Origin of the sequence: uncultured Brachyspira sp. (assembly GCF_944390595.1) — a bacterium.
Taxonomy (GTDB): Bacteria; Spirochaetota; Brachyspiria; order Brachyspirales; family Brachyspiraceae; genus Brachyspira.
The window spans coordinates 1-45,461 of record NZ_CALXRN010000142.1 but is presented as its reverse complement, the minus strand read 5'-3'; the positions used below and the strand labels follow the sequence as shown (position 1 = coordinate 45,461).

Genomic DNA, 45,461 nt, shown 5'->3' with positions numbered 1-45,461 from the left:
TTAACATCTGCCCCTCTTTTTATAAACTCTTTTACAAGTTCTAAATATCCCTTTGCAGAAGCTGTTTTTAATGGACTATCATTATCAACATAAGTCTGATCAACATTAACACCGTAAGAAAGTAATTCCGTAACCATTTTTTTATCACCGTATTGTAATGCCATTATTAAACTTCTTTCTCCATGTTTCTCTTCAAAGCTTTTTAAAGATTGTGCATCTTTTACATTTTTAAGATCATTAAAAGCCTCCAAATCCCATTCTGGTACTTCACTAATTTCTGCAGTATCAGTATTAATTTCTTCATCATTAGAAACTATTTCTGTATTATTGGTATTAACTGCATTAGTATCTGCAGTTGCTTCTGTATTATCAGTTTTTTTAGAATTACAGCTTATTATATTGATTAATATTAAAGCTGTTATAATTATTTTTTTCATTTAATTACCCCTTAATCATTATTGTTTACTATAATATCATAAGTAAATATAAAAGTAAAGAAAACATTAATTTCTTATTGCTGCTAGCGATAAACTTATTATTATATATAAAAAATCTCGCTTTAAAATCTCTATCAGCTTTTATCTGATAGACGCTCGATTTTTTATTTTTAATATAGCTGACAACTAAAGTTATCAGCTGCTCAATTTTTTATTTATTGTTGTTATGCTCGAAAAAGCCTATAAGCCCCTCGATAATGAATTTGGAATTATAGAGGTGCCTTTTTATTTATATACTAAAAATTTTTAAGTTTGTCAATTTTTTGGTTCTTTTTCCCGCCGCACGCCACAGGCGGACTTTGTCAAGAACCATACGAAGTACGCCTGCGGCAAAAGTGCAAGTGTAAAAAATTAGTACTAAATCATACTAAAATTTTCTTATATGTAATATAGTTTATTAAATTAAAGCCAAAATGTAGCCTTTTTGCTTCTTGCCGTAGGCGGGCTTCGCCTGTGGCAACAAAAGAAGTGGGGTGTGGGGGCTAGCCACCACAAATAACCTAAATTTTAAATGGTGTTTTTGATAAACTTAAAAATTTTCATTACATGTCAAGTACTTTTGAAACAAGTTTATTATTGCTGTTAATAAAAAAACATCTGACAATTAAATCTGCCATTTATTGTTGTTATGCTCGAAAAAGCCTATAAGCCCCTCGATAATGACTTTATCCGCCTTAGGCGAATTATCGAGTAGGATTTTTCTAACTTTTTTATTTATTTTCTAAAGCTAATATATCATCATAGCCTTTTTCTCTAGCTATATCAAATACGGTTTTACCTTCTTCATTAACTGCAGAAGTATCAGCCCCGTTTTCTATAAGAAGTTTTACTAATTCTGTATTTTCTACTGATATATCATTGTCTATAGCTTCAATCATTAAACTTCTTTCTTTAGAATATGCTGGTACATTAACATCTGCCCCTTGTTCTATCAAATATTTAGCTATTTCTGTACTTTCATCATAAACAGTATCAGATAATAAAGAATATGAAATGCCATTTTCAGTATATTTCATTTTAGGATCAATACCCTTTGAAACTAAATATTTTACAATATCAATACGATACGTTTTTCTAATAACATTTGCAATTACTGGTGTTCCGTTTTCATTGACTCTTTTTATATCAGCTCCATTTTCCGTAAGCAATTTAAATATCTCAAAATTAAGTTTACTGTCCATAATATTATTTGAATTCATCAAAATATCTAATATAGAAAAGTCTTCTCCTTCATCTCCTATATAAATATTATTAACTTCAGCACCAGCATTAATTAATTCTTTAAATATTAAAATACTAACTTCATTATCATCAGTGGCACAGTCAATAGCATGTAATAAAGCATCAAGTCCGTCATAATCTTTAGCATTAACATCAGCATTATTTTTTATAAGCTCTTTTAAAAGTTTTAAATATCCACTCCTAGATGCAGACATTAAAGGAGTCATTTTTACAAAATCTGCTGTTCTTTCATTAACATCAGCACCATAATTAATAATTTCAATAGCTTTTTCTTCTGTAGGATAATAATTAATAGCAAACATTATAGGTGTTTCATCTGTATATTTAGACTGCCATTCATCTAAAGAGGCTTTATCTTTTATAAGATTAAAATCTGCAATAGCTTGTGCATATTCTTCAGCTGATGAAGCATTATAATAAATATTAGTGGCATATCCTTCATACTCTTTAGTATTAATTTCTAGTGTATTGGTATTAATTACAGAAGTTAATTTAGTATTGTTTTTTGCATTATTTGTATTAACGGCATTAGTATTTGCAGTTACTTCTGCATTATCAGTTTTTTTAGAATTACAGCTTATTACACTAATTAATATTAAAGCTGCGATAATAAATTTTCTCATAATATGCTCCAAACTAATATTAAATAATTATTTGAGTATATAAAAAAATTTTTATTTTGTCAATTTATAGTAACTAGATTTTTATTTTCATTTCTGTATAATATTCTAATTGGAGTTATATATTATGAAAAATAAAGTTTGCGTTATAACAGGTGCTTCAAACGGCATAGGTAAAGAAATAGCATTTTTATTTGCTAAAAATAATTGCGATATAGCATTTATAGACAAAGATAATGAAAATGGTTTAAAAGTATTTGAGAAAATAAAGTCAATGAATAGAGAATGCATATTCATAAATGATACTATTGATAATGAAAGATCTATAAAATTATTTACAGATAAAATAATAGAAAAATATGGAAAAGTTGACTATTTAATAAATAATGCATGCTATTCCAACAAAGGGCTTTTAAGTAATTGCAGTTATGATGATTTTTTGGAAATTTTTAAAATAGGAGTTGCTGCTCCTTATGAGATTACAAAGAATCTAATGAATTATTTTAATGATAATGCATGTATTATAAATATTGCTTCAACAAGAGCTTTTATGTCGCAAAAAGACAGCGAAAGCTACAGTGCTGCTAAAGGAGGTATAATAGCTTTAACTCATGCTATGGCTATAAGTTTATCTCATAAAGTGCGTGTGAATTCAATTAGTCCCGGATGGATAAATACTTTTGATAATGAAGAGTTTAGCAATGAAGATGTACTTCAGCATCCAAGTGCTAAAGTAGGGAATACTTATGATATAGCAAGTACAGCTTGGTTTCTTTGCAATAATGATTTTATAAATGGAGAAAACATTATTGTTGATGGAGGCATGACTAAATTAATGATATATCATAATGATGAAGGTTGGAAATTAAATATTTAAAATTTTTTATTATTGATATGCCCATTATTAAATTACATACCCCGCCCTTTAAAATTAGAAATTTTATTTTTTAAATAAGCATTTTATTTATATTTACTGCTTATAAAGAAAAAGCATACCCGCCCAAGTGTTTATTAAATAAAAAATCTATTTAACGCACGTTTAGTTTATTTTGATAATTAATTTAAATTATGTTATTGACTTTGTGTATATTATTAATGCATTAAGCGTGCGGATTAGGGATATAGTATATAAAAACACCCAAGACTTTATATTGAAATAAAGCCTTGAGTGAAACACTATATTAAAAAACTATCTTATGGATGCAAATTTATATTATGCCTGCTATTCTTCCTGCCACTTGATAGAATACGAAACTAACTATCCAAGCAACAGCCAATGTATATATCATTAAGAAAGGTATCCATTGCTTACCAATCTCAGAACCTATAACTCCCACAGCGGCAAAACATGGGAAGTATAGAAGTACAAATAATAGCAATGTATAAGCTACTACAGGATTAAATACAGGATCATTTTGTAATGATTCTGTTAGTACAGCTTCATCACCATCTTCTATAGATTTAATCTGTGCTATAGTAGAAACAAATACTTCTTTAGCAGCACCTCCTGCAACAAGTCCAATACCTATTCTCCAATCAAAACCTAAAGGCTTTAATACAGGTTCTATAAATGCACCTATTTTACCAGCATAACTATTTCTCAAACCTTCAGAAGCAACTAATCTGTCATATTCAGCAGTTATAACTTCTTCATTATTAGCATCTAATCCCTGACTAACAGCCAATGATTTAGCTTCCTGCATAAGTCTTGTATTATCTTCTTCAGTAGGTGTATACTGAGGGAATGTCATTAATGCCCAAATTATAACAGAAGCAGCAAATACATAAGTACCGGCTTTTTTAATGTACATCCAGCCTCTGTCAAACATGTGTCTTAATACTGTTTTTGCCCTAGGTATTCTGTAAGGAGGCAGCTCCATTACAAAAGGAGTTTCCTCTCCTTTGAAGAATGCTTTTCTAAATATGAATGCTATTAAAAATGCCATTAAAACACCAATCATGTATATGCTAAACATTACAGAAGCAGCCATTTTTGGAGCAAAAAAAGCACCTATAAACAATATATAAACAGGAAGTCTGGCACCGCAGCTCATAAATGTAGTTATTAAAACTGTAACAACTCTGTCTTTCTTGCTTCTTAATGTTCTTGCAGCCATAACTGCAGGAATTGTACATCCGAAACCTAAGAAAAGAGGTATGAATGACTGACCATGCAAACCTAATTTATGCATTATTTTGTCCATTAAGAAAGCAGCTCTTGCCATATATCCGCAGTCTTCTAAGAATGAAATTCCTGTAAACAATATTAATACAAGCGGTAAGAATGATAATACAGCACCAACTCCTCCTATAACACCATCAACAATAACAGACTGTATCAAACTGCCTTCAGGAAGTAAACTGCCTACAAAACCAGATAATGCCCCTATGCCTGTTTCAAGCCATCCTTGAGGATATGCTCCTACTGTAAATGTTATCTTAAATATAAGCCATAGCACAACCAAAAATATTGGAAGTCCAAGCCATTTATTTAAGAATATTACATCGGCAGCTTCAGTAAAATTGAATGCCTGTATATTATCCTTTTGAACAGCCTCCTGTAATGCTCCTCTTATATATGAATATCTTTTATCAGCCATTATGGAATCTGTTTTGGCATTCATTGAATTTTCTAATTTTATTATTTCCTTATTTAAAGTTTCTATTACATCTCCGCCGTTATTGCATTCTCTTCTAATAGAATGTATTGCTCTTTCATCTTTTTCTAAAGTTTTAATAGCAAGCCATCTCTTATGAAGTTCGCTTATATCTCCCTGCATTTTGTCTGTAATAGTTTTTATAGATTTTTCTACCTCTTCTCCGTACCTTATAGCAGAATCCTGATTTAATTTATTTCCGGATTTATACATATCTTCTATTTTTTCTAAAATCATTACAACGCTTTCATATTTATTTCCATGTACTTTCATTACAGGAAATTTGAAAAGCTCTGTTAAATTTTTCTCATCAATTCTAACTCCGTTTTTTTCAGCATGTTCATACATATTAAGAACGCATACTATAGGAATTCCTAATTCTACGAGCTGTAATGTAAGATAAAGATTTCTTTCTAAATTTGTAGAGTCTATAACATTTATTATAAAATCAGGCTTTTCATTAAGAAGAACATCGCATGCTACAACCTCATCCTGAGAATATGCACTTAAACTATAAACACCCGGTAAATCTATTAAGTCATAGGTGTATCCATTGTACAGCATATTAGCTTGTCTTTTTTCTACTGTTACTCCAGGATAGTTAGCAACTTTATAATTAGCACCAGTTAAAGCATTGAATATTGTCGTTTTTCCTGAGTTAGGATTACCTGCTATTGCTACTTTTAATTTAGTATTATTAGAAGGAACCTTTATCTTTTTGGCTATATCATTTTTATTTTCTACAAGAGAATTTTCATCCTCTTTTATTTCTTTATGATCATTATGTTTTAATACTCTTTCTTTTTTTATTTCAACATCTGATTTTGCAACTTCTATGCCATTAGCTTCAGACTTTCTTAAAGAAATTTCATAATCCATTATATGAACTTGTATCGGATCTCCAAGAGGAGCTTTTCTTACAATCCATCCTTTAGCACCTGGAGTAAATCCCATTTCTATAATTCTCTGTCTAATTTCACCGTCAGTAGCGACTTTATCTACTACGAAACCTTCCTCTATATTCAAGTCGGTTAATTTCATAAATTTTCTCCTTAAGTATTTGGAAAATTATAATATATTTATAAAGTGTTTGTATATTCTAACATTTAAAATAAAATTGTCAATAGAATATATATATTTTTGTTATTTATTTGTACAAAATTTTTACCTCTAAGTATTTTATATAATGTAGTCAATAAATAAACAAATACTACATTAATTAATATTTTCTAATAATATATATAAAATAAATAAACTATGCTTTTTTACTTCCTATAACCATTATTATAGTAGATAATATTATCAAAACAGATCCAATAGCAATATTTATAGTTAATGGTTCTTTATATATAAATATAGATGCTATAACTGTAGTAGTCGGTTCAAACATATTAAGTATGGATGCAAGCGAAGAACCTAATTTTTTTACACCATAAAGTAATAGTCCAAGTGAAAATATTGTACATATTAGAGATATTAAAGCAAAATTATAAAAAACATAAAGATTATTTAAAGGCTGCAAGCTATTAGTGAATATTCCTGCTATAAAAAATATTACTGAAACCATTAATGACATATAAAAAAGTGAAACTAAAGTATCTAAATTAGAAAAGCTGCATTTTTTATTAGCTACAATATATACACCATAAGTGATTGTTGTTATTAAAGCATATATTACACCTAAGAATGATCCTACTTCAACTATTTGAGTAAGAAGAACTATACCTGCAATGGCAAAAATCATTGAAAGTACTTTTAATATATTAATTTTTTCTTTATACATAAATATCATTATAAGTAAAACAACTACAGGATATCCGAAATGTATCATATTTGTAAGTCCTGCCGATATATACAATAATGCCTGCGATAAAAAGAAAAATGTAAGTCCAAGTCCTATTATACTGAATATTAATAATTCTACAAATTGTCTTTTTGTTATTTTAAAGCTTCTTTTTGTTATGATTATTATAAAAAATAAAAAAATTGCTGTTATTAAATATCTATAAAAAACTATAGATAATGAAGAATAATTGTATGGTATAATATTTTTAACAAAAATAGGTAAAAAACCGTATGCTACAGAACCTATTATAACTAATAAAACATGAAGCATTGTTGTCCTCTATAAAATATGTATTTAGAATAAAAAATTAGAGTTAAATTTAAACAAATTGGGAAAAGAAAATTATCATTGCATATAATAACCCTAAAATAATTATGATTATATAATATATATCATTATTTTTAATAAATCAATCTTTTTATTATCAATTATTTAACATATATGATCCTGCTGATATGGTATATGTAAAATTACTATAAATTCAATAAAATAATATATATAATATTTAATTATTTTATTGTTGTAGTATTTTATGATTTTATAAAAAAGAGTATATGCTACTTTATTATATTTACATTTTATGTTATTATTAAGTTTTAATATACAATATTTTTATTTTAATGAATTTTTAAAAAATTATTCTTATTTTACTTTATGATTTTAAGGAGTTTATGAATAATGAGTGCAATGGACTTAGTATTTAAATTAATATTCGGCTCTAAAGAACAAAATGACGCTAAAATATTAAAACCTATAGCAGAGAAAACATTATCATTTGAAGAAGAGATAAAAAAATTAAGCAATGAAGAATTAACTAATAAAACAAAAGAATTCAGAGAAAGAGTAGAAAAGCATATAGGGTGTAAAACAGAAGAATTAGACTTAAGTAAAGATGAAAACAAGAAAAAACTTCAGGATATATTGGATGCGATACTTCCGGAAGCATTTGCAGTTGTGCGTGAAGCTAGTATAAGAACTACAGGTATGAGACATTTTGATGTTCAGGTTATGGGAGGAGCTGTACTTCATCAGGGAAGAATTGCTGAGATGAAAACAGGCGAAGGTAAAACACTTGTTGCTACACTTGCAGTTTATCTTAATGCTTTAACAGGTTTAGGAGTGCATGTTGTAACAGTAAACGATTACCTTGCTAAAAGGGACGCTGAATGGATGACTCCTATATACTCTATGCTTGGTATAAGTGTCGGAATACTTGATAATACAAGACCTCATTCATTAGAAAGAAGAGAGGTTTATAATTGCGATGTTATTTATGGTACTAATAATGAGTTTGGTTTTGACTATTTAAGAGATAATATGGTAACTAGAAAAGAGGACAAAGTTCAGAGAAAATTCTACTTTGCCATAGTTGATGAGGTTGACAGTATTTTGATAGACGAAGCAAGAACTCCTCTTATTATATCAGGACCTGCAGAAAAAAATATAAAAATGTATTATGAAATTGACAGAATCATACCTATGCTTAAACAGGCAGAAGTAGATGAAAGAATGCGTGAAGTTGCAGGTACTGGTGATTATGTACTTGATGAAAAAGATAAAAATGTATATCTTACAGAAGAAGGCGTACATAAAGTAGAAAAACTCCTTAATGTTGAGAACTTATACGGTGCTCAAAGCAGTACAATAGTTCACCATGTTAATCAGGCATTAAAAGCACATAAAGTATTCAAACGCGATGTTGATTATATGGTTACAGACGGAGAAGTTTTAATAGTAGATGAATTTACAGGTCGTGTACTTGAAGGAAGACGCTACAGCGACGGACTTCACCAAGCTATAGAAGCTAAAGAAAAAGTTGCTATACAAAATGAATCTCAAACTTATGCTACAATTACATTCCAGAACTATTTTAGAATGTATCCTAAACTTTCTGGTATGACAGGTACTGCTGAAACAGAGGCTGAAGAATTCTATAAAATATACAAATTGGATGTTGCTGTTATACCTACAAACAGACCTATAGCAAGACAAGATTTATCAGACAGAATATACAGAACTAGAAAGGCTAAATTTGAAGCATTAGCTAAATATATTAAAGAACTTCAGGATGCCGGAAAACCTGCCCTTGTAGGTACAGTATCTGTGGAAATGAACGAAGAACTTTCAAAGGTATTCAAAAGACATAAAATTAATCATGAAGTTTTGAATGCTAAAAACCACTCAAGAGAGGCGGCAATAATAGCACAGGCAGGAGAACCTGGAGCTGTTACGCTTGCTACAAACATGGCAGGACGCGGTACGGATATTGTACTTGGAGGAAACCCTGTTGCTAAAGGTGTTGCTGAAATAGAACAGATACTCGTACTTATGAAAGATAAGGCTTTTAAAGAGAGAGATCCTTATAAAAAAGAAGAATTAACAAAAAAAGTTAAATCAATAGACCTTTATAAAGAAGCTTTTGTTAGAAATGTTATTGCTGGTAAAATAGAAGAAGCTAAAGAATTGGCTCAACAGAATAACGCTGATGAAATGATAGAAAAAATAGATAGAATAGTTCAAATAAATGAAAAATCTAAAATAGATAAAGAAAAAGTAATTGCTGCCGGCGGTTTGCATGTTATAGGAAGTGAAAGGCATGAGGCAAGACGTATTGATAATCAGCTTAGAGGAAGAAGCGGAAGACAGGGAGACCCTGGACTTAGCGTATTTTTCTTGTCTCTTGAAGATGATTTAATGCGTTTATTCGGCGGTGAAAGAGTTTCGAAAATGATGCTTGCTATGGGAATGGGTGAAGAAGAAGAGCTAGGACATAAATGGCTTAATAAATCAATAGAAAATGCTCAGAGAAAAGTTGAAGGAAGAAACTTTGATATAAGAAAGCATTTGCTTGAGTATGATGATGTTATGAATCAGCAGCGTATGGCCGTTTATGGTGAGAGAGATTATATACTTTACTCTGATGATATATCTCCTAGAGTAGAAGAAATTATATCTGAAGTTGCAGAAGAAACTATCAAAGATATATCAGATAATAAAAAACATGTTGATGCTTTGGAAGTTACAAAATGGCTAAATATTTATTTAATAGGTATAGATGAGGATGCCGCAAATAAAGCTGTAGAAGGCGGTGTTGATAATACAATAAAGAATCTTACAAAGCTTTTATTAGAAGCATATAGAAAAAAAGCATCTGAAATAGATGAAAAAATATTTAGAGAAGTAGAGAAAAATATATTCCTTTCTATAATAGATAACAGATGGAAGGATCACTTATTTGCTATGGATAGTTTAAGAGAAGGTATAGGACTTAGAGGATATGCTGAGAAAAACCCTCTTACAGAGTATAAACTTGAAGGTTATAAAATGTTCATGGCAACTATGAATGTAATACATAATGAACTTGTAAACTTGATAATGAGAGTAAGAATAGTTCCTAACTCATTTGACAGCATTAATAGAGAGAGTGCTTTTGACGGAGGGGTTGAAGAAAAAGGCAGTGTAAGTGCAATGAATAATGAAAATAATCATGATGCAGAAAATAAACCTAGAATTTCTCAGCCTAATGTTAAAATGACTCAGAAAATAGGAAGAAATGATCCTTGTCCTTGCGGAAGCGGTAAAAAATATAAACATTGTCATGGTAAGGATAATGCAGGAGCTGCCTAATAATTAATAAAGAATAATAAATAGACTTACTGTAAAACTACTTGATTTAATTTTATATTAGAAATGCTATAAATATTTATTAGTTTTGCAGTATGTCTAGTATTATTTAGTCATCAAATTTTTGGCCTAAAAGCTGACCATTGATATCTATATAAAGCTCCATCATATTATTAAGTTTGACTTCGTAAAGATTCCACTTCTTTTTTATTTTTGTTACTACATTATTAGGATAAGTTCTTGAAACTGTATTTGCTACAGATTGCGGAAGTATATTTAATGGCAATGCTATATAATTCCCTTCTATTTCTTTTAATTCTCCATTTCTAAAAAATTCCATTTCCACTCCATTATCTAATGCTATTTCATAACTTTTTCTATCCATTTCCGCATACATAATTTGAGAGCCTTTAAAATGTAAATTTATAAATTGCAATATTGGTGCTGGAAGCTGGTCTGGGGATACATACATTTCATCAGAGTAAAGTATGGAAACTGATAAAAATAAGAACAAAATTATTATTTTTTTATTCATAAAACCTCTTAAATTAATCCGGAACCTTTTGACCTATGAGCATTCCTGCAAAATCAATAAAAACATTTATATGGTTATCTAAACTAATCACATACATATTCCATCTTTTTTTTATTTTGATAATGCTTGAATTTGGATTTGTATTCCTTACAGTGTTTAAAACATTTTCATTAATAAAACTTGTAGGTATAGGAGAGGCATTTCCATCAACTTCCTGCCATAATCCATTTGAATTAAAATGTATGATTATACCGTTATTAAAAAATACTCTGTAAAATTCATTTAATTCCTCTATTCTAATTATATCCTGAGTATCAAAATAATCCCTTATAAAATTTATAGATTGTATAGGTAAATTATCTACTGTTAAATAATTTATTCCTTCATCATAATAAGAAAATAAAGCTTCATATAAAAAAGCAAATGATATAAAAATTATTAATATTTTCAATCTTTTATTCATAAATTATTATGTAAAGTTAATATATCTATATTATTTATATATAAAATATAACAAAATTTTATATAAATATCAATAAAATAATTTTTCAAAAAAATAAAAATAATCTAGTAATTAATTCAAAATAATATAAAATATAAATAGCCTATAATTTTTTTATGGATGTAATAATGATAATAGATTTGAAAAAATATATAGAAGCTGATCTAAATCAAATAAAAAAATATATCAATATTATAGTAGATAAAGAATTAGATATTATAATTATAAATGAAAATGGGATACTAAGTTTTGTACCTTTTTCTGAAATAGAAAAAATTCTTTCTCCATTGATGGAAAGTGAATATATAAAAAAATGTAAAATTTATGTTGATAAATCATTAATTACGATTATAGGTTCAAAAGAAACAATAGATTTAAATAAGCAGCATGCAGATATACATGATAAAAATATATTTTATAGAGTATATAAGAACTGCCAATTTGAATTAGATAAAGAGTATTATAATAAACATTTCGAGGATTTAATATCTATAAGACATAGAGAAAGAATAGATTATTTAAAAGATTCGTTCAATAAATTAAAAATGTATACTAATCATCCTAAAATAGATTTAGAATTAGCCAAATTGATAGGAAGTATATTAACGGATATTGGTATTATAGAAAGATTGAATCTTATATATCATTTAAATTATATAAAACAAAACAATATATCTGATTTAAAAAACTATCAAAATGTTAAAAAAGATGATTTAATATTTGCTGATATAATAGGTACAATAGTTTCAATATTAGATAAAGAATATGCAGAACCTCTTATTTTTAATAAACTTACTCCTTTTATGGATGATAACATAATAAGCCATAGCAACAGAGTGTTTATTATGATGGTTGAATTTCTGCATTTTTATAATGATGAAATATCCAGAGGTATAGCATCTAAATTAAGAGTGGATTATAAAAAGAAATTTTATACATTTTTTTATGAAATTGGAAATAAATATAATTTATTGACAAAAGCTGATAGAATTGAAGATATATCTAAAGTAGGATTTAGAAAAATAGAGCAGAACGAGATAAAATATTATGCTAGAGCAGCATTTTGGCATGATATAGCTCTTGTAGATATATTGCCTAATCTTCCTATTGTTAAGAACAATGATGGAGATGTGCATGCTATTTTAGGTTTCAATTTGCTTAAGTACTGTATGGCTCAAAATGAATATACCTACACTACGGTTGGTCTTCATCATGAATATTATGGAAATGGATATGGAATATTCAGCAATATTTATAATAAGCAGATGGCAAATAAGCAGTATAATAATATAGAAAATATACTTACTTATGATCCTAATGATATAGATAATTTATCTGCTTTGTCATATTTTCCTGCTAAGGTATTGGAAATTATTGATACTTATGATGTATTATATAGAGATTTTTCTAAAGATGAAATTAAAGGCAGTATAGATAATAAAATTTTAAGCTTTATGTATGAAAATTTCTTGGATAATAAAATAAAAATAGATCCTATAATTTTTTCTATTTTTATAAAATATATAGAAAATATAAAGAATATTTCAGTTGTTGATTGTCCTTTATAATATTTTTTAGATAGGTATTAAATTAATAATATATTACTTGACAATTTATAAAAATCTTATATCCTATAATAAAGTTTTATGTTTTCTAGTAATAAAGGCAGTATAATTGTTAAAAAAAGACATTAATCAAGAGTATAAAGGACCTGTTAGCGTATATTTAAAGCAAATAGGTGAAATAAGAAGACTCAGTAAAGAAGAAGAATTAGATTTATGGCAGCGTCTTGAAGCTTGCAGAGATAAAAAATCATTATTATTAGATTGTAATGATGAAAATTCTCAAAAAGAATTATTAGAGATAGAAAAAGAAATAGATTCAATACAGCATAAACTTGTTAAATCAAATTTAAGATTAGTTATCAGTATAGCAAAAAGATATTATAATAGCGGAGTGTCTTTTATTGATATTATAGATGAAGGTAATATAGGACTTATAGAGGCAGTTAAAAGATTTGAATACAAAAAAGGATTTAAATTCTCTACTTATGGTGTTTGGTGGATAAAACAAAGTATAGTTAAAGAGATATCAAGTAAGAGACATATAATACGTTTTCCAATGCATATAGCTAGATTGATAAAAAAGAGCATACAAACTTCTAAGTTATTAACTCAGCAGTTGGGAAGAGAACCAAGCATAGATGAGATAGCCAAAGAGATGAAAATTGATAGAAAAACGCTTTCCTATATTATGATATTCACTCAAGATACTGCAAGTGTAGATTCATTTTTTAAGAATTCTGATAATAATGATATGACTTCAGTTATAGAAGATAAGAATTTTCCTTCCCCTCATCAGAAAGCATTTATGGATAGCTTAAGAGAAACTTTGACAGAAGCTTTAAAATGCTTAGATGAAAAAGAAAGAACTGTTATTATATCAAGATACGGACTTTATGGTAAAGAAGCCAAAACTTTAGAAGATACTGGAAAAGAATTAAATATTACAAGAGAAAGAGTAAGACAAATTCAAATAAAAGCCTTAAAAAAATTGGAAGGTTTGAGTCTTTCTAAAGAACTAAAAAGTTTTTTATGGGACTAATCTATATTTTTTCATAAAACTATTTTCATTTTATCCGACAAGTTAACATATATCTTACTCTATGGGGGGAAATAATGTCTAATGAAATGAAAGCAAAATTAAAACCAATTATAATAATAGTAATAATTCTTGTTATTTTAGTAGCAGGATTCTTTATTGCAAAAAGCATATTAGGAAGCAGAAATATACCGATATTAGATTTTGGAAATACTGATACTAACAGTATGATGGAAGAAGATCCTTTAACTACAGATGATATATTTGGCGATAATATAACACCTGAGGAAAAAGACTTTTTAGCAACTAATAATACAATAACTCCTGATACAAACCAAGATGAAATGTCATTCAGCAATGACTCTTCTATAAATTTATCAGACAGCGGATTGTATGAAGTTAATACTAATGATATACCAGATTTGCCTCCTTCTGTTTCTACACCAAATAATAGTAAAAGTTCTGCATATACTTATAATACAGATAATACAGTTTTGGTAACTTCTTCTAATACTCTTACACCTAATGATGGCATGATGATTGATATGACTAACGGTATGGATACTAATCAAAGTGTTAGAATAAGTTCATTTATTATAAATTATAATGATAGATTTGTAGCAACTAGAACTAATCCTGTTTTAATAACATTGGCAGTTAAATCTCCTGTAGAAGGAAGATTTGCTAAAATAAGAGTTTATGCAAGAAGAGTAGACAACAATTACAATATATTAAGCAGAGATTTAGTATTCTATTTGCCAAAAATATATGTATTGGACGGACAGGCACAAACTCAGTTCTACTTTGCTGGAAGAACTTCTGCTAGCGGAAATTATTTACCAAAAGGAAGATATTTATTATATGCTGAAGCAGAAATTACTGATGCTAATGGTATGTCAGTTGGAAAAACTGGAAGATATCCTCTTCCTCAGTGGAATTATGTAATAACATTAAGATAATATTTTTATAAGTAAAATTAAGCCCTAATAAAAATATTAGGGCTTTTTATTTGCAAAAAAAATATTAAGGTATAAAGCTAACGTTAACATTCTTTATTATATCCATACTTTTAGCTTCTGCTTTAGAATATTTTGCATCAGCTTTTTGTGAATTGGCATTATTTCCTATGTTTATAGTTGAAGTATATAATACATTATTATCTCTATATATTGTAGCTTCTACAACAATTTTGTATATTCCATCTTTTAGTAATTTTCCATTAGAATCTTTACAATCCCAAACTATATTTACTTTTCCTTGTTTTGGGGTAGGTTTTGATACAGCATCTATAAGTTTTTTATCCATATTTGCAGCATTAGCTTTTTTCTGCCAATTATTTAATGATTGTTTTCTATAAGTCCATCCTTCTCTTCTGCCTGTAAAGTCTGTAATATATATAGTTGTTATATATTTTCCTTTATCATCTTCTGCCCATACAGCTATTTGATTGCTTGAATATCCGTCTCTTTTTGTATAATCAAAACTTATATTAACCTTTTTGGAACTGTTTTGAGCATAGTTCTCATTTACATAAGATACTGCAAAAATTATAAATGCTATAATAATTAGTTTTTTCATTAATAAACTCCTATTAATATAAATTTAATAGATGTTTTTATTTTTATCATAATATTTTATATTTAAAATTTTTCATAATGTATTTTGTTTGGCTCAAATCTTTCCGGTGCAGTAGGTTCTCCATCCGGATATCCTACAACAACTATTCCCAAAGGTTTAATATTGTCAGGCAAATTAAATAATTTGATAATTGCATTCATTCTCTCTTCACGCGGAGCAACACCAAGCCATACAGTACCTAAATCTTTAGCTTTTGCGGCAAGCATCATGTTTTCTAAAGCTGCAGAACAGTTTTGCTGCCAATATAGTTTTCCTGATTCATCAGATAAATCTCCGCATACCACTACAGCCATAGATGCAGTTTCAAGCATTTTAGCGTAAGGATGAACATCCATTATTTTATTTAATGTATCTCTATTTTTTACTACTATAAATTCCCAATTTCTTTTATTGTTGGCAGAAGGGGCATACATTGCAGCTTTTAAAATATATTCAACCTTTTCATCTTCAACTTCTTTGCCTTTAATATATTTTCTAATACTTCTTCTTGAAAATAGAATATCTTCGTTCATTTATTGTCCTCCCTAAAAAATATTTTTTATATTTTGCATTTTTTATTATATCATAATAAATTAAAAAGTGTAATTATATTATTGTTATGTATTAAAATATATTGCAATAATATGATAATTTATTTATAATATTGTACATAAAAAACTAAGGGTGTTTATGAATGTTAAAAGATGAAGATGATTTTATTTTTGAAAGACTGAGAATGAATGTTCAAAGGAATTTTCCAAGAGAAGATGACTGTTCTTCAATTAATTCTAATACTCAGAAATCTGAAACTTATTCTAATAAATATAGTTTAGTAATATTAGAAACTGAAAAAAATATAGAAAAAATATCAGATTTTTCACAGAAGATAGATGATGCAGAATTGACGCCTGCTTTAAAAGACATGATAAAAGTATTAAAAGAAATGGTTAGTTATTCTAAAGTTAATAAAGAAGGCGAGAAGAAGCTTGAAAAGATTAATGAGTATCATCTTCCTACAGCAATAAAGATGTTAAATTCTTATTTAGATTTTTGTAATTTTCCAGTAAAGAATGAAAATATGGAAAAAACAGCTTTAGAAATAGAAGATGTTATAATAAAACTTAATAAAGCTTTAGAAAATATGCTTGTTGAGATGACTCAAAATAAGTTAATAGATATAAACAGCGATATAGATGTATTAAAAAATATGCTTGAAAAAGACGGATTATAATAAAGAATAGGAGGAATTTTTATGGAGAATAATAATTTAGAAAATAATAATACTAATGAAGTGACACCTGAGATTGTAGGACAAAGCTATAATCAGCAGATAATGTATAATGCACAGCCTCAGAATTTAAGCGTATCATTGCAAAATGCTGTATCTGAAAAATTTTCACCTGAAGATTTAAATAAAATAAATGAATTATCAAATTCTATAGATTTAAAAGATTCTGTTTCTGTAATGTCTTATGGGGCAGCAGCACAGAATAAAATGATTCAATTTTCTGAAAATACTTTGAGCAATGTTATGAATAAAGATTTAGGAGAGGTTGGAGAAGCTATTACTAATGTAGTAACTGAGCTTAAAGGTTTTAATATAGAAAATGAAACTAAAGGAAAAGGATTATTTGGCTTATTTAAAAAAGCAGGAAATAACATATCAAAATTAAAAACTAAATATACAAATGTAGAAGCTAATATTGATAATATAGTAAAGGTTTTGGAAGGACATCAGAGAAATTTGCTTAAAGATATTAGTATATTAGATCAAATGTATAATTATAATTTAGAATATTTAAAAGAATTAGAAATATATATAGAAGCAGGAAAGAAAAAACTTAATGCTTTAATGTCTAATGAAATACCAGCATTGGAAGCTAAAGCTATGACAAGTAATTCTGCTCAGGATGTACAATTAGCAAAAGATTTAAAAGATTTAGCTAATAGATTTGAAAAGAGAATACATGATTTGGAGCTTACAAGAACTATATCTGTACAGACTATACCTCAAATACGTTTAGTTCAAAATAATAATGTTATAATGACAGAGAAAATACAGTCTACTATAGCAAATACAATACCGCTTTGGAAAAATCAAATGGTGCTTGCTATAGGTCTTCATCATTCTACTGAAGCAGCAAAAGCACAAAGAGCTGTTACTGATACTACAAACGAATTATTAAGAAAGAATGCCGATATGCTTAAAACTTCTACTATAGAAACAGCTAAAGAGTCTGAAAGAGGAATTGTAGACATTGAAACATTAAAATATACTAATGAACAGCTTATTTCTACTTTAGATGAAGTTATTAGAATTCAAACAGAAGGAAGAGAAAAGAGAAGAGCTGCTGAGGCTGAGTTAAAAAATATAGAGAATGAACTTAAGGCTAAAATACTTAATATTGCTAAAAAATAATTTATGATGCATTTAGAATATACTTTTAATGAAAATAATGATAGAGCATTATCTAGAAAAATATTAGAAGATATGATTCTTAATATGGCCGAAAACCGTTATGGTAAAAGTGATTTAATTATAGATAGGGAAAAAGGTAAGCCTTATTTTAAAAATCATAATAATTTATATTTTAACGGTACTCATTCTTCTGATTTATTTGCTGTTATTATGAGCGATGAAGCTGATGTTGGAATAGATGCAGAAAAGATAATAGATAGAGATTATTTATCCATTGCTAAAGAATATTTTTATGAAAGTGAATATAAATATTTAGAAAGTTCTTTAAAGTTGGAAATAGATTTTTTTACTATATGGACTCTTAAAGAAGCGTATATAAAAATGCTTGGTAAAACAATATTTGATATAAAAAATTCTATAGAAATTGATTTAATAGAACGTGTTATAAGAAAATCAAATAATCTATTTTTTTCTTCATTTATACTTGATGATTCTTATATTATAAGTTTATGTTATGATATGAAAGACAGTAAAGAAGATGATATTGTGTTAAAATTAAATGATTTTAATTTAAATCTTTTATTTTCTTATCCTTATTTACCGAATATAGATATTTACATATAAATTTAAAAGTATTGACTTTTTTATTTGCTCTATATAAAATTAATACAGATAGATTTATATGATTTATCAAAGGAGGTATTTTATGGTAAATAGAATATCATTTTTACTCATAATACTTGCTTTATCATTTAGCAGTTTATTTGCCCAAGATATATCTTTTAAGATTACAGGTATATCAGGATTAGCTTTCATAGAAAAAACAGATATAAATAAATCTTTAAAAGCTTTTAGAGGAAGCGAAATACATAAAGAATATAGATTAAGAACAACAAGCAATAGTCAGGTAGAGATTAGTCTTAATAGGAGAGGTGAGAAAATAGGGGATATTACAGTTCCTCAAAATACTATATTATTAGTTAATCCTCCTTTATATAAAGATGATACTAGAATATCTTTATCTTTGCTTGAAGGATATATTAAGGTTAATATTATTAAAGATTTAGGTTCTTCAGTAGAAGTGCATACAGCAAATACTTCATCTGTAGTTAAAGGCACTCAATTTGAGGTTGCATTTGCAGAAGATGGTTCTACAATAGTTGTGCTTTCGGAAGGCAATGTAGATGTATTTACTGATAAAGATGAATCTGTTTTAAATCCTAAAGAAGCATATATTAATACAATAGATGATAAATCTAGGATTGTAAAGCAAAATTCGGACAGTGATCCTGTTGTGTTTCTTAATAGGGGAGAAGAAAATTCGCGTCAGGATTATATATACACCGTTGAAAATTTATTAACGGCTTTAGAGAATGTTTCCTATGATGATGGATATAATTTTGTATCTCCTGTTAATATAGAAGATGGTGAAAAAGCCATTAACAGTATGGAGATGAAGCAGTATAGAATGCTTGCTGCTAATGAAGGTTATTATAATACAATAATTAAGCTTATTAATTTAGATGAAGAGAAAAAGCGTGAAATGGTACCTTATGCTAGAAGATCTTTAAGTTTATATATGGCTAATCAGAGAGCTATAAGTAAAATGAATTCTAAAATAAATAGAAGCAGAGATAAATTTGATAGAATAAAAAAGAAATTTGATGAAAGAATGGCTAGTTCAATATCAGATTAAATCTTTTCATCTGTATAATAGTCAAATATGTTTCTTACATCAGCATATTTTCTTAGTTTTGATATATAGAAATTTCTATCATATTCAGCAAGGAGAAGTTTTGCTCTTTTTATAAATTCTTTTTCATTATACACTATTAAATCTATGTAAATATTATATATTCCCATAGCTCCTCCAAGTACAATACCTATACATTCCCCGCTTTCTTTTTCCACAAGCACCTCTTTTTCTAATCTATATTGAATTTCGTATCTCTCGTTAAGTATTTCCCTTTTTATTTCATTATCATTATTATCTTCATAGCTATAAGTTAAAAATATAGTTCTGGCACCGCATTGAGATACAGCAACTATATCATCTACAATACTATTATAATAATCATTAATAGTTTCATAGTATGATGTGGTTCCTGTTATTATATCATATCTTGGAAGTTCTATATCTTTTGGTTCAAATGTATATGAAAAATATTGATCTATTGGTTCTGTTACTAATTCTTTTCTATAAAAAATTAATGTTTTATTTATATATTTTTCTAATTCTGTAAGAGGTATCATGTTTTTTAATTTTCTATCACTAATATCAACATATCTTATATATACTTTTGATAATACCTCTCCAATAGAATTTTCCATCATTAATAAAAATATATTGTATGCTTCTTCTGTATCCAAACCTCTAAGTTCATCATTATAAAATATTAAGTCAAATTTATCATTTTCTTCATCAAATTCTATTTTTATTAGAATATCGCTTATATTTATATTACTATTATTTATTTGAATAGAAAAATCATTACCATTAGAGCTTGGAATACATGGCAGAAAAGTCCATTTCTCATAAAATTTTTCAGGCATTGCAGATATTATTCTTGGTATTAAATAAAATAAATAGTTTTTTCCGTCAATAGTAAATATAAATTCATAATTTTTGTTAATATTAAAAGATATGTTATCAGATATTATTTTTATACCATTATGTATAAAATTTATTAACTCATTATCTTGATTTTCAATCATTTTAGATATTTCATTTTCATTCTCATCAAACCATTTCCAGAACATATCAACTCTTTCTGTAAATGGAATATTATTATCTTCATCCTCAAAACATAATTTGTATAATCTTTCAGCATCTTCAGATAATTCGTTATTTTCAATATTTTGTTTTTCTAATAATTCCAAAGTTTTTTTTAAATATGGTTTAGCTGTTTCTTTATTTTCATTATAATAATATGCATATCCTGTTCTAAAATACCATAAAGGATCATCAATTGCTTCTTCTCTTATATACATTAAATTATTCAATGCTTCATCATAGTTATGAATATTATTTAATGCTCTTGCAAGTAATGATATAATATGATAATCTCTTTCATTTTCATTTATAGAGTATATAATTTGTATAATTTTTTCATGGTTATTATTTTTGTGAAGTTTTTCAATTTCTTCTAATAATTTTTTCTTCATTTATTAGCCTCAATTATTTGCTAATATTATATTATATTTTTTTATAAAAATCTATTATTAAATATAAGAATTTATTAATTACTAAGATAAGAGTTTTTTATTTTTTTACTTGACAAAAATGTTTAAATATAGTAGTATTAATTACTCATAGTGTAGTATAAAATATAAAAACATATATATAAATTGGAGATAAACAACCATGTATGCAATAGTAGAAGTAAAAGGCAAACAATATAAGGTAGAAAAAGGTCAGGATATTTTAGTAGAATATTTAGGAGATGATGCAAAAGAAGCTCCAGAAATAAAAACACTTCTTCTTAAAAAAGATGATGAAAGTGTTATGGTTGGAACACCTTATGTTGCAGGAGTTAAAGTTAGTTCTAAAATAGTTGAAATGATGAAAGGCGATAAAGTTGTAATAGGAAAACATAAAAGAAGAAAAGACTATAGAAGAAAAACAGGACATAGACATAAATACCATAAAATCACTATAGAAGATATTTCTCTTTAATGTCTTCATTTGTAAATATAATCTATAATAGCGAACATATTATAGAATGTATTACAATTAGCGGACATGCTGGAATAAAAAAATCTGGTGAAGGGTATGAGGTTTGTATAGCTTTAAGTGCTTTGTCACAGGCTATGTATAAAGCATTAGTTAGTATAGTAGGAAAAAAGTTTTTAAGTTGCAATATAAAAGATGGTTTTCTAAATTTTGAACTTATTAATATTGATAAACTTGAAAACATAAAAAAAGAAGAATATAAAATAGTTAGTAATGGATATTTAATAGGTATAAAATCTTTGATAAAAGAGTATCCTGATTTTATAAAATATAAAGAGGAGTATAAAAATGGCACATAAAAAAGGCGGCGGAAGTTCTAAGAATGGACGCGATAGTCAATCAAAACGTTTAGGTGTTAAAGTTTACGGCGGACAAAAAGTTATAGCTGGTAATATCATAGTAAGACAACGCGGTACTAAATTCCATGCTGGAAGAAATGTAGATATAGGCCGTGATCATACTATATTTGCTACTGCTTCTGGTTATGTAAAATTTCATACTAACAAATTTGGAAAGAAAGCTATCAGTGTAGTTGCTGAATAATTTTATTATTTAATGTATATTTTGTATCCTAACTATATATAACTGTAGTTAGGGTATTTTTTTATAAAGTATTTGAATTTTTTATTTATTAATATATTATTTCTAAATTACAAAATAAATTATAGGTGTTTTTTATGGACAAAATTACAAATAATAAGGAAGAACAAATTGAATTATTATCATGTGCTTTAGAGGGCGGATGCTCTGCTAAAATACCGCCGGATTTACTTGAAAAAACTTTAGCTCCAATAATGCAGACTAAAGTCGATTCTAATTTATTGTCAGATGTTGATATAGGCGATGATGCAGGTGTTTATAGGATATCAGATGATAATGCTTTGATATTCACTGTTGATTATTTTCCTCCGGTTATAGCAGACCCTTATGGTTTTGGGCAAATAGCTGCATGCAATTCTATAAGTGATATTTATGCTATGGGAGGAGAACCTAAATTAGCTTTGAATATTACTATGTTTCCTAAAGATGATTCTTTAAATATACTTGCCAATATATTAAAAGGCGGTCAGGATAAAGCTACAGAGGCTGGTGTTTTAGTAGTAGGAGGACATACTATAACAGATGCTACAGTTAAATATGGAATGGCTGTTATTGGTTTTGCTAATCCTAATAAAATAACAACTAATTCTGCTGCTAAAGATGGAGACATTATAATACTTACTAAGCCTTTGGGTACAGGTTCTTGTTTGGCTGCTATGAGACAGGGGCTTATAAAAGATAGCGATATAGAGGATGTTTTTGAATCTATGAAAACATTGAATAAAAAAGCCTGTGCTGTTATGAATAAATATAATGTAAAATGTGCCACAGATATAACAGGTTTCGGACTTATGGGACATGCTTATAAAATGGCTTTAGCAAGCAATGTAAGTATAGAAATTAATTCTTCTGCTTTGCCTATGTTTAATAAATCTTATGAAGTTTTAGATATGGGATGTATACCGGGAGCTGCATTTACTAATATGCGTTATGTTGGAGATAATATATTAGTTGATGATGATGTTGATTATAATTTAAAAATGCTTTCATTTGATCCTCAAACAGCCGGAGGATTATTCATTTGTGCGGATAAAAATAATGCTGAAAATATATTAGCAGATTTGTGGAGAGAAGGCATAGACTGTGCTTCTATAGTAGGAAAAGTAAATAAAAAGGAAAAAGAATTTCTGCATCTAATAAAATAATGTATTTATGATAATAAAAAAGGAGCTAAAATCTAGCTCCTTTTTATTTTAATTATATATCTTATCTTTCATTTATTTTTCTTAAAAATGTTTTTAACCTTTCATTTTGAGGATTATTGAATATATCATTAGGAGTACCTTCTTCTACAATGTATCCGTCGGCCATGAATATTACTTTATTTGAAACATTTTTTGCAAACTGCATTTCATGTGTTGTTATAAGCATTGTTGTATGTTTTTGTGCAAGGTCTTTAATTACATTTAATACTTCTCCTACAAGTTCAGGATCCAAAGAAGAAGTAGGTTCATCAAGTAAAATAACATCCGGATGTACTGCCATAGCTCTTCCTATACCAACTCTCTGCTGCTGTCCTCCGGAAAGTCTTGACGGATATTCATCTTTTTTATTGAATAATCCTACAGTTTCTATAATATGTAATGCCTCTTCTTTTGCTTTTTTTATATCCATTTTTTGCACTGTAACCATAGGTTCCATAATATTTTCTAAAGCCGTTTTATTTTTAAATAGATTATAATTTTGAAATACCATAGAAGTTTTTTTTCTTAAAGCATATATTTCATTTCTAGTTGCTTTTTGTGTATCAAGTGTTAAATCTCCTATGGTTATTATGCCATTATTAGGTTTTTCTAAAAAATTTATACATCTAAGAAGCGTTGATTTTCCTGTACCTGAAGGTCCTATTAAAGTTAATACTTCTCCGTATTGTATTTTAAAACTTATTCCTTTTAATATATCCAAAGTACCAAAGCTCTTTTTAAGATCTTTTACTTCAATCATTGTGAGTCTCCTTTTAATAAGCTCTGTTCAATTTTTTCTCTAAAATGCCTTGTATGTATGTGAATATTGATATTAATGCCCAGTATATAATAACTGCTGCTGCATATGCTTCCATATATCTGTATGTTACACTTATTTCTATACTTGCTCCGGCCATCATGTCTTTTAATCCTATAACAAAACCCATAGATGTTGATTTGAATATGTTTATAAAGCTGTTTGAGAGTCCTGGAACAGCAACCCTTGCAGCCTGAGGTATTACTATTCTTTTTAGAACATCAAGAGATCTCATACCTATAGAAAGTCCCGCTTCAAACTGTCCTTTATCTACAGAATTTATTGCAGCCCTAATATCCTGAGACATGAATGAAGCATAATTTAAACTTAAAACTACAATCAAAGCACTGAATGCCGACATATTGCTTATTAATTTACTGAATTGGGCAAATCCATAGTAAAATAAAAATAATTGAGCAATAAAAGGTGTAGCTCTGAAAAAAGATACATAAACATTTGCTATCTGAAACAATACAGGAATTCTATATTGAAGCATCAATGCTATTATTAATCCCAATATAAGCGAAAACAATAAAGCCAATAAAGCAACTTGACAAGTAATGGGCAAATATTGTAATAATTTAGGGAAAACCGATAAAAAGTAATCAAACTTAAAATTTGCCATTTAATTTAACCTCTTAATTATTTTGTATTCAATAACTTTAACTAAATCCATATAACAGGTAATATAGTCTTAGCAAAAAACGGCAAAATGGTTAAATTTGTAATTTAACCATTTTTATAATGCCTAAAAAATAATGATATAATTATTTTTTTAATAAACCTTGCTGTTCATATTGTTCCATAAGTTTAGCTAAAGCTTCATTAGCATCTAAGCCTTCCATAGGATTATATCCAAACCATTTAACAGCTAATTTTTCTAATGTTCCGTCTTCTCTCATTTCTATTATAACTTTGCTGACTTCATCTCGTAATTTCTGACCAGCTTCATCTTTTCTAAATGGAAAAGCATTAACTTCTGTAAATATTACATCTCCAACCATTTTGATATCTAAACCTGTGCTTTCTTGTAAGTTAGGGAATATTATAACTGCAGTAGTAGAAGCAGATATTTTTCCATTAACAACATTATTAGGTATTGTAGCAACAGTATCAGGACTGAATGAAACTATTTCTATTTTACTTTCAGGGTCCAATGCTTTTATATTTTCATGTGATGAAGTACCTGTTTGAAGTCCCAATTTTTTACCGAATAAATCTTCAAGTTTTGTTATAGAATCATTAGTACCTGCAACATAAAATCTATACGGACTTAAAAAATATGGTTCAGAAAATATGTATTTTTCTAATCTTACAGGTGTAATACTGATTTGCTGAGTAACAGTATCAACTTTTCCAGATTCTAAAGAACCAAAAGCTCCTTCCATAGCAACTTGAGTCCATTCTATCTTTTTACCTAAACGTCTTCCTATTTCTTCCCAAACATCAATATCATATCCTTCTAATTGTCCCTCAGCATTTGCTCTGCTGAATAACGGATGCATACCTGGTGTTGCAACTCTAATAACAGCAGTTTTGCCTTCAGATGCTGCCTGATTGTTGTTTGAGCATGAAGCTATAATCATGCAAACAATAATTAATGAACTTAATAACTTTTTCATTTTTTTCTCCTTTTTTATTTTTTATAAAGTATTTAAAAATTTTTCTAATTCAGTTTTAGCGTCTAATCCTTCCATAGGATTGTATCCAAACCATTTAACGGCTAGTTTTTCTAATGTGCCGTCTTCTCTCATTTCTACTATAACTTTGCTGACTTCATCGCATAATTTTTTACCAGCTTCATCTTTTCTAAATGGAAAAGCATTAACTTCTGTAAATATTACATCTCCAACCATTTTTATATCTTTTCCAGAACTTTCTTTCTTTTTATCGAAGATGATTACAGCTTCTGTATATGCATCTATTTTTCCAGAAGCTACATTATTTGGACTAGTAGCACTAGATTCTGAAGAATATGATACAACCTCTATTTTTCCATCCGGGTCTAAAACTTTTATGAATTCATGGGCAGAGTCGCCTAAAGGGATTCCTAATTTTTTACCTTCCATATCTTTTAAACTATTGATTGAGTTATTTGTTCCTGCAACACATAATTTATAAGGGCTTAGAAAGTATGGTTCTGCAAAATAATACTTTTCCATTCTAGCTGGCGTTATACTAATTTGCTGAGTTACACTATCTACTTTATCTGTGTCTAATGAACCAAAAGCCCCATCCAGCGCAATTTGAGTCCATTCTATTTTTTTGTTTAAACGTCTTCCTATCTCTTCCCATATGTCTATATCATATCCTTCTAGTTTTCCTTCATTATTTGGATAACTAAATAGAGGATGTTTACCCGGAGTAGCAACTCTAATTACTCCAGAAGTATTTTCTGAAATAGCAGTGTTGTCAGTTTTGTTATTATTTGAGCATGATATTATTGAAATAACAGTTATAGCTGTAATTAAAATTTTTGATATTTTATTCATTTTTACTTCCTTAAATATTTGTAATGTTTATTAATTTTTATTTTTTATTAAAAAGTTGATAATAATTTTTCTAATTCAGCATTGACATCTAAGCCTTCCATAGGATTATATCCAAACCATTTAATAGCTAGTTTTTCTAATGTACCGTCTTCTCTCATTTCTATTATAGTTTTACTTACTTCATCGCATAATTTTTTTCCTTTTTCATCTTTTCTAAATGGAAAAGCATTAACTTCTGTAAAAACTACATCTCCAACCATTTTTATATCCAATCCAGTGCTTTCTTTTAGATTTGGGAATATTATTACAGCCTCTAAAGCAGCATCTATTTTTCCATTAGCTACATTAATAGGTACTGTAGCAACAGAATCAGGACTAAATGAAACTATTTCTATTTTACCTTCAGGATCTAATGCTTTCATATATTCATGAGCATAACTTCCAGTATGAAATCCTAATTTTTTACCATACATGTCTTCTAATTTATTAATACTATCATTTGTTGAAGCTACAAAAAATTTATACGGACTTAAAAAATAAGGTTCTGAAAATATATATTTTTCAAATCTTGAAGGCGTAATGCTGATTTGCTGAGTAACAGTATCAACTTTTCCTGATTCTAAAGAGCCAAAAGCCCCCTCCATAGAAATTTGAGTCCATTCTATTTTCTTACCTAAACGTCTTCCTATTTCTTCCCAAACATCTATATCATATCCTTCTAACTTACCTTCAGAATTTGCTTTACTAAACATTATATGCATTCCAGGTGAGGCGACTCTTATAACATTTTCATCCATTGTATTTTCAGTATTGTTTTTACTGTTTGTACATGATATCGATGTTAATATCATTATGATTAATATTTTTAATAAATGTTTCATTTTTCACTCCCAAATTAAAAAGTTATTATTTATTTGTGTTTATTTTAGCCATTATTTTATCTAATTCAGTTTTAGCATCTAAACCTTCCATAGGGTTATATCCAAACCATTTAACAGCTAGTTTTTCTAATGTGCCGTCTTCTCTCATTTCTACTACAACTTTGCTTATTTCATTGCATAGTTTTTTACCAGCTTCATCTTTTCTAAAAGGAAAACCATTAACTTGAGTAAATAATATATCTCCAACCATTTTTATATCTAATCCTGAGCTTTCTTTTAAATCAGGAAATACAGTAACGGCTGTAACAGCTGCTTCAGCTTTTCCATTAACTACATTGCTTGGAATAGTAGCAGTACTGTCTGCTCTTAATGATATGATTTCTATTTTGTTTTCAGGGTCTAATTCTTTTATATATTCATGTGTAGCAGAACCTGTTACAAGTGCTAATCTTTTTCCGTACAAATCTTCTAGTTTTGTTATTGTGTCATTAGTTCCTACAACATATAATTTAAAAGGACTTAAAAAATAAGGCTCAGAAAAAATATATTTTTCTAATCTAGCAGGAGTGATGCTAATTTGCTGAGTTGCTGTATCAACTTTGCCGGCATCCAAAGCACCAAAGCATCCTTCTAATGCAAACTGATGCCATTCTATTTTTTTGTTTAAGCGTTTTCCTATCTCTTCCCAAACATCTATATCATATCCTTCAAATTTTCCATCAGCATTAACTCTTGTAAAAAGAGGATGTGTACCTGGTGTTGCTACTCTTATTACACTTTGATTATTTTCAGAAGTCTCGTTAGAAACATTGTTTTTTGTGCATGATATAATTATGCTCATAATACATAAAATAAATAAATATTTGAATATGTTTTTCATTTTTTCTCCTTTAAGAACATTTATTAGAAAGTTTTTAATAATTTTTCTAATTCATAATTGACATCTAAACCTTCCATAGGATTGTATCCGAACCATTTTATTGCAAATTTATCTAATGTGCCGTCTTCTCTCATTTCAGCTATAACTTTGCTTACTTCATCACATAGTTTTTTGCCGTTTTCATCTTTTTTAAATGGAAATGAATTTACTTCAGTAAATATAGGTTCTCCAACCATTTTTACTTTAGCACCAGTAGACTTTTTTACTTCATCGAATATTATTACAGCCTCTGTTGATGCATCTATTTTTCCATTTTGTACTAAAAGAGGTATGCCTGGTCTGGCTTCTGCTACGAATGTTTCCATTTTTATTTTTTTCTGAGGATCTAATGCTTCTATATGTTCTACAGCTGCCTCTGCTATAGTTACAGCAAGCACTTTGCCAAATAGATCCTCAAATTTATTTATTGATTCATTAGTTTCAGCTACATATATTTTGTAAGGGCTTAAAAAATATGGTTCAGCAAAATAATATTTTTGCATTCTTGCAGGCGTTATACTAATTTGCTGAGTCAATGTATCAAGTTTCCCTAACTCTAATTCTCCGAAACCTCCTGTAAGATCTATTTGTGTCCATTCTATAGGTCTATTTAAACGTTTTCCAATTTCTTCCCATATATCTATATCGTATCCTTCTATTTCCCCATTGCTTCCTATTTGGCTAAAAAACTTATGCTTGGCAGGTGTTCCAACTCTTATTGGATTTGTATTTTCTGATTTGCTGTCAGTATTTGATTTTACACAGCTTATAAAAAATATTGTAAAAATCAAAAATACTATTTTTATGTTTTTCATTTATTTCTCCGTATTTATTATTTTTTAGAATGTCTTTATTTCTTATAATAGATGAATAAAAAATTTTGTCAGAGAAGATAATTAATCATAATGTATTTTTTCTTCATATATAGAATTTGATATTTATTTATGATATGATTATACATTATAATTTTAAGCAAATATAAAAAATATACAGCAGTATTTTTTAATGCAGTTACCGATACCTTAAAATTGTATATTATATTCTTGATTAGTTTTAAGCTTTGTTTGCATTTTTTATTTTTAGATATTAAACTTTCAAATTTATGAAATTCTTTATGTATATTTATTAGCAGCTTATAATCTGTTTTGCTATTTAAACATGATATCAAAAAAATAATTAATATTATTTCTTTCATATATTTTATATTCCTCTTAATAAATTTAATTTGATAATAAATTAGGAATATCAATTTTTAATTATAAAAAATTAATATTTCTGAAACCATATAAGAATTGGTATATTTGATTTTATATAGACAGCCTGCCTACTTATGATTATTTTTGCTCGGGTATTTTGTAATTTTTATAGAGTGTTATTGAAAATAATTTGTAATTATAAAAAATGCACATAACAAATATCCGTTTTTTAATTGTTAAAACATTGATTTCTATTATAAACTAAATAATATTAAAAGCAAATATATTTTAATAAATATTAAAAAAATTGATGTCTATTAAAACAATTTTTTAATATATTTTGTGTTTATTTTTATTGATTAATGTTTTTTATTTGTTGTCAATCTGTATTTGATAAATGATGATTTTATTGTATAATATATTTTATGAATAAAAAAAGATTATTAGCTTCATATCATTATTTGTTATTATAGTATTAGTCTTATGGTATAAAGCACCAATAAATGGTATAAAGCTTTATCCAAAAGACGTTTCAAAAATAGAAATTGATTATAATAAAAAAACTATTTCAATAACTAATACAAATGATATATCTTTTATTATAAAAAGTTTAAACAGTATATCACTAAATAGATCTATATTTAAAAATTCAAGTATAGGGTATAACATAAAAATTTATAGTTCAAATGATAACAGCATATTAGATAAAATAACTATATATTCTTCTGAAGTCGCTTCTATAGGAAAGTTTTTTTATACTGATAAAAATAATATGCTTCCGTACGAATATTTACTTAAATTATATTCAAATTATTAAAAAATTGTTTGATTTATTGTACAAATAATATATAATAATTTTAAAAAATTAGGTATATACAAATCAATGGAAATATCAGCTTATAATATTAAATATTTAGATCAAATCTTAGAATTATGGAATAATATAATAGAAGAAGGAATATATTTTCCGCAAATAGAAAAACTCACAAAAGAAAACGCTGATTCTTATTTCAAGTCGCAGGATTTTACTGGTATAGCTGTAGAAGATGGTGAAGTCTATGGAGTTTATATTTTGCATCCAAATAATATAGGCAGATGCGGTCATATATGTAATGCTTCCTATGCAGTTTCAAAAAAAGCAAGAGGTAAAGGCATTGGTGAAATGCTGGTTAAAGATTCTATGAAACAAGGTTCTAAACTTGGGTATAGAATATTGCAATTTAATGCTGTTGTAATATCTAATAATACGGCTCATAAACTTTATGAAAAATTAGGTTTTAATAAAATAGGAATTGTAAAAGAGGGGTATCTTAATATAAATAATATATATGAAGATATAGTGTTATATTATATATCTCTTTAATATTAACAAATATTATTTTTTATATATTTTATTGTGCGAATTTACATTAAGTTTAAAAAATACAACACTTTTTTAAAAAATAGATTATAATTATAGTGTAACGATTAGGGAGAATTGTGTATTATGAAAAGATTTCAAAGTTTAAGAATAAAGATGCCTTTAATTATTATTTCTATGGTAGCATTCTTTATTATTATTTTAATAGTTATAACAGAAATTAAAGCATCAGATAGTATAAAAAATGCTACATATACAGGATATAATAATACTGTTATGGGTTATGCTTCACTTATTGATACATGGTTTGTCGATCAATTAGCCATAGCAGGTATATATGGAACCTCAGAAGAATTAGTAAGATATTTGCAGTTAAGAACTGAGGACACAAGAATCGTTGCATTAAATAATCTTAAAAAATTTAGGTCATTAAATGAATATGCTATAAATATAGGATTGTCTGATTCATCAGGTGTTGTATTAATAGATTCTGATAACGTGGACTTAGTAAATCAAAATATTTTTGATATACATCCGGATTTAAGAAGTAAAATAAACGGAAGCAGCAAAGGAGTATTTGGAGATAATATTACTCATTCTCTGACTACAGGAGGATGGTCATTAATATTAATGGAAAAAGTTGTTGATGTTAATAATACTGTTATAGGTTATTTATATGTAATATTAGATTGGTCTACTTTAAATAAAAATCATATAGAACCTCTTGTAATAGGAAAAACAGGAAGTATGTATGCTGTAGATAAAAATTTAATAATAAAGATACACAGCAGAACTGAAAATATAAATGTTACAGCTCCGGAACAATTTAAAGATGCCTTTAATATAGGTCAGGGAATATTAAGTTATGTATTTAATAATGAAAAAAGAGTATCATCTGTTATGACATTAAAATCTCAGCCTTGGGTATTAGGTATTTCTGTTTCAGAGGCTGAAATTTATGAGGCTAATAGAGCACTGATGATGATGATGATAATAATTTCTGTAATTGCCATAGTTGTTATATCTATATTTATATCACTATTTATACGTTCTATAACAAGACCTTTACATTTATTGGTTGGAGTTGCTAAAGAAATAGCTGAAGGAGATTTGAGAACTACCAAACAAAAAATACATCGTAAAGATGAGCTTGGAGAATTATCAAATGCATTTGTAGCTATGAGAAAGAAACTCGTAGAAACTATAATGGTTGTAGAAGAGTCAGCTAATAATATTACTATGGCTGCTAAGGAATTATCAGAACAAAATACAGATTTAGCACATAGAACAGAAAGTCAGGCTGCAAGTATAGAGCAAACTTCTGCTTCTATGACTGAGATTTCTTCTACAATAAAAGAATCAGCAGATAATTCTATAAATGGAAGTAAAATTATATTGGATTCTAAATCATCAGTTGAAAAAGCCGGCAGTATAATAGCAGAAACTACAGGTAATATAGAAGCTGTACATGATGCTAGTTCAAAAATTAAAGATATAACTAAAATAATTGAGGATATAGCATTCCAGACGAATATACTTGCCCTCAATGCTTCAGTAGAAGCTGCACGTGCAGGAGAGCAGGGAAAAGGTTTTGCTGTAGTAGCAAGTGAAGTAAGAAATTTGGCTCAGACTACTCAAACTTCTGTAAAAAGTATTACTGATTTGATAGAAAATGTTTATGAAAAAATTAATGTAGCTACTGGAACTGCTAGAGAGTCTCAAGAAATATTTGTTGAAATACAAAATAGAATAGATGAGGCTTCAAATATTATGATAAATATAAGCAACGGAGCTACAGAACAGCAATCTGGTATAAATGAAATTAAAATTGCTATTGCTGAGATGGATTCTACTACACAAAAAAATGCTGCTTTAGTAGAAGAGGCTACAGCTTCAGCAGAATTATTATTTGCACAGTCTGAGGAGCTTATGTCAGCTATACATATATTTAAACTTCCTGATGGTACTAAATAATAATTGATTTTATATATCTAAATTAAGGGCTTTTAATAGCCCTTTTTTATTTTTGTAAAAATTTGATATTTATTTATTTTCATATAAAATAGATTATAATTTGATAAAAGGTATTATATGTCATTTAATTTTAATGTATTGAAAACAAGTTCTCAAACCTCAGCAAGACTTGGAAAAATAGAGATAAATGGGGTAGAGATAGACACACCTGTTTTTATGCCTGTAGGTACTAAAGCTACTGTTAAAGCATTAACACCGGCTATGGTAGAAGAAACAGATAGTAAAATAATACTTGCTAACACTTATCATTTAGTTTTAAGGCCAGGTTTGGAGATATTAAAGAAATTCGGCGGTGTAAAAAAATTTATGGGTTGGAATGGAGCTATGCTTACTGATTCCGGAGGATTTCAAGTATTTTCACTTGCTAAATTAAGAAAAATTAATGATTCCGGTGTAGAATTTAGTTCTCATATAGATGGAAATAAATATTTATTTACTCCTAAAAGTGTAATGGAAGCTGAACATATAATAGGTGCTGATTTTATTATGTGTTTAGATGAGTGTTCAAAACATGATGCAACTTATGATTATGCTAAAGAGGCCATGCTTAGAACTCATAAATGGGCTAAGGAGTGTAAAGATTATCATGACAGTACTCCAAACAGTGAATATCAGTATCTTGGAGGGATTATTCAAGGCGGAATGTTTGATGATTTAAGAAAAGAAAGTGCAGAAACTTTAGTAAATATGGATTTCCCTTTTTATTCTATAGGAGGACTTTCGGTAGGAGAAACTCCTGAAAAGATGCATGAAGTGTTATCAAAAGTTATGGTTTATACTAATAAAAATAAGCCTCGTTATTTAATGGGAGTAAGCGAACCTAGAGATATACTTAATGCTGTTATGGAAGGTATAGATATGTTTGACTGTGTTATGCCTACAAGAAATGCTAGAAATGGAGAGGCTTTCACTATGAATGGTATTATTAGAATAAGAAATTCTAAATATAGAACTGATGATACTGTATTAGAAGAAGGTTGTGATTGTTATACCTGTAAAAATTTTTCAAGAGGATATCTTAATCATTTAGATAAAGTGCATGAAATATTATTTTCAACGCTTATGACTATACATAATTTAAGATTTATGCAAAGATTTATGAGAGATTTAAGAAATTCTATTGAAAAAGATGTATATTCCGATTATAGAAAGGATATGATGAAAAAATTTTATGAAAATTAATATTATATTTTACATATTTCTGTAAATTATTATATAATATATAGATAAAAAAATAATTAGGTGAGTTTTTATGGATAGTAAATATGCTAAGCTTTTAGATAGATATAATGCTATTTTAGCTGAAAAGCTGAATGATCCCTATACTATATCAATATTAGCTAGAATTGCTATGAAAGAAAATAGATTTGAAGATGCTGAGAATTACTATAATTTTGTTCTTAAAAATGATTCTGAGTATCCTGAAGCATTATATATGATGGGTTTTATCTCTATGAGAAAGAGGCAGTATTCTGAAGCTCTTAATTATTTTAGAAAACTTATATCTATAGGAAAAGCTAATTCATTTGTATATGAGTATGCTGCCGTTCTTGATAAAGAAAATAGAAGAGAATATTTAGAAAAGGCATTAGAACAATCAAAAGATATAAAAATCAGATCTAAGGATTATAAAAGATGTTCATATATGGCATTTCAAACATTTATTTGGAAAGAATATAATTTATCTTTAGAATATGCTAATTTGGCTTATACTGCCAAACAAACTAATGATATTATTAATTTATTAGGATGTATATATCATCATAATGAAGATTATGATAAAGCACTTTCGCTTTTCCATGAAGTTAATGCTAATTATGAAGGCAATAATTCTTATGTTTTATGTAATATAGCTTCTTGTTATAAGAAAAAAAATAGTAATAAAATGGCCATAAGATATTTAGAAAAGGCTAGAGATGTTGATAGCGAAGATAAATTGATATATTATAATATAGGCTCTATATACGCTGTTACTGGAAATAAAAAATTAGCAGCTGAAAATTTTGAAAAAGCGTTAGAAATAGATGAAAATTATAATGAAGCTAGAAAGGCTTTAGATTCTGTTAGAGAATGATTATTTTTTGTTTACATAATATTAAAAAATTATTTAAATAATCTTTAAATATTATTTAATTTAGTATATTATTATTCAATGTTTTAAAAAATATATGTGGGGTATTTTAACGGTGAATTTTTTTGATTATATTAAATACAATTTGTTTAACATAAGAACACCCGAATTAGTAGAAAAGATGCGTATGGAGGAATATTCGGATAGAATATCAAAACAAAAATATGGTTTTGTAGATTTAAAGACTAAATCTTTAACAGCCGCTTGTGCTAAATTTGTTTTTGAGATGTATAAAGTTATAGGTCCATTAGTTTCTCCATTAAAAGAAGAATTTATAATAAAAGATGGAAAACAGTTTTCATATTATCTCATAGAAGTTTCTTTTAATAATGAAATAAAAGAACTGTATGCTACTTTAAATAGAGATTATATGATGTCTCAGATACAATCAGGCAAAAATCCAAATACTGTATTTAATGAAGTTAAAAATAATTTTGTAAAATTTAAGAAATATATAAGCGGGGAAAGCGGAAAAGAAATAAATTTGACTTTTAATTTACTTAAAGATTTTGCTCAGATATCAAATTTTGATTTCTTTCTTTTTCTTAGAGCTTTTTGTCCTTCATTTGTCGATGGTGCTTATAGTTCTAATCCTCAATTTAAAGCAAGTTCTAATATACAGATATTTGATGATATTGTTAAGTTGGATTATGCGGTTAATTCTATTACTATAAGAAAAGAATTATTATCAGCATTAAATATTTTTCAGCAGTACATAGGAATGCCTCCTATACCTGAAAAAAATATTAAGGCTTTTTTAGCTAGAATAAAATATTTACAAACTCCAGGGGTATTAAGTGATATTATAATATATTTGCTTAAAGATTTTACATATAAGTGTACTATCAATCCTTCTAATGTTAATATATTTGTGAATTATATAACAGATTTTACTAATAATCTTAAAAAAGATATGGACAGTATTGTTGCTGAAATAAAAAGCAGTAAAATTGCCGGTATGCGTAATAAAATGTTTAATGGTGTAGAAATATTAAAGCTTCAAAATGTTAATGAAGAAAAAAATGAACAGCTGGAAAAATTTGATTGTCCTATTTTTACTTGCGTTGAACCTTTGCAATATATTAAAACTTTTATTATAGAAATGTTTGATATGAATTATAAAGCTCCATTAAATGATATGTTTTTAGGTGCTGAGTTTGTACATAAAGATAGAAATTCAATGGGATTAGATGCTTTTTATACTTTGAGCGATGTTATAGAAGGTATACAGAAATTTGATACTATGTTAAGTCCTGAGTCTGAGAATTTTAAACGTCTTAAAGGATGGATTATATCAAAAAATAAAGCTAATGCAAACAGAGATTTAATAGAATCTATGGTTAATAAGATAGATGCTGAAGGAAATAAAATTGTTCTTAGTGTATATAATTCTGTTATAGACCTTACAACAATAGTAAAAAATGTTGTTGAAGATTGTGCTAGCGGAAGTAAAACTGAAATCAGTAATGCTAGTAAAGTTCAGAATTTACAAAAATTTAATTTAAATATAGCAAGAGATATGCTGGATACTTTTGATAATTTTATTGCTCTTATGAAAAATTTTATAAGGTAAATTTTATAGGGTAAATTGTGTAATGAAGAAAAGTCATAAAACAGCTTTACAAGTAATTGTAGGTGTTATAATAAGTATTATTTGTTTATATTTTGCTTTTAGAGGCATAAATATAAAAGAGTCAATAGAAATAGTAAAAAATATTGATGTTGTATATTTTTTGATTTCTCTAGTATTAAGCGTTTTGATAATAGCTTTAAGAGGACTAAGATGGGAATGTTTTATTCCTCTTAAAAAACCTATAAAAAAAAGAACTATAGTTATGGCTACATATATAGGCTATATGGGAAATAATATTTTGCCTGCTAAACTTGGAGAGGTTGCTCGTGCTTATATTTTGGGTGTAAAAGAAGATGTAAGTAAATCTGCATTGATAGCTTCTGTTGTTACTGAAAGACTTTTCGATGTTATAACCGGAGGAGTTATATTAACACTTTCTGTTATATTTATACCTAATTTGCCTAAACAAGTTACTTATGCTGCTTTTGCTTTATTTATTTTTTCTATAGTTGGTATTTTAGTTTTAATATTTTTAGTATGGAAAAGGGAATTTGCTCATAAAGTTTTTCATAAAATTTTTGGAATACTGCCTAAAAATATCGGAGATAAATTAATTGAATTTTCATGTAATTTTATAGACGGAATAGGATTTAAAAATGATCCTAAGCATATATTTTTAATATTTTTATACACTGCTTTATATCTTATAGGACAGATATTAACCATAAGTTTTTTAATGGCAGCTTTTAATATTAAAGCGTCTGTTATGATAGCATTATTTATGTTTGCTGTAGGCGGTTTTGGATTTGCTGTGCCTTCTGCACCTTCTGGAATAGGACCTTTTGAATGGGCTATTGTATTTGGCCTTTCTCTTATAGGTGTAGAAAAGAATATAGCATTCCCTTATGCTCTTGTATATCATATGATGGGTATACTTCCTATAGTAATAATTGGATTTATATTCTTATTTATACTAGGTGTAGATTTAAAAACAGCTACTACTAAAGACGATAATCAAACAGAAAGTAAAGAACAAAATAATGCATTATAAACTGGATATAACAACTAAATGACGCTCTTTATCTTTTGATTCGAGTTTTTTTATTTCTATATTATATTTATTTTTTGAAATATTTGCTTCTTTTAATTCTTCTTCTATTTTTTCCATTTTGCCTTTATAAGCTATTAATTTTCCATTTTTTGTTTTTATTTTGGAAAATATTTTTAACAATACAGCAATATCAGAAAAAGCTCTTGAAGTTACAGTATCATATTTTTCTTTTATTTCATAGGCATTAATACATTTAACTTCTATATTATTTAAATCTAATTCTTTTTTGGCAATTTTTAGGAAATCAGCTTTTTTGTTTTTAGATTCGCATAAAGTAAATTTTTTATTGCTGTAAATAATAGATAAAGGTATAGCCGGGAGTCCAGCCCCGGAACCTATATCTATTATATTATCATAATCATAAAAGAAATTTAAAGCTAAAAGACAGTCTGATATATGTTCGGCAAAAAAAATTTCTTCTGTTTTGGCACCAGTTATATTTACATTTTTATTGTAATCCATAACAAGCGATGCATATTTTATTAGTTTATCTTTATTATTTTCAGTTATTTCAATATTTGTAATTTTATAAATATAATCTATTATTGAATTATAATCTATCATTACCAGCCCAATTTTTTTGCACTTTGTTTTGCACTATCTCCTGCTGAAACATTTGTTATATTATAGCGTAACTCTCTTTTATCTATTTTGCTTTTCATTATAAACTCTTGAGGATAAGGTATATTATTAACTGTAGTATAAGAACCTAATTCAATACTTACAACATTATCCATAAAAGCAGTGGAGAAAGTTCTTACTCTATAACTAGAGGCAGAAAAAACTATAGTATCAATTCTGTCAGTATAACCTATTTTTAATGTATGCCAATTTTTTCCTAATGTAATATTACTGCTCACTATTTTTTTTGATAAATCTATAAATTTATAATCTAATACATCAGCATAAACTTTAGGAAAACGCATAATAGGAGCATCTAATGAAAATTCATCAAAGTTTCTTTTTAATGGTGCTTCCAATTCAGGTAAATTCAAAGTAAGCTGATTATCATTTACTTTAGCATCCATTATTAAATTTCCTAAAAGCCCATCTACAGCATTCATGTATTTATTATTACTGTTTTTGTAATAATTAACAAGCATAGGCATTTGATCCAAATCATCTCCGCTGTAAAATGCCCCTCCGGATGAATATATTGTTGTAAATGGAGATTTTGAAAACCTATCAAAAGCTTCTTTCATAACATCTTTTTCATTTTGAGCAAATATTAATTGAGTAAATAATACAGTTAATATAATATATTTAAAATATTTCATGGTTTTTAACCTCTCTCTTAATAATTTTATAAATTTAAAACCCTATTTATTTATCTTCAGTTAAACTTTCTATTTTATCTTTTACTCCTTGTTCATCATAATCAAATTCCTTATTAATAGAACTTATTGATTTTCTATAATATTTAAGAGCATTTTTATAATCATTCTTAGCGTAATATGCATCTGCTATATGATGATATATTTCAGCTTTTGAATCCTCATCAATATATAAAACTGCCTTTAATAAAGTTTTCAAAGCATTATCATAATCGCCTTTTTTGTAATAAGCAAAACCTAATGTATCTATATAATGAGGAGATTTAGGTTCAAGTTGTACTGCATTTTTTGAAAGTTCTATAGCTTTATCTATATCTGTTCCTAGAGATGCTAATGCCCAAGCTAAACTATTCATATTTTGTGCTGAAGTTTCATCCTGTGAATATTTATAATTAGCATATAAAAGGGCTGAGTTTGTATTCTTTACAGCCAATGCAGTTATATAAGGTATATTTAATCTATATTCATTAGTATTAGATTTGTTGCTGTTAAAATATTCTAAATCTTCCTGCAAATATTTATTAGCATTATTAATATCATTATCAAATAAGTAACTGTAAGCTCTTAAATAACTATATGAATATTTTTCTTTTTCGAATTGATCTATAGCATTTATAGCTAAATCGCTTTCTCCTATTTCTGCAGCTGTTAATACTAATGATACTAGTTCATTTTCTTTTATATTATTATTTTTTAAAGATAAATATTTATCTATCATTTCTTTTGATGCTTGAAAATTATTTTGATTTTTGAACTCTAAAGCAGCCTGCAGATATAAGTTATTAAATTTTCCAGTATTATCATAACTTATTAATTTTTCTATATGGCTAGGAAGAGCATCTATATTGTTAAGCATTAAATAAAATGATATGATATCCATTTCAGCATTCATTTTATTATCTTCATTTCCTATTTTGTTTATCATTTTATAATATGCCTGTATAATATCTAAATCTATTTCTCTTCTGTCTAGATCTGTTTCTATCATATTTAAAGCATTGCTGTATCCATTATTTTGAGCTTCAAGTATTATAGATAGTATTTTAGGAGTGTTATTATCAAGCGTATCTATTTCAGAAAATAATTCCTTATTATATTTATCTGACATAAAACTTAAATATGCACTTAAAAATAATGAATCATCAACTATAATACTATTTGAATATGCTTCATTATATTTTTCTAAAGCCTGATAACTTTTTACTATTCCATAAGCAGCACTGTATTTATCGGCAGGTGATAATTGTACATTTTGAAGTTTATTAAATCTATTAATTGCATTTGAAAATCTGCTTAGATAAAATTCACTCATACCATAATAAAAGTTATAATATTGAATATAATTATTGCTTGATTTTCCATTTTCATTTACTTTAGAAAAATAGTATACTGCTTTTTCAAGTTCTCTATTTTGATAATAAGTAAAACCTAATAAAATTAAAGCATCATTGTTGTATGGCTCCAATTCATAAGCACTTTGAAGATAATATTGGGCTTTTTTTATATCATTAATAACAAATATATTTCTTTCTGCAGCTTTAATCAATAATTCAATATCTTCAGGATTATCCAAAACTAATTTATCATAAATTCTTGAACTTTCATAATATTCGCCTAAAGCTTCATGAGTTTCTGCCAATGTAATATATATTTCTTTATTTTGAACACATTTAAGTACTTCCTGCAGTATGACTTTTGCACTTTCCAGATCTTTAAGTGTTTCTTCTGTTATAGTTTTTGATGCTAATGCTTTTTCTTTATAATATAGAGCTAAACTGTATGCTGCCTTTGCCTCTTCTTCATTTCTAATGTATTGAGAAGCTTCATCTTGAGCGAATATATTAATTGCATTAAAAACAAATATTAGTAATATAATGCCGAATCTTTTAACAAACATTTATGATAACTCCAAAGTTTAGTTTACATAATTTTAATATATATTTACATTTATATCAATATAAAACTAGAATAATAGATTATAGGTAAATACTATTATTATTTATTTGCAGTTTCTGCCTCTTTTTGATCATTTTCTTTTGCAAATGCTTTTTCTAATAAATCTTCTAATTTTTTATTAGTATAAAAATCAGCTTTAGCTTTTGTAACTATTTCTAATGTATTTTTTCTAGGTATTTTTATAGGTTCTCCCATAAATATATTATAGTTATTTTTCATAAGTTTAATAGTTTCATATCCCATTAATACAGCAACTAAACAGAAATGTCTGTATCCAATAGCTTTTTTTTCTATTGTCATAATATATTCAATAGATGTTCTAAATTCATTCATAGCAGATTCAATCATTTGTCCAAGTGCTTCCATAGATTTATCTATATATGCCCCGTCTTCAAAATATGGAGCAGGATTCTCATTATCAAATAATGTCAAAGGCCAAAATATTCTTTTTTCTTTATAATCTAGTTTGGCATCTTTTATTATATTTACTTTTTGCAAAAATCTTCCTAAACTTTTTGCTTTTTCCTTATCCAAATCCAAATTATCAGATATCTTTGTAAGTTCTGTCAAATAAACTCCTACAGTTCCTGCAACATAATAGCAATAATCATCTAAATCTTCAAATGTTGATATATTATGATCTTGATAATATATCATTCCATATCCCATTTCTCTTAAGTATGATATTGATATGTTTTTTATATCCTGTTTAAATGCAAAAAATGCTTTTAATACAACTTCTGTATTATCTATTAATACTTTATCATCTTCATTTATAGTATGTTCTATAACTATTCTTTTAAAATTTTCAAGATTATCAGTATTTTCTGTTTTTAATATGTTTATAAAACCAGTTATTAAAGTTTCTTTATCTCCTATATTATGACTAGAATCTTCTATAGTATCAATTATTCTAGCAAGCAAGTATTGAACTTCAACTTTATTTTTTTTATTTTTATCAAGTAATGGTATAGTTAAAGCAAAACTTCTTGAAACAAGATCTAATAGATATTTTGTATTAATTTTTGTTGCAGCCATATTATTATTTCCTAAACACTTTTATTTTTTATTAATAAAGACACACAATGAACAGCTATACCTTCTTCTCTTCCTACAGCATCCATTTTTTCATTTGTTTTAGCCTTTATTGATATATTTTCTACATTTGTCGCTAGTACTTTTGATAGGTTTTCACGCATTAAATCTATATAATTTCTCAATTTAGGTTTTTCCAATATTATTGTAATGTCTGTATTTCCAATTATGTAATTTTTATCTTTCATTATAGAAATGGTTTTCTCTAGAAGTGTTATTGAAGATATGTCTTTATATTTATCATCATTATCTGGAAAATGACTTCCTATATCACCTAAGGCCAAAGCCCCAAGTATAGAATCTATTAAAGCATGGGTAACAGCATCAGCGTCAGAATGTCCTTTTAATCCAAATTTATGAGGAATATCAATGCCTGCTAATATTAGTTTACGATTTTCTGCAAATACATGCGAATCGTAACCATAACCTATTCTCATTCGCTAGTTTCCTATTTTTATTTTATGCTTAAATTATACAAAAATAGATTAATTTGTCAAACTTATTTTATATGTTTATTTAGTGTATGTATAATATGTGTTATTTAATAGCTTCTGTTTATATCTTACACATTAAAATTATACAAATTATAATTTATATATTGAATACCATGTAAAAATTTATATAATACTATACATAGAAAATATAAAAAAATGGAGAAGACAAATGAAAAAAATTGGTCTTTTACCTAGGATTATAATAGGTATAATTTTAGGTATATTAGTAGGTATGTTTCTTCCTGGTCCTATAGTGAGGATTTTTGTAACTATAAGCAGTATATTCAGCTTATTCTTAAATTTTATAATTCCTCTTATGATAGTTGCTTTTATAGGTTACGGTATTGCAAACTTGACAGAAGGTGCTACTAAATTAATAGGGCTTACTGTAGCAATATCTTATGGTTCAACATTATTAGCAGGAAGTATAGCATTTTTAGTAGCATCTAATCTTTTCCCAACACTTTTAGGTGCTTCTGCTCTAAGCAGCGTAAAAATAGAATCAGGTTTAGAAAGTTATTTCACCATACCTCTAAAACCATTGTTTGATGTTACATCTGCCGTTGTATTTGCATTTATTTTAGGTATTGGTATAACAATGTTAAGACCAAAAAAACAAGGTGAAGAATTGTTTTCTATAGTAAGAGATGCAGAAGAAGTTATACAGGCAGTATTAAAGAATATAATAATTCCAATACTTCCTTTACATATTTTAGGAACATTTGCAAATTTAGCTTATGCAGGAAGCATACAGCATATACTTATAATATTTGGTAAAGTATTTGCTGTTGTTATAACTCTTCATATACTTTATATTACTGCATTATTTATAATATCAGGTGTTATAGCAAAGAAATCTCCTATAATGCTTATTAAAAATCAGATTCCTCCATACTTTACTGCTGTAGGTACTCAAAGCAGTGCGGCAACTATACCTGTAAGTTTGATAGCTGCTGAAAGAAACGGAGTATCTGAACAAATAAGAAAATTTGTAATACCTCTTTGTGCTACTATACACTTAGCTGGTTCTATGATAACATTAACTTGCTGTTCTACAGCTGTTATATTGATTTTAGGACAAAATCCTACTTATACTTCAATACTTCCTTTCATACTTATGTTAGGTATTGCTATGGTTGCTGCTCCTGGTGCTCCTGGCGGTGCTGTAATGAGTGCTTTGCCTTTCTTCTATATGATTGGAATAACAGGGGAAGAATTACAAGGTTTGATGATAGCATTATATTTAACTCAGGACTCATTCGGTACAGCTGCTAACGTATCAGGCGATAATGCTATAGCTGTATTTGTTGATTGGTTCTATCAAACAAAATTAAAAAAAGAAGCTTAAAAAATTGACTTTTATTTAATAAAATGATAAAAGAGACGGCATAATATATAAAAATGCTGTCTCTTTTTATATTAAACTATTCTATTATATAACAATCTACTATTTCAGCATAATAAGCTATATGACAATCTTTATTTGATCCGTAAAAACTGCTGTCTACATCTTGAGGATAAAAAGTGTTCTTTATATTTTCTGGAAGTTCATTGTAGTCCTGTTTCTTTTTATAAAGAATTTTGCATTCAAGAGTTAAAGGAAGTTCTTTTATTCCTGGAACTGAAATCATATTAGGTTCTTCTAATGTTAAATTAAGCTCTTTTATTTTATCGATATTATATCCGGATTGCATTCCGCATACTTTTATTATATTTCTATCTATTTTATTAATTGGAATATTTACTGTGAATTCAGGATTTTTATCCAGCATACTTCTAGTGTATCTATTTTCTCTTACAAAAATTACAAATACATTTCTATTCCATTCTATTCCCAAACAGCCCCAAGAAACCGACATACTATTTATTTTTTCATTGGCTTTAGTTGTTATTAGAACACCTTTTTTTACTTCTTTAAGTATATGACTTGCATAATCTAAAACATCTATTTTCTTTTTCATTTCAATTACACTCCTTAAAAATTAGAAGAATTTTATAATAAATAATATAAAAAACAATGAATTAAATAAATATTTTTTGAAATTTAATTAGTTATTTCAAAACAAAATTAATAGATATTTATACTATTTATTTTTTAGTATTTTAATTTTTATAATTTGTGCTTTGTCCCAAACATACCTCGCGAAGCGTGCCTTTGGAGGTGTTGGCAGGCATGCGAGGGAAAAAGTTGCAATAAAAAACTTCTATGGAAAAATATATTTGTTTAGGTATATATTTGAATACTGCTATTTTTATTTAATTAATCATTAAATGTCTTTATAATTTCTGAATATTGTCTGAATCTAAATAACATAAATTTATAATTATATTTTTTTAATACTTCTTCAGCTCTTTTTATAAACTCATCTTGATTGTATAAAAGTAAATCTA

Annotated in this window: 42 protein-coding genes; 20 read left to right on the top strand and 22 right to left on the bottom strand. The window is 27.2% G+C overall.

The features are described from left to right. Together Q0J90_RS08625 and Q0J90_RS08620 are read right to left on the bottom strand one after the other, a co-directional pair. A partial coding sequence (locus Q0J90_RS08625) for an ankyrin repeat domain-containing protein (RefSeq protein ID WP_297277515.1) occupies nucleotides 1-437 on the bottom strand: 437 nt, incomplete at its 3' end. A 770-nt stretch (nucleotides 438-1,207) separates the two neighbouring features. Next, complete coding sequence (locus Q0J90_RS08620) at nucleotides 1,208-2,362, bottom strand: ankyrin repeat domain-containing protein (protein ID WP_297277514.1); 1,155 nt, start codon at nucleotides 2,360-2,362, stop codon at nucleotides 1,208-1,210. Between the two features lie 124 nt (nucleotides 2,363-2,486). Here Q0J90_RS08620 and Q0J90_RS08615 point away from each other — a divergent pair, with 124 nt between their 5' ends. Further along, nucleotides 2,487-3,236 (top strand): SDR family oxidoreductase, encoded by a 750-nt coding sequence (locus tag Q0J90_RS08615; RefSeq protein WP_297277513.1) that lies wholly within the window; start codon nucleotides 2,487-2,489, stop codon nucleotides 3,234-3,236. A gap of 331 nt (nucleotides 3,237-3,567) precedes the next feature. Here Q0J90_RS08615 and feoB read toward each other — a convergent pair whose 3' ends face one another. Together feoB and Q0J90_RS08605 are read right to left on the bottom strand one after the other, a co-directional pair. Then, nucleotides 3,568-6,057 (bottom strand): ferrous iron transport protein B, encoded by a 2,490-nt coding sequence (feoB, locus tag Q0J90_RS08610; protein WP_297277512.1) that lies wholly within the window; start codon nucleotides 6,055-6,057, stop codon nucleotides 3,568-3,570. 214 nt (nucleotides 6,058-6,271) lie between these two features. Next, nucleotides 6,272-7,132, bottom strand: a complete 861-nt coding sequence (locus Q0J90_RS08605; protein WP_297277511.1) for a DMT family transporter — start codon at nucleotides 7,130-7,132, stop codon at nucleotides 6,272-6,274. Nucleotides 7,133-7,540: 408 nt separating this feature from the next. Here Q0J90_RS08605 and secA point away from each other — a divergent pair, with 408 nt between their 5' ends. Next, nucleotides 7,541-10,489, top strand: a complete 2,949-nt coding sequence (gene secA, locus Q0J90_RS08600) for a preprotein translocase subunit SecA (protein WP_297277510.1) — start codon at nucleotides 7,541-7,543, stop codon at nucleotides 10,487-10,489. A gap of 106 nt (nucleotides 10,490-10,595) precedes the next feature. Here the strand turns inward: secA and Q0J90_RS08595 are convergent, their stop codons facing one another. Both Q0J90_RS08595 and Q0J90_RS08590 read right to left on the bottom strand, forming a co-directional pair. Beyond that, complete coding sequence (locus Q0J90_RS08595) at nucleotides 10,596-11,021, bottom strand: PepSY-like domain-containing protein (RefSeq protein WP_297277509.1); 426 nt, start codon at nucleotides 11,019-11,021, stop codon at nucleotides 10,596-10,598. A 13-nt stretch (nucleotides 11,022-11,034) separates the two neighbouring features. After that, nucleotides 11,035-11,484 carry a PepSY-like domain-containing protein gene (locus tag Q0J90_RS08590; protein WP_297277508.1) on the bottom strand — a complete coding sequence of 150 codons (450 nt, stop codon included), beginning with the start codon at nucleotides 11,482-11,484 and terminating at the stop codon, nucleotides 11,035-11,037. Between the two features lie 167 nt (nucleotides 11,485-11,651). Between Q0J90_RS08590 and Q0J90_RS08585 the strand changes: the two genes are divergently transcribed. From Q0J90_RS08585 to Q0J90_RS08575, 3 genes are all read left to right on the top strand, one after another. Continuing rightward, a complete protein-coding gene (locus Q0J90_RS08585; protein WP_297277507.1) occupies nucleotides 11,652-13,091 on the top strand; it encodes a hypothetical protein in 1,440 nt (479 codons plus the stop codon). Between the two features lie 106 nt (nucleotides 13,092-13,197). Beyond that, nucleotides 13,198-14,127, top strand: a complete 930-nt coding sequence (locus Q0J90_RS08580; RefSeq protein ID WP_297277506.1) for a sigma-70 family RNA polymerase sigma factor — start codon at nucleotides 13,198-13,200, stop codon at nucleotides 14,125-14,127. Between the two features lie 74 nt (nucleotides 14,128-14,201). Continuing rightward, entirely contained in the window at nucleotides 14,202-15,083 is an 882-nt protein-coding gene (locus Q0J90_RS08575; RefSeq protein WP_297277505.1) for a hypothetical protein, read from the top strand. 64 nt (nucleotides 15,084-15,147) lie between these two features. On the opposite strand, the gene Q0J90_RS08570 is transcribed toward Q0J90_RS08575, so the two are convergent. Further along, entirely contained in the window at nucleotides 15,148-15,702 is a 555-nt protein-coding gene (locus tag Q0J90_RS08570; RefSeq protein WP_297277504.1) for a DUF2271 domain-containing protein, read from the bottom strand. A 62-nt stretch (nucleotides 15,703-15,764) separates the two neighbouring features. After that, nucleotides 15,765-16,274 carry a nitroreductase family protein gene (locus Q0J90_RS08565; RefSeq protein ID WP_297277503.1) on the bottom strand — a complete coding sequence of 170 codons (510 nt, stop codon included), beginning with the start codon at nucleotides 16,272-16,274 and terminating at the stop codon, nucleotides 15,765-15,767. A 161-nt stretch (nucleotides 16,275-16,435) separates the two neighbouring features. Here Q0J90_RS08565 and Q0J90_RS08560 point away from each other — a divergent pair, with 161 nt between their 5' ends. The 4 genes from Q0J90_RS08560 to Q0J90_RS08545 all read left to right on the top strand — a co-directional run bounded on the left by Q0J90_RS08560 (nucleotide 16,436) and on the right by Q0J90_RS08545 (nucleotide 19,856). Then, the gene (locus Q0J90_RS08560; protein WP_297277502.1) at nucleotides 16,436-16,972 is read left to right on the top strand and encodes a 5-bromo-4-chloroindolyl phosphate hydrolysis family protein; all 537 of its coding nucleotides are present in this window, start codon (nucleotides 16,436-16,438) and stop codon (nucleotides 16,970-16,972) included. Nucleotides 16,973-17,074: 102 nt separating this feature from the next. Continuing rightward, complete coding sequence (locus tag Q0J90_RS08555; protein WP_297277517.1) at nucleotides 17,075-18,160, top strand: toxic anion resistance protein; 1,086 nt, start codon at nucleotides 17,075-17,077, stop codon at nucleotides 18,158-18,160. 3 nt (nucleotides 18,161-18,163) lie between these two features. Further along, entirely contained in the window at nucleotides 18,164-18,784 is a 621-nt protein-coding gene (locus Q0J90_RS08550; protein WP_297277501.1) for a 4'-phosphopantetheinyl transferase superfamily protein, read from the top strand. 82 nt (nucleotides 18,785-18,866) lie between these two features. Continuing rightward, nucleotides 18,867-19,856 carry a FecR family protein gene (locus Q0J90_RS08545; RefSeq protein WP_297277500.1) on the top strand — a complete coding sequence of 330 codons (990 nt, stop codon included), beginning with the start codon at nucleotides 18,867-18,869 and terminating at the stop codon, nucleotides 19,854-19,856. Here the strand turns inward: Q0J90_RS08545 and Q0J90_RS08540 are convergent. Continuing rightward, nucleotides 19,853-21,325: a hypothetical protein gene (locus Q0J90_RS08540; RefSeq protein ID WP_297277499.1), complete on the bottom strand. Its 1,473-nt coding sequence runs from the start codon at nucleotides 21,323-21,325 to the stop codon at nucleotides 19,853-19,855. The genes Q0J90_RS08545 and Q0J90_RS08540 overlap by 4 nt on opposite strands. 199 nt (nucleotides 21,326-21,524) lie before the next feature. Between Q0J90_RS08540 and rplU the strand changes: the two genes are divergently transcribed. The 4 genes from rplU to selD all read left to right on the top strand — a co-directional run bounded on the left by rplU (nucleotide 21,525) and on the right by selD (nucleotide 23,638). Next, nucleotides 21,525-21,836, top strand: a complete 312-nt coding sequence (gene rplU / locus Q0J90_RS08535; protein WP_028329231.1) for a 50S ribosomal protein L21 — start codon at nucleotides 21,525-21,527, stop codon at nucleotides 21,834-21,836. Continuing rightward, a complete protein-coding gene (locus Q0J90_RS08530) occupies nucleotides 21,836-22,192 on the top strand; it encodes a ribosomal-processing cysteine protease Prp (RefSeq protein WP_297277498.1) in 357 nt (118 codons plus the stop codon). Before rplU ends, Q0J90_RS08530 begins: the two co-directional genes overlap by 1 nt. Next, complete coding sequence (gene rpmA, locus Q0J90_RS08525) at nucleotides 22,182-22,436, top strand: 50S ribosomal protein L27 (protein ID WP_028329233.1); 255 nt, start codon at nucleotides 22,182-22,184, stop codon at nucleotides 22,434-22,436. Before Q0J90_RS08530 ends, rpmA begins: the two co-directional genes overlap by 11 nt. A gap of 134 nt (nucleotides 22,437-22,570) precedes the next feature. After that, nucleotides 22,571-23,638, top strand: coding sequence for a selenide, water dikinase SelD (gene selD / locus Q0J90_RS08520; protein WP_297277497.1), 1,068 nt, complete (start codon nucleotides 22,571-22,573; stop codon nucleotides 23,636-23,638). Between the two features lie 61 nt (nucleotides 23,639-23,699). On the opposite strand, the gene Q0J90_RS08515 is transcribed toward selD, so the two are convergent. The 7 genes from Q0J90_RS08515 to Q0J90_RS08485 form a co-directional block, all read right to left on the bottom strand. Further along, nucleotides 23,700-24,437 (bottom strand): amino acid ABC transporter ATP-binding protein, encoded by a 738-nt coding sequence (locus Q0J90_RS08515; RefSeq protein WP_297277496.1) that lies wholly within the window; start codon nucleotides 24,435-24,437, stop codon nucleotides 23,700-23,702. Nucleotides 24,438-24,450: 13 nt separating this feature from the next. Further along, nucleotides 24,451-25,119 carry an amino acid ABC transporter permease gene (locus Q0J90_RS08510; RefSeq protein WP_297277495.1) on the bottom strand — a complete coding sequence of 223 codons (669 nt, stop codon included), beginning with the start codon at nucleotides 25,117-25,119 and terminating at the stop codon, nucleotides 24,451-24,453. A 142-nt stretch (nucleotides 25,120-25,261) separates the two neighbouring features. After that, entirely contained in the window at nucleotides 25,262-26,116 is an 855-nt protein-coding gene (locus Q0J90_RS08505) for a transporter substrate-binding domain-containing protein (RefSeq protein WP_297277494.1), read from the bottom strand. 21 nt (nucleotides 26,117-26,137) lie between these two features. Then, nucleotides 26,138-26,986 carry a transporter substrate-binding domain-containing protein gene (locus tag Q0J90_RS08500; RefSeq protein ID WP_297277493.1) on the bottom strand — a complete coding sequence of 283 codons (849 nt, stop codon included), beginning with the start codon at nucleotides 26,984-26,986 and terminating at the stop codon, nucleotides 26,138-26,140. Nucleotides 26,987-27,033: 47 nt separating this feature from the next. Next, complete coding sequence (locus tag Q0J90_RS08495) at nucleotides 27,034-27,867, bottom strand: transporter substrate-binding domain-containing protein (protein WP_297277492.1); 834 nt, start codon at nucleotides 27,865-27,867, stop codon at nucleotides 27,034-27,036. A gap of 25 nt (nucleotides 27,868-27,892) precedes the next feature. Then, entirely contained in the window at nucleotides 27,893-28,747 is an 855-nt protein-coding gene (locus Q0J90_RS08490) for a transporter substrate-binding domain-containing protein (protein ID WP_297277491.1), read from the bottom strand. A gap of 23 nt (nucleotides 28,748-28,770) precedes the next feature. Further along, nucleotides 28,771-29,601, bottom strand: a complete 831-nt coding sequence (locus tag Q0J90_RS08485) for a transporter substrate-binding domain-containing protein (protein WP_297277490.1) — start codon at nucleotides 29,599-29,601, stop codon at nucleotides 28,771-28,773. Between the two features lie 1,264 nt (nucleotides 29,602-30,865). On the opposite strand from Q0J90_RS08485, the gene Q0J90_RS08480 reads away from it, so the two are divergent. The 6 genes from Q0J90_RS08480 (at nucleotide 30,866) to Q0J90_RS08455 (ending at nucleotide 38,131) form a co-directional block, all read left to right on the top strand. Continuing rightward, entirely contained in the window at nucleotides 30,866-31,345 is a 480-nt protein-coding gene (locus Q0J90_RS08480) for a GNAT family N-acetyltransferase (RefSeq protein WP_297277489.1), read from the top strand. Between the two features lie 123 nt (nucleotides 31,346-31,468). Beyond that, on the top strand, nucleotides 31,469-33,316 hold the full coding sequence (locus Q0J90_RS08475; protein WP_297277488.1) for a methyl-accepting chemotaxis protein: 1,848 nt from the start codon (nucleotides 31,469-31,471) through the stop codon (nucleotides 33,314-33,316). 117 nt (nucleotides 33,317-33,433) lie between these two features. Next, nucleotides 33,434-34,558, top strand: a complete 1,125-nt coding sequence (gene tgt / locus Q0J90_RS08470; protein ID WP_297277487.1) for a tRNA guanosine(34) transglycosylase Tgt — start codon at nucleotides 33,434-33,436, stop codon at nucleotides 34,556-34,558. Between the two features lie 70 nt (nucleotides 34,559-34,628). Beyond that, the gene (locus Q0J90_RS08465) at nucleotides 34,629-35,450 is read left to right on the top strand and encodes a tetratricopeptide repeat protein (RefSeq protein ID WP_297277486.1); all 822 of its coding nucleotides are present in this window, start codon (nucleotides 34,629-34,631) and stop codon (nucleotides 35,448-35,450) included. Nucleotides 35,451-35,562: 112 nt separating this feature from the next. Then, a complete protein-coding gene (locus Q0J90_RS08460) occupies nucleotides 35,563-37,080 on the top strand; it encodes a DUF5312 family protein (RefSeq protein ID WP_297277485.1) in 1,518 nt (505 codons plus the stop codon). A 22-nt stretch (nucleotides 37,081-37,102) separates the two neighbouring features. Beyond that, on the top strand, nucleotides 37,103-38,131 hold the full coding sequence (locus tag Q0J90_RS08455; RefSeq protein WP_297277484.1) for a lysylphosphatidylglycerol synthase transmembrane domain-containing protein: 1,029 nt from the start codon (nucleotides 37,103-37,105) through the stop codon (nucleotides 38,129-38,131). Here Q0J90_RS08455 and rsmG read toward each other — a convergent pair. The 5 genes from rsmG to ispF form a co-directional block, all read right to left on the bottom strand. Further along, a complete protein-coding gene (gene rsmG, locus Q0J90_RS08450) occupies nucleotides 38,126-38,752 on the bottom strand; it encodes a 16S rRNA (guanine(527)-N(7))-methyltransferase RsmG (protein ID WP_297277516.1) in 627 nt (208 codons plus the stop codon). The two genes, Q0J90_RS08455 and rsmG, sit on opposite strands and share 6 nt — an antisense overlap. A gap of 2 nt (nucleotides 38,753-38,754) precedes the next feature. Next, complete coding sequence (locus tag Q0J90_RS08445) at nucleotides 38,755-39,468, bottom strand: hypothetical protein (protein WP_297277483.1); 714 nt, start codon at nucleotides 39,466-39,468, stop codon at nucleotides 38,755-38,757. A gap of 46 nt (nucleotides 39,469-39,514) precedes the next feature. Continuing rightward, nucleotides 39,515-41,422, bottom strand: coding sequence for a tetratricopeptide repeat protein (locus tag Q0J90_RS08440; RefSeq protein WP_297277482.1), 1,908 nt, complete (start codon nucleotides 41,420-41,422; stop codon nucleotides 39,515-39,517). A 98-nt stretch (nucleotides 41,423-41,520) separates the two neighbouring features. After that, a complete protein-coding gene (locus Q0J90_RS08435) occupies nucleotides 41,521-42,519 on the bottom strand; it encodes a squalene/phytoene synthase family protein (RefSeq protein WP_297277481.1) in 999 nt (332 codons plus the stop codon). An 11-nt stretch (nucleotides 42,520-42,530) separates the two neighbouring features. Continuing rightward, entirely contained in the window at nucleotides 42,531-43,013 is a 483-nt protein-coding gene (gene ispF, locus Q0J90_RS08430; protein ID WP_297277480.1) for a 2-C-methyl-D-erythritol 2,4-cyclodiphosphate synthase, read from the bottom strand. A gap of 226 nt (nucleotides 43,014-43,239) precedes the next feature. On the opposite strand from ispF, the gene Q0J90_RS08425 reads away from it, so the two are divergent. Further along, nucleotides 43,240-44,418, top strand: coding sequence for a cation:dicarboxylase symporter family transporter (locus tag Q0J90_RS08425; RefSeq protein WP_297277479.1), 1,179 nt, complete (start codon nucleotides 43,240-43,242; stop codon nucleotides 44,416-44,418). A gap of 76 nt (nucleotides 44,419-44,494) precedes the next feature. On the opposite strand, the gene Q0J90_RS08420 is transcribed toward Q0J90_RS08425, so the two are convergent. Further along, nucleotides 44,495-45,031: a flavin reductase gene (locus tag Q0J90_RS08420; protein WP_297277478.1), complete on the bottom strand. Its 537-nt coding sequence runs from the start codon at nucleotides 45,029-45,031 to the stop codon at nucleotides 44,495-44,497. Nucleotides 45,032-45,461: the final 430 nt, after the last annotated feature.

What these genes read in the sequence shown, in the direction of transcription:
- Q0J90_RS08620 (WP_297277514.1), bottom strand. Translation starts at nt 2,362, where the DNA reads ATGAGAAAATTTATTATCGCAGCTTTAATATTAATTAGTGTAATAAGC.
- Q0J90_RS08615 (WP_297277513.1), top strand. Translation starts at nt 2,487, where the DNA reads ATGAAAAATAAAGTTTGCGTTATAACAGGTGCTTCAAACGGCATAGGT.
- feoB (WP_297277512.1), bottom strand. Translation starts at nt 6,057, where the DNA reads ATGAAATTAACCGACTTGAATATAGAGGAAGGTTTCGTAGTAGATAAA.
- Q0J90_RS08605 (WP_297277511.1), bottom strand. Translation starts at nt 7,132, where the DNA reads ATGCTTCATGTTTTATTAGTTATAATAGGTTCTGTAGCATACGGTTTT.
- secA (WP_297277510.1), top strand. Translation starts at nt 7,541, where the DNA reads ATGAGTGCAATGGACTTAGTATTTAAATTAATATTCGGCTCTAAAGAA.
- Q0J90_RS08595 (WP_297277509.1), bottom strand. Translation starts at nt 11,021, where the DNA reads ATGAATAAAAAAATAATAATTTTGTTCTTATTTTTATCAGTTTCCATA.
- Q0J90_RS08590 (WP_297277508.1), bottom strand. Translation starts at nt 11,484, where the DNA reads ATGAATAAAAGATTGAAAATATTAATAATTTTTATATCATTTGCTTTT.
- Q0J90_RS08585 (WP_297277507.1), top strand. Translation starts at nt 11,652, where the DNA reads ATGATAATAGATTTGAAAAAATATATAGAAGCTGATCTAAATCAAATA.
- Q0J90_RS08575 (WP_297277505.1), top strand. Translation starts at nt 14,202, where the DNA reads ATGTCTAATGAAATGAAAGCAAAATTAAAACCAATTATAATAATAGTA.
- Q0J90_RS08570 (WP_297277504.1), bottom strand. Translation starts at nt 15,702, where the DNA reads ATGAAAAAACTAATTATTATAGCATTTATAATTTTTGCAGTATCTTAT.
- Q0J90_RS08565 (WP_297277503.1), bottom strand. Translation starts at nt 16,274, where the DNA reads ATGAACGAAGATATTCTATTTTCAAGAAGAAGTATTAGAAAATATATT.
- Q0J90_RS08560 (WP_297277502.1), top strand. Translation starts at nt 16,436, where the DNA reads ATGTTAAAAGATGAAGATGATTTTATTTTTGAAAGACTGAGAATGAAT.
- Q0J90_RS08555 (WP_297277517.1), top strand. Translation starts at nt 17,075, where the DNA reads ATGTATAATGCACAGCCTCAGAATTTAAGCGTATCATTGCAAAATGCT.
- Q0J90_RS08550 (WP_297277501.1), top strand. Translation starts at nt 18,164, where the DNA reads ATGATGCATTTAGAATATACTTTTAATGAAAATAATGATAGAGCATTA.
- Q0J90_RS08545 (WP_297277500.1), top strand. Translation starts at nt 18,867, where the DNA reads ATGGTAAATAGAATATCATTTTTACTCATAATACTTGCTTTATCATTT.
- Q0J90_RS08540 (WP_297277499.1), bottom strand. Translation starts at nt 21,325, where the DNA reads ATGAAGAAAAAATTATTAGAAGAAATTGAAAAACTTCACAAAAATAAT.
- rplU (WP_028329231.1), top strand. Translation starts at nt 21,525, where the DNA reads ATGTATGCAATAGTAGAAGTAAAAGGCAAACAATATAAGGTAGAAAAA.
- Q0J90_RS08530 (WP_297277498.1), top strand. Translation starts at nt 21,836, where the DNA reads ATGTCTTCATTTGTAAATATAATCTATAATAGCGAACATATTATAGAA.
- rpmA (WP_028329233.1), top strand. Translation starts at nt 22,182, where the DNA reads ATGGCACATAAAAAAGGCGGCGGAAGTTCTAAGAATGGACGCGATAGT.
- selD (WP_297277497.1), top strand. Translation starts at nt 22,571, where the DNA reads ATGGACAAAATTACAAATAATAAGGAAGAACAAATTGAATTATTATCA.
- Q0J90_RS08515 (WP_297277496.1), bottom strand. Translation starts at nt 24,437, where the DNA reads ATGATTGAAGTAAAAGATCTTAAAAAGAGCTTTGGTACTTTGGATATA.
- Q0J90_RS08510 (WP_297277495.1), bottom strand. Translation starts at nt 25,119, where the DNA reads ATGGCAAATTTTAAGTTTGATTACTTTTTATCGGTTTTCCCTAAATTA.
- Q0J90_RS08505 (WP_297277494.1), bottom strand. Translation starts at nt 26,116, where the DNA reads ATGAAAAAGTTATTAAGTTCATTAATTATTGTTTGCATGATTATAGCT.
- Q0J90_RS08500 (WP_297277493.1), bottom strand. Translation starts at nt 26,986, where the DNA reads ATGAATAAAATATCAAAAATTTTAATTACAGCTATAACTGTTATTTCA.
- Q0J90_RS08495 (WP_297277492.1), bottom strand. Translation starts at nt 27,867, where the DNA reads ATGAAACATTTATTAAAAATATTAATCATAATGATATTAACATCGATA.
- Q0J90_RS08490 (WP_297277491.1), bottom strand. Translation starts at nt 28,747, where the DNA reads ATGAAAAACATATTCAAATATTTATTTATTTTATGTATTATGAGCATA.
- Q0J90_RS08485 (WP_297277490.1), bottom strand. Translation starts at nt 29,601, where the DNA reads ATGAAAAACATAAAAATAGTATTTTTGATTTTTACAATATTTTTTATA.
- Q0J90_RS08480 (WP_297277489.1), top strand. Translation starts at nt 30,866, where the DNA reads ATGGAAATATCAGCTTATAATATTAAATATTTAGATCAAATCTTAGAA.
- Q0J90_RS08475 (WP_297277488.1), top strand. Translation starts at nt 31,469, where the DNA reads ATGAAAAGATTTCAAAGTTTAAGAATAAAGATGCCTTTAATTATTATT.
- tgt (WP_297277487.1), top strand. Translation starts at nt 33,434, where the DNA reads ATGTCATTTAATTTTAATGTATTGAAAACAAGTTCTCAAACCTCAGCA.
- Q0J90_RS08465 (WP_297277486.1), top strand. Translation starts at nt 34,629, where the DNA reads ATGGATAGTAAATATGCTAAGCTTTTAGATAGATATAATGCTATTTTA.
- Q0J90_RS08455 (WP_297277484.1), top strand. Translation starts at nt 37,103, where the DNA reads ATGAAGAAAAGTCATAAAACAGCTTTACAAGTAATTGTAGGTGTTATA.
- Q0J90_RS08445 (WP_297277483.1), bottom strand. Translation starts at nt 39,468, where the DNA reads ATGAAATATTTTAAATATATTATATTAACTGTATTATTTACTCAATTA.
- Q0J90_RS08440 (WP_297277482.1), bottom strand. Translation starts at nt 41,422, where the DNA reads ATGTTTGTTAAAAGATTCGGCATTATATTACTAATATTTGTTTTTAAT.
- Q0J90_RS08435 (WP_297277481.1), bottom strand. Translation starts at nt 42,519, where the DNA reads ATGGCTGCAACAAAAATTAATACAAAATATCTATTAGATCTTGTTTCA.
- ispF (WP_297277480.1), bottom strand. Translation starts at nt 43,013, where the DNA reads ATGAGAATAGGTTATGGTTACGATTCGCATGTATTTGCAGAAAATCGT.
- Q0J90_RS08425 (WP_297277479.1), top strand. Translation starts at nt 43,240, where the DNA reads ATGAAAAAAATTGGTCTTTTACCTAGGATTATAATAGGTATAATTTTA.
- Q0J90_RS08420 (WP_297277478.1), bottom strand. Translation starts at nt 45,031, where the DNA reads ATGAAAAAGAAAATAGATGTTTTAGATTATGCAAGTCATATACTTAAA.